The organism is Ascidiaceihabitans sp. (assembly GCF_039986515.1).
In the GTDB taxonomy this organism is placed as follows: Bacteria; Pseudomonadota; Alphaproteobacteria; order Rhodobacterales; family Rhodobacteraceae; genus Ascidiaceihabitans.
This window is the reverse complement of the sequence record NZ_JBDWQO010000024.1, coordinates 1-56253: the sequence shown is the minus strand read 5'-3', so window position 1 is coordinate 56253 and position 56253 is coordinate 1. Positions and strand designations below refer to the sequence as shown.

The window sequence follows — 56253 nt, the reverse complement described above, 5'->3', positions numbered from 1 at the left end:
GCGGAAAGCTATGGTGCCACGGGCCATCGCATCGAAGCGACGGATGATCTGGTGCCCACCATCAATGCAGCTTTCAAAGCCGGCGGTGTGCATCTGATCGACCTGCCTGTTGACTACTCCGATAACCAAAAGGTTCTGATCGACGAGTTGGCAGAGAAGGCGTGTTTGCTATGAGCGGGGGCACACTTGAGGTCGTTAATCCATTTGATCTTAAGGCAATCGGTTCGGTTGCCTTAACCGGTTGGGACGAGATTGACGGCTATCTCGCGACGGCCAAGCAATTGCATGAAAACCGCAAAGGCTGGCTGCCCGCGTATCAAAGGATCGAGATCCTGAAACGGGCAGGGGCGCTCATGCAGAGCCGCTTTGAGGAACTCGCCTATCTGATTGCCAACGAGGGCGGCAAACCCCTGATCGATGCGCGGGTCGAAGTTGCCCGCGCCATCGACGGGATGAACCTGTGTATCAAAGAAATTCCGAACCTTACAGGTAAACAAATTCCAATGGATTTGACAGCGGCGGGCGCGGGGCGCATCGCCTTTACCCAGCGCGAGCCAATTGGCCCTGTTGTTGCGGTGTCAGCGTTTAACCATCCTCTGAACCTGATCGTGCATCAGGTCGCGCCTGCGGTTGCAACGGGGTGTCCTGTCTTGGTCAAGCCTGCTGACGACACGCCACTGTCCTGTCAGGTCTTTGTCGATATCTTGATCGAGGCGGGGCTGCCCGAAGAATGGTGTCGCTTTGTGCCTTGCGATATCCCCACAGCAGAGCAATTGGTCACGGACCCGCGTGTTGCGTTCTTTACTTTTATCGGGTCCGGCAAGGTGGGCTGGATGCTGCGTTCCAAGCTGGCACCAGGCACGCGTTGCGCGCTTGAACATGGCGGATCTGCACCTGTCATTGTCGACCAAACCGCAGATATTGAAGCAATGATACCAAGCCTTGTGAAGGGCGCATTCTATCATTCCGGTCAGGTCTGTGTCTCGGTGCAGCGCGTCTTGGCCCCGAAAGGCATGGCGGACGATATCGCGCAGCTTTTGAGCGACGCGGCGGCAAAACTGGTTGTTGGCAATGCCGTGCATGAAGACACCGAAGCTGGCCCGCTGATCCGCCCCAGAGAGGTTGACCGTGTCGCGGAATGGGTCGAAGAGGCGAAGGTCACGGGTGCCAGCGTGCTGACTGGCGGAACAAAGCGGGGCGATACAACATATGAGCCAACAGTGTTATTGCGACCATCGCTCACTGCCAAAGTCTCATTACAAGAGATATTTGGCCCAGTCATGTGCGTCTATGAATACGAAAATTTCGATGCCGCTATTTTACAGGCAAACAGCCTGCCTTTCGCATTTCAAGCCTCGGTATATTCCAAAGATCTTGATGTCGCGATGCAGGCCATTCAGAACCTAGATGCGACAGCCGTCATGGTGAATGATCACACTGCGTTTCGGGTAGATTGGATGCCATTCGCAGGCCGCAAAAAATCTGGTTATGGAACCGGCGGGATTGGCTACACAATGCACGACATGACCCAAGATAAGATGGCGGTCATAAAACTATAAGGAAGGATGGCTTCTCAGATCAGATTCAAATGTACGGTATTAACATAATATAGATTACGCGTAATATCTTTGATGCGCGGGCACTGTCTGAACCCATGCGTTAAATTTGCCGTGGCTTGCTTTAGGGTCCTCACCCTTGATTCCCGTCACAACCGATATTTTTGGTCAAAGAACCGACCACCCTTTGGCGGTCGGTTCAAGGCTTGGGTTTATTCAGCGGCAACAGCGGGGGCCGCTTTTTCCTGAAACCCCTGCGGCACCGGCAAATCAGCCAACGTAGCTGCGCGCTTTTGCAAGGCGCGTCCGATGACAACACGGCTGATTTCTGTGGTGCCATCCACAATCCGCAACATCTGGGCCAAGCGGGACAGGCGGTCCAACCCGTAAGGTTGCAACAACCCCATACCCCCCAGAACTTGGGTGCAGGTGTTGGCCGCTTTCACGGCTGCGTCAGGCACAAACCGTTTTGCATGTGCAGCCATCAGCGGGCCTTCCGGCGTGCCAAGCGCTTCTGCTGCTTTGCGGTACAACAGTTTTGACGCTTCAAGGTCGGTTGCGACTTCACCCAACATCCACTGGATGCCGTCCAGATCAAGGTTTTTACCGCCAAACATCTTACGGTTTTTTGAATAGGCCAGCGCCGTATCAAGCGCAGCCTGCATCAATCCACAACAGCCAGACGCGATAGAAACACGCGCGATGTCGATGGCCATAAGGGATCCCTGAAAGCCCTGCCCAACCGGCAGAATGATATTGTCTGCGCTGACCACAACATTGTCCAAATACATCTCTGACATTGGCAGAAAATTGTAGGATGGCGTGTCGTATCGCGGCCCAAAGCTGACTCCCTTGGCATCTGCAGGGATCGCAATCATCGCCATATCTTTGTATCCGGCAGCGTCGCTTGTTTTAACCACGGTGAAGTAAAGATCTGCTTCGCCCGCAAGGCTTACCCATGCTTTCGATCCGCTGATCGTCCATGTGCCATCATCATTGATCTTGGCGCGGGTGTACATTTGCATTGGATCGGACCCTGACTGCGGTTCTGTCAGGGCAAAGTTTGCCAATTTGCGTCCCGATGTCAGATCCCGCGCCCATTTTTCCTTAAACGCGTCCGTGCCGTATCCGCAGCCTGCAAACGTGCAAATGTTGTGCATCGAAATGGCAAAAGCATACGCACCATCGCCAAGGCCAAGCTGTTCATAAACCTGAATGCCTTCTGACAGGGGCAAACCTTGTCCACCCCATTCCTCGGGGGCGTATAGCCCGGTCAGACCAGCCGCACCCGCAGCATCAGACGCATCGCGAGGCCATTGACCGGCTGTGTTCCAAGCGTCAACATTTGGGGCGATCAGATTTGTGGCGTGATCGTGGGCGGCGGATAGGATGGTTTGCAGGTCTTGCGGCATGGGGGCCTCCTGGTTGATGGCATGAACTGTCCGTTCCCGCCACAAAGGGCGAGAGGGCATTGACGGCTTCCGAAAATGGAAAGAAGTTTTCTGTTGTTTTTTAAGAATAGCCGCCTGGTCACCTGTGCCTCAATCTCATGAGGTGACATTGAATTGTCCGAAAGTGACAAATATGCGCGAATGCCGCCCTAGGTGCGCTCAGGTCGTTTTACGGCGGTATGAGCTTGGGGTGTTTCCCGTCCAGCGACGAAACGCACGATGGAAATTCGCGGAAGAAGAAAACCCGACATCAAGGGCAATGGCCTCAACGCTTTTGTCCCCCTTGCGCAGATCATCAATGGCAATGTCGCGGCGCAGGGCGTCCTTGATGCCTTGAAACGATGTGCCATCCGCATCCAGTTTGCGGATCAATGTGCGCGGGGTCATGTGCATCGCTTGCGCCGCATGTGTCAGGTTCGCATCCTGCCACCCGACACGGCCCAAATAGCTGCGCACCCTCAAAGATTGCGTGTGGCTGCGCGATTGTGTGAAAATCCAGTCGCGCGGCGCGTTTTCCAAGAAAATGTCCAGATCGGCAGTGCTGCGCACCTGCACATTCCCCAAAACGCCCGGATCAAACGAGATCGACGTTTGGGCGCGGTCGAACTGCACGGGCGCGGGGAAGATGATGGCATAATCCGGCGCAAAGTCGGGACGCTTGAAGGCGAAACCGACCTCTTTCACAGGAACTTCCTGACGTGCCAGCCACGACAACAACCCATGGGCCAGCTTCAGGATCAGCATATGCCCAAACCGCTGCGACGGTGCATCGTTTTGTCGGTGCAGCGCCAACGTCAAAACATCGTCCATTTCGCTCAGCTTGAACTGGTGATCATCCAACAGCAGGTTCCAAAAGGTCGAAAACCGGTACAATGCTGAGGCCAGTGTTGTCGCCTCGCGCACCGAAGTCAGCAGATGTTGCAAGGCGCGCGGCCGGATCGGGCGGCTCCACAGCCCCATCATTTCGTCGCCTGTCTCGACCGCGGCAAGGCGGTACAGTCCGACAATCTGATCCAGCGTCACACGTCCCTGTTCATCACCGGTGCCAGACGCCAGATCGGCACGGTCCAGTAAAGACACATATTGGGCGGTCGTGCACAGCATGCGCAGCGCTTGCAGCCAGTCCTCGATGAACGGCCGGGATACGGTAGAATATAGCGTGGGCTCAACCGTCATTTCCGCTCCGGGGCTTGCGGGTTGTAGTTCCATATAATATCTCGCGCATTGCTTTCACACCGATTGGCCATGCACTTTAGACTGTAGCGGGCCTTTAGACGCAATTGTCGTGGGGCGTTATTTACAAACCTGTGCCTTGGCTTGTCCACGTAAAGTCGAAACGACTCAGGTTACAAGAATCGACTAGACAAGCGGTGGCTGTGGAACGTAGCCCTGAGATTGCGTTGAATTTGGAAGACAATCATGCCCACCCACACCATCCGCGAACCCGCACGTCACACACCCGTGATCCATGAAACCGATGTGCTTGTGGTTGGCTCTGGCCCAGGCGGACTTGCTGCGGCATTGGCCGCTGCACGTGCCGGTGTCGATGTCACATTGCTGGAACGCTTCGGCTGCTTCGGGGGCAACATAACGGTCGTCGGTGTCGAAGGCTTTGCGTGGTACCGTCACGACAAAACCGTTGAGGCGGGGGGAATTGGCTGGGAATTCGAAGAGCGCGCCAAGGCCATGGGCGCGGCAGTACCGGAAAGCCAGTCCTTAAGCTATGAGTTGGACAGCGAAGGCTTCAAGCTGGTGGCGGATACGCTGGTGGAAGAGGCGGGCATTCACCCGATGCTGCACCGCCAGTTCGTAGCACCAATCATGGACGGGGACATGATCACAGGGGTCATTGTCGAATCCAAATCGGGCCGCGAGGCGATCTTGGCCAAACGCGTGATTGACGCCACAGGGGACGCGGACATCGCGCAGCGCGCAGGGGCTGCAACGGTCAAAACGCCCGTGGAAGACATGCAAGCCGCCAGCGTCATGTTCCACCTTGCTGGCGTGAACAAAGCCAAGTTCATGGCAGGCGTCAAAGCCGATCCACAAACCTACCGCGACTGGTCCACAGGCGAATGGCAGGTCGAGACCGACGGCAAGGAAGATACGATGTTCTCTCCGTTTCTGGGCAAGCCCTTTGAACAGGCCATTCGTGACGGCGTTATCCCTGCCCATCTGAACACGATTGGCGGCACATGGGGTGCGGTGCATGACAGCGGCGAAATGACGTATATGAACCTGATCCACCTTGCAGGTTGCGACGGCACAGATCCCGACAGCATGACCCGGTTTGAGATCGAAGGCCGCAAGCAAGCCATGCATGCGATCGAAGGCCTGCGTCACTATACGCCGGGCTGCCAAGACGTGCGTTTGCGCAACTTTGGCATGTCCATCGGCATCCGCGACACCCGAAAAATCGACGCCGTTTACAATATGACCGAAGCAGACGTGCGCGGCGAAGCCCGTTTCGACGACAGCATCGGAATTTACCCCGAATTTATCGACGGCTACGGCATCCTGATCCTACCCACCACAGGGCGTTATATGCACATCCCCTACCGTTCAATGCTGCCCAAGGGTGTGCAAAACCTGATCGTTGCGGGCCGCGCAACGGGGGGTGATCGGGTTGCACACGCCGCCACCCGCAACATGGCGTGTTGTGCCGTCGCAGGCCAAGGTGCAGGCGTGGCCGCCGCGTGGTCTGTGAAAACCGGTGTAGGCTTCCACAACATCGACGTCCCAACCGTTCAGAAAATGATTGTGGCACAGGGTGTGCGCATTCACTGACGTATTGTGCAAGGGTTTGCCCCTGCCCTTCGTCTGTGTATCAATCCGCGTGTTACAACCGGCATCCGAACAACAGGGATTTATCTATGGGGATTATACAGCAGATCTCGCTTGGGACGATCCTGCTGGCGCTTAGCGCATTGGTGCATACAGCAGCGATCGCCGCCAGTATTCCCTATTTTGGCCACCTGTCACAGCGCCTTTCAAAGGATCATTGGCCAAGGTTAAGACCCGCGATGTTTCTGACCTTTGGCATTTGCATCCTGGTGGCAGCCCACACCATCCAGATATGGACCTGGGCCCTTGTGTTTCTGATGATCGGTTCTTTGCCGGATTTTCCAACAAGCTTCTATTTTGCGACCGTCACCTACACCACCTTGGGATATGGCGACATTGTACTGGGCGCAGACGCGCGTATCGTTGCGACCTTTTGCGCGATCACGGGCCTTCTTACCTTCGGAATAAGCACTGCCTATCTTATCGGTATTCTGGGTAGGGTACTTCCAAAAAGCTTCGAGGATGCGCCATAGCGGCACCACCCCGAGGGATCGCCCCCCCCTGTAAAAGCTAGCGTTTTGTTTGGGGGAACGCAGCCTCTGGCGTGTAGGTTGTGAAGCTGGACAAGGTCTGGCTGTTGCATTCGGTTTGCCACCGCGAACCCTGCATCACAGCAGACACACACGGATAGGAGGCGCGATATCCATCGGTGCGCTCATTTTCTTCGATGGCAACAGCAACCATACCCGCTACAACGCCACCTTGACGTTCAACCAAGCGGATCGCACCATCCATTGTGCCGCCTGTCTCGACCCATTGATCGACCAACAACACACGGGTGCCGGGGCCATAGGCGGGCATGCGCATTTCCATATCTTGGGTGCGGCCCGAATAGTTGCCAAAGGACACTGTATCAGTGTCTACACATAGTTTTCCTGCCTTGCGGATCGGCAAAAACCCAACACCAAGGCGTGCCGCCAAAGCAGCGCCCAACACAAAACCCATCGCGTCCAAACCGGCCACAACATCACATTCAACGTCACCCGCCTTGAGGTCCGCCAAAAGATCATCCAGCAAGTCATTGAAAGCCTGCGCATTGATGTAGATCGACGTGGGATCAAGCCACGCAAATTTGTCGCCCTTGGTGTTGGGCGCCATGATATTGAGATACCAACGATCGTCGCGGGGGCCTTTGTCTTGCAGTGTCATTGTGCGGATCCTTTGGACAGAGTGCGTGTGATTGCCATCAATTCCGCCAATCGCCACGGATCAATGTCGTAAAAATTACCGGCCTCATTGATGCCTGTGGCGACCATAAAGCAGTCGACGTCGGCATAAGCCTGCGCGTTGTCAGGCGATATGCCGGACGCCAGGGCCATGGGGCGATTGCCTATCGCTGCACGAAAGGTTTCGATTTTGCCAAGCTCTGCTTCTTGGCCCGTGGCCACGCCGGACGTGGTGATGACATCCATAAAGGCGCAAGCTTCGCGGGCCGCATCGCCGTATCGGTCAGGGGCCACTTCGCGTTGCTTTTTGAAAGCAGTGCCTCCGAAATACAGCCCGTCCCAACCGCTGCTTGTGCGCGCCGCGTCAATGTCTTTGGCTTCGGTGTTGATGCCATCTTCATCGATACAAGCGTCATCTGCCCAATAGGCATCGACCTGACATCCTTCGGATTGCAACTGCCCCAAGACCGGGAAAGCATCCTTGCCCGTTACGCCCAGAAAATTCACAGCCATCCAAAGCGATGGAAAGGCTGCGCGGGTGTCGCGAATGATGGGCAAAAATGCCTCTGGCGCAAAGTCATGGTTGATCAGAAAGCACCCTTGGGCGCCTGCTTCCAACAAGGTTTCGACGTTTCGTTTGGTGCGGGCACTGTCGAGAACATGGATGACCGGCAACACAACGGGACCGGGCGTTTTGAACAGCTTATGGAATTGATTTCGGTTCATGCCACCAAATTAGAATAGATTTTGAGATAACAAAAATTTATACTCCTAATGAAAGAATATGTTTTCGAAATGGGTGTACCATGGGCCAAGTGAACCTTCCCACAGAGCTTTTGCGCACGTTTGTCACCGTGATCGAAGTCGAAAGCTACACCCACGCCGCGACGCTTTTGGGGCGCACGCAACCTGCCATCAGTTTGCAAATGAAACGTCTTGAAGACCTTGTTGGCCAACCTTTGGTCATGCGCAAAGGCCGCGGTGTGCGCCTGACGGAACGTGGCGACGCATTGATTGGCCATGCCCGTCAAATTCTGCGCCTCAATGATTTGGCCATCAGCCAGTTTGGTCATGATGCCGATACAAAACGGCTGCGCATCGGCCTGCCTGTCGATTTCGGTGTGCGCATGCTGCAATCTTGCATGACCCGCGTTGTGCGGCAGAACCCCGACATGACGATAGAAATCCGGTGTGACCTGTCACACAATTTGATTGAGGGGATACGAAAAGACGATTTGGATATCGCCGTGGGCCTGCACCCCGGCGGGGACCAGCAATTTTTGCATCGCAACTGGGTGGAACAACCGGTTTGGGTTGCGGCGAAGGGCGTGGAATTTACGGATCACGAAGAACTTCCTCTGGTCGCCCACCCCTTTGGATGCGTGTACCGCGACCGTATGACCGAAGCCCTGAAAGAGGCCAAACGACGATGGCGCATAGCCTTTGCCAGTCCGGGGATTGGCAGTCTGCAACAGGCTGTTGTTGACGGATTGGGTGTGTCTTGCCTGACTGGGCCGACAATGCTGGATGGTTTGCAAACGCTATCGCCCGACACCGGATTGCCCGACTTGGAGCCGCTGCATATCGGCGTATTTTACAGGCAGACACGGTTGGATCAAAGCGGTCATCTTGTCGTAAACGAGATCGAAATGACCTTAAAAGAGGCACTCGCATAAGAAATTCTTATAAATGCATAGGAACGATAAACTTCCAATAGAGCACCCCTTGCAATAGCATCTTAGTTAATCCGTACTGAAAGCACTGAATGTGCAAAACGAAAAGAAGCGTCTTCTGGATAAGGCGCCACACCAGGGAGACGACCATGACACTCGCAAAACCATCATCATTTCTAAGCGCCCCAACCCGCCGCCAACTGCTGAAAGCAGGCGGGGCTGCAGTACTGACAACTCCGTTTGTCAGCCGCGCTTGGGCCGCCACCACAGAAATCAACATGCTGGCATGGTACGGCCACGGCGAACCCGACATGGTCGCGGAATATGAGGCCGCCAACAACGTCAAGTTTGTCCCGAAATACTACGCGGGCGGCGACAACATGTTGGCCCTGATCGCGCAATCACCCCCGGGCACCTACGACCTGATCTTGTCAGACGGCGAATTCGTGCAGCAGCTGAACCTTGCCGGCTACATCGACGAAATGAACCCGGCGGACTACCCGCTGGACGATATGTTGCACGAGGATTTTGAACAGTTCCCCGGCCACTGGGCGGATGGAAAAATGTATTCCATGATGCTGCGCGGCGGCCATTTAGGGGTGTCCTACAACAAAAACTCTGTGACAGCAGAAGAGGCCACAAGCTACGAATGTTTCTGGAAACCAGAGCTGGAAGGCAAGGTCGGCCACTTTGACTGGCATCTGCCAACATTGGGCATGATGAGTCTGTACAACGGCAACGGCGCCAGCCTTTGGGATCTGGACGACGCCAAATGGGACGCCGTGCAAGAGACCACGATGGGCCTGCGCAAACAGGTTGGCGGGTTTTTTGATTACGGCGGCACGTTCAACGGGCTGAAGAACGGCGAAATGCAAGCCATGGTTGGCATCGGCGACTGGATCACAGGCGTTTTGGAAAAAGACGGCGCACCTGTTGCATCGGTTATCCCAAAAGAGGGCGGCATCCAGTTCACCGAAAGCTATTCCATCGGCAAAGGCAGCGAAAAAGCAGATCAGGTCAAAGACTTCATCCAATACATGATGTCACCTGCCGGTCAGGTCAAATCCGCCCAAATGGCGGCCTACCCCGGCTTCTGCGTGACCAAAGCGGGCCGCGCCGCCTTGATCGAAGCCGATTTGGCCGAAGCCACTCGGTCCCACCAGATTGACGGTGACCCGCAAGACCCCATCACGCTGATTAAGGAAGGGCGCATCCACTACCGCGACATCCCGCAACAGCAGGGTCTTGAGGATTGGAACGACTTCTGGTCCGAATATAAAAACGCCTGATCTGGGTTCCGAAAAAATTTGAAAGCAGGCAACCATAACGTTGCCTCTTTTTGACCCACAGACTGAGTGTCTTTTATGCCTGCCAAACCGCCCCGCCTTTTTAGCTTGTATGCCACAACGTGGCGTCTGCCGATCATCATCTGGCAGTTCATCTTCTTTGTGGGCCCCGTTCTGTTCATGGTGGCGATGTCGTTTTTCCTGGTGAGAAACTACCGCATGACGGAGGCATTCGAATTTGTGAACTGGTCAAAAATGCTGTCGCGCGGATACTTCTGGGACAGCTATTGGTACACCATTTTCATTGCCGCAGCAGCGACGGTTTGCGCGATGTGCATCGCTTTTCCTGCCGCGTTTGCATTGGCGTTTCGCGCCAGTGACGCCACACGGCGTTGGGCGATCTTTCTGCTGATTATTCCATTCTTCACAAGCTATCTGGTGCGCACTTTTTCATGGTTTGTGATTTTGTCAGAAAGCGGCGTGGTGAACGGGATGCTGGGGTATATCGGCCTTGGGCCGTACACGATGCTGAACACCAACTTTGGCACGCTTGTGGGGTATATGACGCTGACCTTGCCGCTGGTTGTGATCTTGCAAACTGTGACAATGGCAAACATCGACAAAAACCTGATCGAGGCGGCGCGCAATCTGGGCTGCAAACCCTTGGCGACGATCTGGCAAGTGATCCTTCCGCTGTCGAAAACGGGGCTGATCATTGCCGCGATCTTTTGCTTTATACTGTCGTTTGGGGATTTCGTGGCCCCATTCTATCTGGGCGGATCACAGGAACCGACATTGCCGATCCTGATCCTTGATACGACCAAATCAGGGCAGCAATGGCCGCGGGCTGCCGTGGTGGCCATCATGATGATGGGGACGCTGTTTGCCATCGCTTTCACTGGCATCGCGTTGGCCTATCGCAAGCGAAAGGGCGCGAAATGAACTCAAGCCGTCCTGTCAATGTGATGCTTGGCCTATACGTGGCATTGGTCTTTGCATTTGTGTTTGCGCCGATCATTTTCAGCATGATCTTTTCGTTCAACTCGCAACGCTTCCCAACGATCCCTTTGGGCGACTTTTCGACCGAATGGTACGAAAAGATCTTTGCAGACCCGGATGTGTGGGAAGCGGCTCTAAACAGCTTGATTGTGTCTACTTCTACGGCCTTGATTGCCACGTTTCTTGGATTTTGCACGGCCTATTCAGACTTTCGCTACAACTTTCGTTTCAAAGGCCCCTATCTTGCGTTGATCCTGTTGCCCCCCACCATTCCCCTAATCATCATGGCGTTGGCCATGCTGGCGTGGTTTTCCAAGATCGGCATGTCAGGACAGCTTTATTCCATCGTCATCGCACACAGCGTTCTGACGGCCCCATTTGCGATGGCTGTGATCCGGCTGCGGCTGAACCAGATGGACCCGGACCTGGAAGCCGCAGCTTGGAACCTTGGTGGATCTGAATGGCAGACCATGCGCCATGTCATCATCCCGTTTTGCAAACCCGCGATTGCATCCGCCTTGTTTCTGACAGCCGCCGTTTCATTTGATGAATTTGCGGTGTCGTGGTTTGTCTCGGGCCTGAACAAAACCCTGCCTGTGGTTGTTCTTGAGATCGTGCAAGGCAACATCGATCCACAGGTCAACGCCATCGGTACATTTGTGTTCCTTATTTCCATGACCCTCGTCGTGCTGGCACAAGTATTCTTTGCCGGCCGCCAACTGAAAAGCATCCGTCCATGACAGAACCTCTTGTCGTCTTTGATAAAGTCCAAAAAAGCTTTGACAGCTTTGTCGCCGTTAAAGAACTGGACTTTGAAATCCGCGAAGGCGAATTTTTGGCCATTATGGGGCCTTCGGGCTGTGGAAAAACCACAACGCTGCGCATGTTGGCGGGTTTGGACGCCCCCAGCAAAGGCGAAATCCGCCTGAACGGCCAGCTGATGAACGATGTGCCCCCGCATGAACGCGACACACCGCTGGTTTGGCAATCGCTGGCTTTGTTTCCCTTTCTCAGCGCACAGGAAAACGTGGAGTTTGGCCTGAAGATGCGCGGCGTTGGCAAAGAGGAACGCAAAACGCGCGCACTGAAATGGCTGGAAAAGATGGGCATTCTGGAATTTGCAGACCGCGACATTTCCACCCTGTCGGGCGGGCAAAAACAACGCGTGGCGCTTGCGCGGTCGCTGGTGATGGAACCGCAAATTCTGCTTCTGGACGAACCGCTGTCAGCGCTTGATGCGCATCTGGTCATCCGTATGCAAGCCGTCTTGACCGATCTGCAACGCGAACTTGGCATCACCTTTGTCTACGTCACCCATTCGCAGTCCGAGGCCTTCGCCATGGCCGATCGCGTCATCATCATGGGCAAAGGCGAAATTGCCCAAATTGGCACCCCAAAAGACATCTACCGCGCGCCTGCAAACCAGTTCGTGGCGGAGTTCGTGGGCCGCAATAACATCCTGACCGGCACCGTCGCATCAGTGAACAACAACACCGCCCGCATCGCCACCGCATCGGGTGACTTTACCGTGCCGACAAATGACGTGGCATTGGTTCAAGACCACCCTGCCAGCTTCGTGATTTCCGCCGACCTGGTCCACATCTCGATGGAAGAACCAGAAGGTGAGAACACGGCGTTCTGCAAACTGATCTCGGAAGAATTCGTAGGCTCCATGGTCACACTGTTCCTTGAAGACGCCGAAGGTCAGGAATTCAAAGTGCAGATGCAAGAACGCGAACTGTCCAAGTTCGACTTGCACAGCGGTGACGAAATTTGGCTGTCGTGGGACACCGTCAGCGCCCACGTCTTGAACGAAACATGATCCGCAATCCCATCCCTTGGCCAAACGGGGCCAAATGCGCCGTTGCAATCACGTTTGATATGGACGCCGACAGCCTGATCCACATCGCAAAACCCGAAGACAGCCACGACCGGCTCTATCCCATTTCCATGGGACGATACGGGCCAATGGTCGCCCTGCCCCGCATCCTTGAAACCTATCGCCGGTTTGAGCTGAAGCAGTCGTTTTTCATCCCCGGTTGGTGTCTCGAAACCTACCCCGATGTCGCCGAAGCCATCCTGAAAGACGGCCATGAAATCGGACACCACGGCTATCTGCACGAAGACCCCATCAAGACACGCGGGCAGCAGCGCACATGGTTTGAACGCACATTGGACGTGCATCAACGAATTTGCGGTCAACACCCCACCGGCTACCGTGCACCCGTCTACAACATCACCCAAGAGGTCGTCGATCTGATGATCGAACACGGGATGCGCTATGACAGTTCAATGATGGGCGATGACATTCCCTACCAGCTACAAACCAAACAGGGCGCGCTTTATGAGATGCCTGTCCATTGGGGCACCGATGATTGGCCGCCCTTCGCACATTACGACGAAATCGGGTATATGATGCCCGTGGCGGGGCCATCGCACGGCCTTGCAGGGTTTTGGGAAGAATTCGAGGCGCAGTACGATGCGGGCGGATTCTTTATGCTGATCATTCACCCGTTCCTCACGGGCCGTCTGGCGCGATGGAAACAGGTAGAAGCCTGGATCGCCAAAACGCGCGAGACGAAAAATGTTTGGTTTGCGACTTTGGACGAAATCGCAGATCATATGGAAAACTTGCAAAAACAGGGTCTGTGGCACCCGTCCGTGGACCGCTTGCCCTATTACGATGGCCCCATTCTGAAGGATATGCCCAAATGAACGCTGACGACACCCGCCTGCTGCGCATCGCTTATGAAGAAGCAAAAGCCGGTTTTGATGAAGGCGGCTGCCCCATCGGTTCGGTGCTGGCGCGCGGGGGCGAAGTTGTTTCACAAGGCCGCAACCAGCGTGTGCAAAAAGGCGACCCCATCGCACACGGCGAAATGGATGCGCTGCGCAAGGCGGGGCGGCAAAAGACCTACCGGGATACCACACTTTATACGTCGCTAAGCCCCTGCATGATGTGTTCAGGCACCATCATTCAATTTGGCATCCCGCGCGTGGTGATCGGGGAAAACAACACGTTTGGCGGCAACGAAGATTTCCTGCGCTCCAAAGGCGTTGAAGTCATCATCGCAGACGACCCGGACTGCACTGCTTTGATGCAGCGGTTCATTGAAGAAAAGCCCGAGCTGTGGGCCGAAGACATCGCCGAATAAACGCCTGCATCTGCCATCCGTCTAAGCTTTTGTCTTTGTTCAATGGTCCCACCCTGTCGACACCGCCCAACCGGACCGGTTGCCGTGATACGGAACAACAAGTCGACAAACAAATGGCCCAGTAGCGGTAAGCCGCGACCCGACTAACCGGATTTGTCACTTGACCAAGCCAGACACGCTTTGAATACTTTGGTATGAAAAGGTTTATTGTTGCTGTTATTTTCGCCTGCCACGCGATGTCTGCTTTTGCGCAAGACGGGGCAGATGCCTACGGACAAGCCGACAAAATGTTTCAGGTCGCACAGGCTGTACAAACCTCTCGGGGCGCAAGACCTTGCGATTGCCCGACGCGACCTGACCCAGGAACGCGAACACATTCGGGCTGATCCCGATCTGGACCCCACCGCGCGGCGCTTGCGTCTGAACGAACTGGACGTGGCCATTCGCGTCAATGGTCTTGATCTGGCAGAGGCCTTCCCCGGCTATAATGACATTATCGCCCCTGTGCCTTTGACCGTGGCACAGGTTCAAGCGCTCAAACTGGGGTCGCCGAAAAGCACCCAATCTATTTCAGCGGCTTCGCGTTGTTCTTCAGGGGTGAATTTCTTTTTGGGTTTGCTGTCTTGAGAGAACGCGGTCAGATCGAAGCTGAAATCTTCTTCTTTAGGCAGTGGTGCACCCACAAAGAGCGCTGCTGCCATCTTTTCGCGGTTTTCGCTTGCAGTGTTGCCTTTGCCGATCAGGGCAGAGTTAGGCTGGGCTTCGCCCGCATCCTCTTTGCTGTAGTCGTATTCACCGCCCATCACGGCATAGGCCAGATCGTAGAACCACCAATTGAACTTGTCGTGTAACAGTACAAAGAAGCCAACAACGTAAGGCGCGAACAGCGACGGAGTCCTTATCCAGTTGCTAGTTTCCCAACCACCGACGACACCGTGCCACGGCCAGAATGTGAAGTATAAAGTGGTAATCATGATCAGCGGAAGAGCCAGAAAGTGCAGCACATCTTGTATATTCATATGCAGCATCATGTGATCGCCAGAAGATAGGTTGTCGCGATTTTTGTAGTCACGAGCCATCTTCGCTAGCGGGCTATATTTCCAACGACTTGGCCTGAGATCATCAAAACCCCACGCCAGAAACCGTGCTGTTAGTCGCCAGAAGAAGGGTGAAACCAGCACAAACAAAACTACACAGAGTTTTGTGACAGCCCACAAGTTTGCAACATCATCCGCGCCCATTCTAAGGTTTGGAATATTCAGAACTTTGACGATGGCCAGTGGTAGGAAAAACATTATTCCGACACCGCCAATAAAGAGGCCGATCACTAACTTTTGCAGGGCATTAAGCCCACCATGCGTTAATTTTGGTGGCTTAGGTGTTCGCGCCATGCTGGCTCTCCCATTGTTCGATAGAGTCTGGAGCGTCAAACAACCCTGTCCCGTTTGAATTCATATAATCGACCCTAGAAACCATGAAGGGCTTCGTGCTGGCGGGGATGATGAATGCCCGCAGCGTTTCGCGTGACCCGTCTTCGTGAACCTCATTGGGGCGGCGCACTGGCCTTTCATGCAAGGCGGCGCTTTTATTCTTAGAGATCGACTCGACTTCAAACTGCATTGGCTTTCTTGACGTGCCGAGGCTTTCTGACACTTCCCATGTCAGCACGTTGCCCATGCGGTCAGAAATGTATTTCTCGCTTTCAAGATCATTCAGACCCCACGCTATGATGGCGCCCGCATTGCCGAGAAAGGTTTCCCAGTTTTTCTCATACAGCTTTTGCACCTGTCCGATGTTCTGGATCACAGGCACCAGTTTGATACCATAGCCTGCCATATAGGCGGCGGCATCTTCGATCAGTTGCATGTGGCCGAGGGAATAGAACTCATCAAGAATGAACAACGTCCGCTCGCCTTCAGGGGGCTTGAGCGTGTCCATCTTTGCATCAAGCGCAATGCGTACCATGGCGCGGAGCCACCGCTTCATGCGTTTGATCTGGGCAGGCGGTAGGCAGACATAGACAGACCAGTTTTCCCGCAGGGCTTTGACAAGGGAAAAGTCCCCAGCCTGCAAGTGGCGCTGCATTCGTGGATCAGACAGCCACCGCAATTGACGGTTCAAGGTTGTGGAAAAGGAACCGCCTTCATCGTCCCCCACGTCTTCCAAAATGGTGAGCCCATCGACGGCCAAGCCCGCAGGGGTATCAACGCCAGCTAGATATTCTTTGAGGGCTTCCATGCCGTTCTGATAACGCTCACGAACGGTTATCAGGTGCGCGTCTTTTGGCTTCTCGGTATGAATGACGGCTTCGATCAGACCCGCCAGTATTGTGCCTGCGCTTTAGGTGAAGTGGGAGCCAGTGCCTTTTTCATCTATGATGATGGATTCCGTCAGCGCGTAAATTTGCGCGGCTTCCTGATCTGTGACGCGTTCAATATCTGCCAGTGGATTATAGGTTACGCGATAACGTTTTGCCGCCCCTTGAACGGTTTCCATCGGATCGATGATTGCGACCTGTTGGCCGAGGAACTGGCGAACGGTTGTTCCCGTTCCTTTGGCACTATGAGCAGTGCCACGGCGCATAGCTGTGATTGAAGCGTTTTCACCTTTGGGATCGATGCAGAACACGCCGCCTTGCCAATGGAGCAGGTTAGGAACCAGCATCGAGGTTCCCTTGCCAGCACGAGAGCCAGCCATAACGAAGAGATGGCGATCATCAGAAATTCCAGCAGGTGCGTTTAACCCATGGTCTGGATGAATTTTTCCGAGCAGGAATGCACCATTTTGCCCCGTAAAACTGGCTGAGATTGTGGTTTTGTCGGCAAAGCCTTGTAGATCATCATCGGCCATGGCTTGGCCTTTACCCTCAGATTATCGTGATATCCGCATCCAGATTACAAATGTTGTTTTGTGCATTATGTTGTGCTACTATAGGAATATGCCCAGATTATCAATCGACATCACCCCCGAAGAGCATTCACGGCTCAAAGCTATTGCAGCCCTTAAAGGTCAGAGCATCAAGGATTTTGTTCTCAAACAAACCTTGGGCGAAGCCCCTGCTGTTGAGGATATGAGCGAGAACGACGCGTTAGCGGCGTTGTCGGATTTTTTGAAACCGCGTATCGCGCAAGCGCAGCGCGGTGAGTTTTCGACAAAATCCTTTGAGGATATCCGCAAGGACGCGCATCGCCGAGCGGGTCTATAACGCGCCCACATGAAGAATGTTGAACTTACCTTAGCGGCGGAAGAAGACCTAAGCGGAATCTGGCTTTACACCCATGACACATGGAGCTTCGATCAGGCTGAGAAATACTATGATCAGATCGTGTTGTGCTGCGAGGCTGTTGGCAGTGGCAGAGCGAGAGCCAAGCCCGTTGAGGGCTTAACCGATGACATTCATGCACATCGTTGCGAACAGCATTACATTTTCTTCATGCCGCGTGAACGCCCCATCATCTTGGCGATCCTGCATGGGCGCATGGATTTTGTGCGGCGATTGAGTGAGCGGTTTTGAATGTGAGAAATTCCCTACGAAAAATTTGAAGGCGCAACCCGCATGTAGCCCTCTTCGTTGCTTGTCCGTAACTCCAATTCTTAAACGGCAGACAGAAATCTCATGGTCGCAAAGGCAAGCTCTTAGCTGTTAGTGGTGCAGATACGGGGCATGTGAGAGCAATGGCACAAAGCCGGAGCGCAGGGTTGGGATGGAGATTAATTTGCTAAAGTTGGTCTATGTAGGGTATTATGTAAAGATAAGTAACAAGATGATTTAATGTATGACATTAAATCTTGCCTAGGGGTCTAACGCACCCCTTGGAACCAGCTTAAGAAAGGGCGATCATAGATCGGCATTGCGGCCATGACCCTAAAACGCACCAAACGCGGACGACCCGAAAAACCCGAAGGCGAGTTTCGTGACCGTCCTTTGGTTGTTCGACTAAATGCTGTCGAACGTGCTTTTTGTGGATGGTGAAGCGGCCAAGGCCAGCTTGCCCGTTTCCACATATGCCCGTGCCGTTCTCACACGCCGCAAGGTTGCCACCCGCCAAACGCCGCTTGAGGACAAAATGCTTTTTGAACTCAAGCGGTGCGGGGTCAATCTGCACCAAATCGTGCGGACTTTGAATTTTGGTAATTCCGTCCCGAACGACATTGCAGACGTGCTTGAGGAACTCAACGCGGCCATTGCCAAAGTCGGAGCCTCTTATGACGCCTAAAGCATCACAAGAAGGCCGTGCGACTGGCACCAGCTTCAAGGGAATGTTTGCCTATTTGCAGCACGACAAGCGCCTTGAAGGCCAAGACGTGAATTCCACGTCCGACCGTGTTGAGTGGCAGGAATTTCGAAATCTGGCGACCGAAAATCCCGATATGGCCTATCGGATTATGCGAGCCACTGCCAACCAGCAGGACGCGCTGAAGCGCGAGGCTGGTCAGAGCTTGGCTGGCAACAAATCCGATAAGGTGGTGTTTCATTATTCGCTTGCATGGCATCCCGACGAGAAGGACGACATGACCAAAACGGAAATGATGAAGGCGGCAGATGAGAGCATCAAAGCTCTAGGCGCTGACGGCCATCAAGCCGCTATCATCGCTCACAATGATACCAAGCACCCTCACCTGCATGTTGTTATCAACCGCGTGAATCCTGAACATGGGAAAATGCTCGATCTTTGGAAATACCAAGAGCGGCTTTCCAAATGGGCGCTAGGCTATGAGCAATCACGCGGCACGATTTATTGCGAACAGCGAGAGATGAACTGGAAGCGCCGCGATCTTGGTGAGACCTTTTCAGCAGACAAATGCGAGGTCTATCACAAGCATGACCAGGCGAAGGGGCTTGGTCATGCCAATGATAACGAAATTCGTAAGATCATGGCCGCGCAGAAAGCCAAGGACGCCGCCCTTGCCGAGAATGGCGCAGCCATGCACGAACGCCATTCGGAAGAGTGGAAAGACCTGTCCAAATGGTACGCAACGGGCAAGGCGAAGATCGCCGGCACAAGTGCGGGCGATACCCCTACCCCGTTTCAGAAAGCCCGTGCTCAGATCAAGGAGCAGTACCGCACGGCATGGCGTGAGCACTATGCCAAGCAGCGGACAGAAACGAAGTATTTTGAGAAGCGCGAACAGCGTCTTTTAGGCAAGCTGGAGAACGCCGTTTCTGCCGTCAAAATGAACAAGGAGTTGGCAGCGACCGACAAGGGCCACGCGCAATCATCCCTGTTTAATTTTCTGACCAGCTCGAAAGCTCGTGCTGATGCGCTTGAGCAGCTTCATGCAGCACAGACGCGCAAGCTAGGCGCTTCACAGAACGCCGATGTTGGTGCAGCAATAGCGAAGATAACGGAGTGGATTTTGACGGCTTTTGGCGCTCACTATGCACCCTTGTCGAAGCCAAAGATAACTACGCATTCTTTTTGAACGTGACCACATCAGATGGTTTGTTTTCCGCCCCATCTATTGACCGTGTAAGCTGGCGTTCTGGTATGGGGGATGCACAAAAAGCCCGCTTTCTTGCACAAGCAACAAGTCAAAAACGCGCGGCCACCCCAACACCGCCTGTCTTGCTGCAATGGCACTGTGCTCAAATCGCCCTGACGATTGCTCTGACACAAGAATTCCAAGGACTGGTTATTCCGGTGATTTACACCCCAAACCCAAGTCAAACGGACCCCCATAGTGGGTTCATAGGAGACTAGAATGTACGAAATCTCTGGCTTTACTAAAAGAACTACAACACCCGGATTCAACGAAGAAACGGCTCTTTTCGAGTTCGATAAGGTTCTTAAACTAATGACGGATTTGAACCGGTATCATAGCGGCTTCAATGACCTGTCGCATCTTTCAGACCAAGTCAAAGTGCGCGGGGAAGAGCTTGCAGAATATCTTCTTACAACTGATGAGCCTGATCCTGGTATTTTGGAAGAATGGGATCGCCTTGAGGCTGATACCAATAGGATTTCATTGCATGAAAACCCCAGGACGGTTTTCAATAGCATATGGAAGCAGAACAAAGACCTGAACGCCGAATTTGGGACGAAGCTTCTCAATATCACGGCAAAATCAAATGCTGAGCGAGGCGTCGAGTTAACACGAAGCATCGACTTCGACGGTAATAGCCCTCCATTGGTCAAATTATCCCTCCCGATGAGTGACTCAAGCGATTACTGGTACCAAAGCGCAAGCACCACACGCGAGCTGATGTTCGCAATGATGGAAATATGGGACTTCAAGTGGATTGTTGCCCGCCCCTCAATGTATCAGGGAATGAATAAACACCTCTTTTCTGATAGGGTCACGTTCGGATGGATGGGGTGGACATCAGATCAGTTCGGCTATTCTGGCGACGCCCTCTCCTTGGTTGAACCTACGCGTGACGGATCGTTTATGTTGTTGCAAGAACGTATGATGACTCTGAAGAAACCAGATGTTGAAGCATGTAATCGAGCTGAATCTGCGCTTTTGGACCAGGGTGTTTTAAGTCTAATTTCTGAAATTTAGACTACGGCGTATTTATGACCAAAGATGTCATCCGGTATATTTGTCTCTTATTCGCTTATCTTACGTAGGTGCTTTGATCCCTTATGTATCGATACGGTACATAAGGGCTCGAACAGATGCCTCAGAAAACCCTGATGTGATGATCAAAGTCAGGTATATAAGGGTGTATGCCATCGCATCTGAAATTCTTGTCACTTTTGATCAGGCCGGACATTTCCATCTTGCCAATATTGTGGGCGTCGCTTTGCATGATTGGGTGCAAGCACTGAGCAGACGCGCCGATCAATCGGGCGAAGCCATCAGCGTTCAGGCACAATATTGGCGCAACGCGGGGTCTTTGACAGTGCAGACCGGATTTGACGTGATGCTTTCGCCATTGGACGGATCAGAGGGCCCACCCGGTTTGTGCCAGGATATCATCGGAATTGAAGTCTGCACCGCAGTTTTGCAGCTGCCGCAGTAAATTTTGCCACTCTAAGACGCAAAGTAGAGCCTATATCGGATTGGCTTCAGCGAATTTCCTGAAAAATGCCAGAAAAGCGCGATCCGGGTCTTGTGGCGCATCTTTGCCTGTAGACCATGCCCGCCACTCGCCTTCCACATGATAAATATCATAACCTGCATACCGCAGTCTCGCGGTTTCATACGTCTCGGATCGCAGGCTTGGCCCCTTCTTGTCCAACCACGCCGGACGCGGCTTTATGTCTTCAACTTTACCTTTGGTGCGGGCTTTGCGCCCTACTTTGGAAAAGCTTAATTCGCGTTCGGCTTCTGCTGTGCTTTTGGCGTCTTTGGTCCACCACCGCAATTCCACATGGGTGACACGCCGTCCCGTTTTAACCGGTTCAACAGCAACAACATAATCGCTGAGCGCGTTCACTTCTTCCAAGGCAGGATCAATCGCACGCAATTTAAGGTTGGACCAGCTGGCCAGTTTACCTTTCGGAACACCCAGAACGCCGCGCAAATCCTCAAGGCTGAACTTTTCAGACGACCGCCAGCGCAATTTGCCACGCTTCTGGATCATCTCGTACAAGGTCAGGGCGTATTTCGAACTCAGCGCAAACATCACCTCGCGCTGAAGCCGCGCAAAAACGGTGCTGTCTTTGATGATATTGCGCAGCCGCGATGGAATTTCATATTCAAACAACCCGTCGCGCCGTGTTGTTTCGATGTTGCCGCCCAACAGCTGCACGCGTTCAATCGCGGGTTCCCCGTCGCGCACAACCCGCACCTTTACGATGGAGGCCATCAACCGTTCGATGGATTCACCAACCCGGTCGTTTGAATTGTGAGAGCCACGCAAGTCACTTTTGGAAATCATATGGGTCACCGGGCGATCAATCGCGTCCCACGCGTTTTCCAGCAGCTGGTTATAAATACGGCGGTCTGCCAAAGTCAGAGGCGTGACCTCAACAAGATCAACCAACTCGCCGGGTTTTACCAGCGTCTCTGCGTTTGGTCTGGCATCGACCGTGCGTATGGGGCGATCTTTGGGCGCCATCTCTTACCTGTGTTCGCTTACTTTTGTATGCTGTTAAGTGTAAGGTATCAGAAAGAGAGGTTTTGGTAAATCACCCAAAACGTAAGATTTAAAGGACGCCTGATTCGGAAGCCGAATCGCAATGCTTTGATAAGAATACACTTTTTTCGCTGTAAAATCCCCTGTACCGAACCACCCAATAGGTAAGAGTTAAAGTGCATCCCAAACGTAAGAACAGCGATCCCATTGCGTAAGGTCAAACATCCCCTTACGTATGCCAAGACAGCCCAATATGTAAGAGCTAATAGGTTTTTAGGTTTAATAACATATGCTTACACTGAATGAACTAGAACTATATGAATTAGAAAAGACTGGTTTTTTAGATTTGGTTTTAAAAAGCTTTTGCATTGACCCGTTCGTATTACAAACTTCGTTCCGACCAGCCAAAACTTACAAATTGGGCAACAAGCTTCCTATCGGGCAATAATGCTTCATTTTTTACGGCAGTACCTTGCGAATTTCCCACACTATGGTGCCACAGCCGCAAGGTGCGGTTTTTGGACGAACATGGCTAAGAATTCGCACTTTACCCAAGAACCATTTATCACCATGATTCGAAGGACACTTCCAAGATGGTAACATAGATGCAAAACCCTGCCCTGCCCCCTGTCACTTTAGATGATCTGGAAACCCTCGCGACACGCGCATCAACCGTCATCGGACGGTTGCGGGAACGCGTGTATGCCCCAGGGGCTGACAAGACATTGGACTTGCGGTTCAACATGCGCAAAGCCGCGGAAATGGTGGGCCGCAGTGAAAAAGCAATTCGTGATGCTGAAGATGACGGGCGCTTGCCTGAACCTGATAAAGACCCAACCACCAACCGCCGCACCGGATATGCATTAACCGATATCAACCGTATGCGTGCTTTGTTTGGAACATTGCCACATCGGGCCGAAACCGATGAGGCCCTTGTTTTGGCGATCCAAAACTTCAAAGGCGGCGTGGGCAAATCAACGGTAGTTTGTCATCTTGCACAGTACCTTGCGCTTAAAGGATATCGGGTGTGTGTGATTGATTGTGACAGTCAAGCCAGCACAACAAGCGTGTTCGGGCTGAACCCTGACGTGGATGTCGACGAAGACGAAGATACCCTGTACCCGTTTTTTCGTCACGGTGGCCCATCGTCTTTACACTATGCTTTACGTGCGACCTACTGGCCGAATGTGGCGCTTATTCCTGCCAACTTGGGCCTCTATGACGCCGAATACGAATTCGCTGCCCGCATGGTGCGCGAACAAAGTTTTGTTCTGGACCGTTTGCGTTCCGGCATAGATACCATCAAGGATCAGTTTGACGTCATTCTTCTGGATCCGCCCCCTGCCCTTGGCATGTTGTCTTTGTCTGTGTTGCGTGCGGCCAATGCCTTGGTGATCCCTGCACCTCCGAACAATATCGATTTTGGATCAACAGCGCATTTCCTTAAGATGATGGGTGCGACGATGCATGAACTGGCACAGGCTGGTGGCGCCCGCGAATATGCGTTTTTGCGCATTTTAGGAACTAAAATGAACGACAATAAGTCGGCGCATGTCGCGATCAAACGGATGATGGACGCTGTGTTCCCGATGGACATCATGCAAGCCGTGTTGAAGGACAGCGCGGAAATCGACAACGCCTCTGCCAACCTATCGACGGTCTATGAAACCACCGGGCCTGCGACCCGTACAGAAACGCACAAACGATGCCGGGCTTATCTGGATGCGGTGAACCGCGAGATCGAAGTTCTGATCCGCAAAACATGGCCAAGTCACTATCCCGCTTTGCGAAAGGAAGGACTGTTATGAACAAAAAGCATGACGCACTTTACGACGATGTGTTGGGTGGGCTGGACGACATGGCCCCTTCAAAATCTGCCGCGCGATCCAGTCGTTTCTTGAAAAGATCCACGACGATTGCAGATCAGGTTGCAGGCGATATAGAAGAAAAAACATTGCGATGGGTGGACCCCGCAGAGTGCCGGATGTGGGACCGTCACAACCGCGACTACGCCCTTTTGACCGAAGAAAACTGCCGCGATTTAATTGATGGCATCCGGTCTCAAGGCCGGCAGGAATTCGCGGCCATTGTGCGCCCCCTGCCCGATGGACCGCAGCGCTACGAAGTGATTTGCGGGGCCCGTCGTCATTTTGCGGTAAGTTGGTTGCGGGCGCATAACTATCTGCAATTCAAGTATCTGGTCGATGTCCGCGACATGACCGACGAAGAAGCGTTTCGTCTGGCAGACATTGAAAACCGTGACCGCGAAGACATCTCTGATTACGAACGCGCCATTGATTATGCGGATGCGATCGCCCGTTATTATGGCGGTAAACAAAAGGCGATGGCAGAACGGCTAGAGGTCAGCCCCCCCTGGTTAAGCCGCTATTTATCACTGGCAAATTTGCCGTCCCAAATCGTTGCAGCCTTCGCATCTATTCGTGATATCAAAGAACGCCATGCGCGTGATCTAAAGCCGCTGATTGCTGAAAAAAAGTCTCTAAATGCTTTGATAGAGACGTCAAATTCAATCGCTCAAGCGCAAGAAGGCGCGCGCAAGGGGTTGGGACGCCCTTTGGATGGTGTCGAAGTCATGAGGCGTCTTAAGGCGGCCTGTAAGCCTGCCGCTGTGTCAAAGCCGACCCATGAAAAAACCTATCGGCGTACGGCGGGTGATGTTCCGATCACCGTCCGGAACAAAGGCCGTCGCACTGTGGTGGAATTTGATAGCTCAATAGGAAGTGCTGCTTTGCGGGCCGCTTTGGAAAGTTTCTTGGATGACCGGAAATAGAAAATTGCCCATGGGCAATTTTCATTCCTAATGGGTGAAGATAAGGAAGTTGCCCATGGGCAACTTTTATTTTTTGGCATCCGGCACAGTATCGATATCGAACTGCAAAATCACAGGTTCCGGTCCGCTGTCTTCATCAAGTGAAACTGCGCCTCGGGTCGTTTGGCCAAATCCTGCCGTGCGCAGGGCATTGGCAAAATCGGAACCTTGTTCCTCTGTTCCGCGCAAGACTTCTATGGCGCTTTGGCCAAGGAGCCTAAGATCCTCGATCTCTGATTGAGTATCTGCCCGGGACAAAATCACCACAACACGGTCACGACCAAATGTGTCGTTCGTGACGCGAAACAGCCCCTTTTTTAGGGTGTCACCCGGTTGCAACCGGCCGCGGAAAAACGGAACGTCTGTGGCATGGTGATTTTACGCAGGCTTTGACGGGGCTCATGCGCGAAGTGCCTGATCTGAGCTATCCGCAACTGATTCAGGCCGCCGCACAACGCATGCAAAGCAAAGCGGGCCAAGCGGTGTAAACGCCGGATGCGGAAGGACCCATGGCAGATACTCCCGTTTTTGGCGGCGATGCGCCCGGCGTGTCGCGGATTGCGGTGGCGGGTCAGACGTTGATGGCGGGGCTTTTGGATGATGTGACGGCCAACAACACACTTGATGTGTCCAGCGCTGATCCGACACACCGCGTCGTGTGGACGGGCGACGGTTTGGCGCTGGTGGGCCGCGATGGGGTGCTGGACGGGCAGGGGGCTGGTGCCTCGCCGCGTTTGGGGGCAGGGGACGCGGATGTTCTTGCCACACGCTTGACCCAGGTGGCCGGTCTTATTCGGTTGGAACGGGCTTTGGCGCAGCTGGGGCAAGGCAGCCGCATTGGCGGGTTTTCCCTGCCTTCGTCAAAACCGGGCGCTGCTTTCAAGTTGCAAACTGGCGAAACAGGTCCGCAACAGCGTTGCGCCAAGCCAAGCGGCCCAAGGGTTGATGCCAAGGGCAAAGCCACAGCCAGTCACTGCGACATGTTGCAAGTCACGCTGAAAAACCCCACCGCGGGAATTGTGGATATGACGGTGCTCTATATCGATGCTGACAGTGCTATTTCGATGCTATGGCCGTCACAAAACCTGTCGAACCGATTGGAAAGCGGCGCCAAGGCGACACGCGCCGCAGAGGCGGAACAGGCCGACAGTGCAGGGCGCGTCATCGGTGGAGAAATCGAGGATTCCGGTGCATGGCCATCGCAGGTTGCTTTGCTGATTGCAGGTCAGCCAGTGACGCCAGATGCGCAGTTTTGTGGTGGATCAATGATCTTGGACACTTGGGTTTTGACGGCGGCGCACTGCATCCACATGGCGGATGCGAACGGGGTCTACCGTGATTTGAACCCGCAAGCGATTTCTGTGCTGATCGGCACCAATCTGCTGGCTGAGGGGCAGGGCGATGCTATTTCTGTTGAAAAGATAATCCGCCACCCCGCATACGTGGGTGAAGACTTTGACAATGACATTGCATTGATCAAACTGTCCCGTGCGCCAACCGTGCCTTTCAAAACCATTCAAGTGCCAGATGCGGAATTTGGCGACCAGTTGGACACGCCCGGTGTTCGCACTGTCGTGACGGGCTGGGGTCTAATCGAAGGCGCACAACGCACCGCGGAAATGCGATAGGCTGAAATCCAAATGTTAAGCCGTGAAAACTGTAACGAAGTCATGCTGGATTCGCGTGCCAAAGTAGCGTCCGAAGGGATCGCGTATGCCGCGTCAGCCTTTGGGCTAAAGCAGCCAGAGACCGAAGCGGTCTGGCAGGAACTCATCAGCCATGTGCGCGCGCCGTTGATTTTCGAACGGCCGTGCATGTATCGATGGAAACCGTGCCTTCAGATCGCTTCCTAACAGGATTTGTCATAAAAAAGGTATGGAATTCAAGACTTTGGCTGGCGATGTTGGCTGCGGCCAAAGAGTTTGCCGGTGGTGATCCTTCAGTTGTGGGATTGATTGAAGACGCAGAGGCCGAAGGTTCGCGTGGCCGCATCGGCGGCGCGTCACGTACTTTGTCGCGTTTGCCGGGTGGCAAAGTCGATATTTTCAAAGTTCCGTTTTATGGTGGCCGCCATGCTGAAATTGGCATCGCAGGTGACGGAGACAGCGATCTGGATTTGCTGGTAACAGACGAAAACGGCAACACCGTTTGTCTTGATCGCAGCTATTCTGACGTGATTTACTGTGAACACGGCTCGAACCCGTTGGCGGTCGGGCAGCAATGACACGTGGCTGATGCGCCCCACGTGCCAAAGTTGGCAAAAGATGCGCCACCCGCCTGCGTGCACCGCATCGGTGATCTTCTTCCAGCCCTCAACATGTGCGTCCGTGTAGATGCTGGGCATATCAAGATACCCCTTGCCCAAGTCGGACATTTGCGTTGACAAATTCCATCATGCCAAAGCCGCCGTCTTCACGACCGAAGCCCGAATTTTTGACGCCTCCAAAGGGCATGTTCGGGTCAATGATCACCACCTCGAACAGACCGTCTGGCAGGGTGTCGGGCGCTGTCGGGGATACAACGTGATGCGCACAAGATGGTTCCATAACGCTTTGTGCGGATGTCGCCTGCGCGGCTGTCAGCGCTGTTCACCATCAAAGCAGGACGTCACGTAAATCATCGCGAACCTTGCATGGATTCCGCAAATCGCGTCGTCTTCAAAGACCTTGACCCAAAGTACAGGATACGCGCCATGCAGCGACATTACCGGACGTGCAATATCTGTGAAGCGATGTGTGGCCTTGTGATCGAACACGAAGGCGATCAGGTTCTGAGCATCAAACCGCACAAGGAAGATCCGTTGTCGCGGGGCCATATTTGCCCGAAAGCTGTCGCGTTGCAGGATTTTCGCACCGACCCTGACCGGGTCACAACACCTTTACGCAAGCGGGGGCAGGAATGGGAGCCTGTCGATTGGGATGAGGCGATTGACTACGCGGCCCATGGCATACGTGCGGTGCAGGATGTGCATGGCAAAGACGGGTTCGGGGCATATCTTGGCAATCCCAACGCCCATAAGTTTGCGAACCTGATGACGTTGCCACGGCTGATCAAAGCCATCGGCACAACGCAACGCTATTCATCTGCGACCTCTGATCAAATTCCGCATCATGTTGCCTCTATTCATATGCTTGGCCATCCGATGCTGATGCCGATCCCCGATCTGGATCGCACGGATTATTTGCTGGTGATTGGCGGGAACCCGATGGTGTCCAACGGGTCCATGATGACGGCACCGGACTTTCCCGGGCGTATCGATGATCTGTACGCGCGCGGCGGGCGCATGGTCGTGATTGACCCGCGCCGCACAGAAACAGCGCGCCACGGCGCGGAACATCACTTTATCCGGCCTGAAACAGATGCGTTTTTGATCCTTGCTTTGATCCACGAGGTCTTTGCACAAAATGCAGTGGATCTTGGGGCACTGCGGGATGTGATCGACGGGGTCGAGGCGCTGCGAGATGCCGTGCAGCCCTTCACGCCTGATCTGGCGGCCCGCCACACAGGCATTGACGCCGCCACAATTCGCAACCTTGCAGCCGATTTCACAGGTGCAGAACGTGCTGTGTGTTATGCGCGTATGGGCGCGTCGACGCAGTCTTACGGCGGTCTGTGCCAATGGGCGACAAACGCCTTGAACATCATCACCGGCAATTTTGACGCGGTGGGCGGTGCTATGTTTACGACCCCGGCCTTTGACAACGTGGGATTGACGCGGCGCAAAGGTGCCCCACGCACCTACCCCGAAAAACGCAGCCGTGTCTCTGGTTTGCCGCTTTATAACGGGGAATTCCCAAGTGCCGTGTTGGCAGAGGAAATGGAAACCTCCGGTGCAGGTCAAATCAAGGGAATGATCACTGTTGCGGGAAATCCTGTGCTGACGGCCCCGAACGGGCGGCGCATCGAAAGCGCCCTGAAGGCGTTGGACTTTATGGTGTCCGTGGACATCCATATCAACGATACAACGCAACACGCCGACCTGATTTTGCCGGGCACTGTTGCCCTTGAAGAACCGGTTTACGATACGGTGTTCCATTCATTTGCGGTGCGCAACACAGCAAATTACGCAGACGCGTTGTTTGATCGCCCAAAAGGAATGATTCCGGAATGGGAAATCTTTGCACGCCTTGGAAATGCTTTGATGGGTGGCCGCGACCTTGGCCCGTCACCGTCCGAGCAATTGGATTATGCGTTATCGCGTGGGTTTCACGCACAGGCCGTGTCTGTGGATGTGTTGAAGGATCACGAAGGGTCCCTTGATCTTGGCCCGCTTGTGCCATGTTTGGCGCCGCGTTTGCAGACCCCTGATGGGCGATTGAACCTGTGCCCGGATGTATTTGTCGCTGATCTGCCGCGCCTTTTGGCGCACGAGACGCCAACGGATCGCCCCTATGTTATGATTGGACGCCGGCAAGTGCGCAGTCACAATTCATGGACGCAGAACGCGCCGCGATTGGTGAAGGGGCGCAATCGGTGTACCGTGCAAATCAATCCGCAAGATGCAGGCGAATTGGGTATTGCCGACGGCGCACAGGTGCGCGTGGCGTCGCGCGTCGGGCATATTGTGGCGCCAGCAGAAGTGACAGACGACATGGCCCCCGGTGTTGTTTCGATCCCGCAAGGATGGGGGCAGGGCGGGGGGCAATTGTCAGCGGCCACACAAACCCTCACAGTCTCGATTAACGACCTGACCGATGACAAACGTGTCGATGTTTTGACAGGAAATGCGGCGTTCAACGGATTGCCCGTTAGCCTGACACCTGTCGAAATGCCATCTGCACAGACGGCTGCCGAATAAGACGGATCGCAATAAAAAAGCGGGCCGATGATACGACCCGCTTTTCAATTTTATACTGAAATCAGGCGCCTTATTTGCGCGCGATTTCCATCCAGTTGCCGTCTTTGATGACAGAAATCACAACTTCGTCCGCGCCTTGGTGGTCTGTCGCGGAATATGTTACTTTGTTGCCGGATACGACATCTTCGTAGTTCAGGCTTTCGATGCCGGCCTGAAAGGATTTGGCGTTCAGGTCAGGGCCTGCCGCTTCCAAAGCACGGATCATTGTTTCTGCCGCAGAGTGGCCCAGCAATGCGCCGGAACCCGGCAATGCTTCGCCTGTCGCGTCTGTGAAACGCTTGAAGAACTTCTGCACTTCAGGCTTGTCCATACGTGACAGCAGATCAGCCCAACCAGAGGCCGCATACATGCCTTCGGTCACGCCGCCCGGCACTTTGGCCATAACTGTGTGGAAGCCCGCCGAGGAGTTCAGAAAGGACATGTTGGTCAGCCCCAGCTTTTTCGCTGTGCCGGACACTGTGATGGCCTGACGCACGCCCAAGGCCAATGCCACGATTTCGCATCCATCGGCGTTCAGTTTTTGCAACGCGCCCACGAAATCTGCATCGTCTGGCTTGTGCGTTGTCTCGGAGACAAAGTTCAGCCCGTCTGTTTCCGCTGAAATAGATTCTGCACCCTCTTTGATGTCTTTCCCAAAGTCGGTTGGCAGGTACATCGCACAAACGTTGCTGACGCTTTTTTGTTCGGCCAGATACGTCACGCCAACGCGGATTTGTTCGTAATACGTCGCGGTGCCCGCATAGTGCAGTGGTGAAAACGGTTCTGCCATTTGGCGGGCCGCAGACAGAGGCGACACGTTCGGCACGTTCTTGGCGTCTTGCAGTTTGAAGGCTGCGATGTTCATCGGCGTGCCCAAAGACAACAGCATCGCAAAGACTTTGTCGCCGTTGATTAGCTTGTTCATGCCTTGGATGGCTTTGGGCATTTGATAGGCGTGATCTTCCACGACAAAGCGGATTTTGCGTCCGTGAACGCCGCCAGCTTCGTTGACTTCGTCAAAGACCAGCTGTGCCGCTTTGACGGCGGGGGCGCCGAAGGCTGCAAACGGGCCGGACAGGTCCTGGTTGGACCCGATCAGGACTTCGGTGTCGGTGATGCCTTGTTCTGCCATCGCTGGACCGGCAGCGATTGTGGCTGCAACGGCTGCGGCCACCAGTTTTGTTGTATGCTTCATGTGTCTTCTCCCTTTTTATAGTTTCGATGTGAAAAGCCCCGGGCCCCGATGTCAATACATCTGGCCGATAAGCCCCGCATGTTTCGTTTCCACAAAGCTGCGTTTCAGCTTCATCGTGGGTGTCAGTTCGTCGTCGTCGGCGGTCAAAAGCACGTCGATCAGGCGGAAATCCTTGATCTGTTCGACCCGCGCGAAATCCTTGTTCACTTCAGTGATGGTGTCGCGGATCAGGTCCTGCACTTCGCTGGCCGCACACAAGGATGCGTAGTTGGAAAACGGCACCCGACGGTCTTGCGCGAATTTCTCGACGTTTTCCTGGTCGATCATCACAAGGCAGGTCAGGAATTTGCGTTTGTCGCCGATCACCACCACGTCCGACACATAGGGCGAGAACTTCATCTTGTTTTCGATCTCGGCTGGCGTGATGTTCTTGCCGCCTGCGGTGATGATGATGTCTTTCATCCGGCCGGTGATTTTCAGGAACCCTTCGTTGTCCAGAAAACCCACGTCGCCTGTGCGCAACCAGCCGTCTTCGGTGAAGGTTTCCGCCGTTTTTTCCGGGTTCTTCCAATAGCCTTGGAACACGTTGCCCGCGCTGTATTGCACTTCGCCCTCCGCTGATATGCGGATGTTTGCGCCGGGCAGGGCTGCGCCCACGGTGCCGACCTTGTTAGAGGTCAGGTTGTTGATTGAAATCACGCCAGAGCTTTCTGTCATCCCGTAGCCTTCCAGCACAGGCACGCCAATGGACTGATACCACCGCAGCAAGTCCGGGGAAATCGGCGCCGCACCCGATCCACCCCGCCGCAAACGGTCCATGCCGATCATGCGGCGCAGGTTTTGCAGCACTGCAAAATTCCAGAACTGATAGGACAGCTTGGTGCCAAAAGACGGTGTTTTGCCCTCTGCGATGCTGTCGGCATGGGCATTACCCGCCGCCAGGGCCTTGGCATAGGCCCATTTTTGCAGACCTGTGGCGTCCCCGATGCGGATCGACACCTGGCTGTAAATCTTTTCCCAAAGGCGCGGCACAGCCACGAAAGTTTGCGGGCTGACCTCTTGCAGGTTGTCAAAGATCGTCTCGGGGCTTTCGGCAAAGTTAATGGTCGAGGCGGCCGCAATCGGCCCGTTGACCGAAAACACCCGTTCTAGAATGTGACACAGGGGCAAAAAGCAAAGCTGATCGTCGGTGTCAAAGACGGGGCCGTCCCGCAGGCCAGCGGACACCGAAAAGATCAGGTTGCCGTGGCTGATCATTGCGCCTTTGGGCTTGCCTGTGGTGCCCGATGTGTAGACCAAAATTGCCGTATCATCGGGTTTTGTGGCCTCGATCGAGGTATCAAAGGCCGTCGGGTTGGCGGCGTCGTAGGTTTTGCCGATCTCGTATAGCTCATCCAGAAAGATGATCTGCGGGTCTTCAAAGCCGTGCAGCCCGTCGCGTTCGATCACAATGACTTTCAACAGCCCCGGCATCGCGTCGCGCACTTGCAGGAATTTGTCCAGCTGTTCGTCGTTTTCTACAATCAGAAAGCGGCTGTCAGAGTTGTTGACCAGATATTCCAGCTGTGATGCGGAATCGGTGGTGTAGATGCCCGAACAAATGCCGCCCACAGATTGCACACCCATGTCGGTATACATCCATTCCTTGTTGTCCTCGGACAGGATCGACACGACTTCGCCGCGCTTCAATCCAAGCGACACCAGACCAAGGCCAAGGTGTTTGGCCCGTTCAAAATAGTCTGTCCACGAATGGGATCGCCATACGCCAAATGTCTTTTCGCGGTGCGCGGTGCGTGTGCCGTGTTCCTTGCAGCGGGCGCGAAACAGCTTGGGTGTAGTGTCTTGCCCGTCGATATAGAACGGACCCTGCGACAGATCCGCGTTGATCGTCAGCCCATGCAGGGTTTGCTGTGGGGGAAGCGTGTTGGTCATTGGGCTATCTCCACGTTTTGCGTTGTTTCCAGCGGCGTTGCCCGCGCTGGTTTTCATCCTGACTGACACCAAGATAGAATTCCTGAATGTCCTTGGACGCGGCGAGAACCTCGGCTTTGTCGTCCATCACAATGCGCCCAAGCTCCATCACGTAGCCATAGTCAGCTGCATCCAGCGCCACTTTGGCGTTTTGTTCCACCAGCATCATCGTGACTTTTTGTTCGCGGTTCAGGCGCACGATGATCTCGAAAATTTCCTGCGTCAGAAGGGGGGACAGGCCCAGCGACGGTTCGTCCAGAAGCATCAATTTGGGCTGCGACATCAATCCGCGTCCGATGGCCAACATCTGCTGTTGCCCGCCAGACAGGGTGCCTGCGCGTTGGGCGCGGCGGTCTTTAAGGACGGGGAAATAGGAATATACCATTTCTTCGTCCCGCGCGATGTTGCCGCGATCTTTTCGCGTGTAGGCGCCCATGGCGATGTTCTCGGCTACAGTCATCAGCGGAAAGATCTCGCGGCCTTCGGGGACGTGCACGATGCCTCGGCGCACGATGTCGTCGGGTTCCATCGCGTGGATGGGCGTGCCCTGCATCTGGACGCTGCCTTTTTCGGGATCCATGACGCCCGAGATGGTTTTCAACAGGGTCGTTTTGCCCGCGCCATTGGCGCCCAGAACGGTGACGATCTGGCCTTCGTGAACCTTCAGGCTGACGCCGCGAATGGCCATGATGGGGCCATAATAGCTTTCAAGGTTGTCGATTTGCAAAACGACGTTTGAGGATGTGCTGTCATTGGTCATGCGCGTGACGTCCCTGTCTTGGAGATTTCGCCAGTGCCCAAATAGGCCTCGATCACAGCGGGGTGCGATTGCACTTCCGCGGCGGTGCCGGTTGCCAGTTCCTTGCCATCCGACAGGGCCATGACGCGGTTCGACACCGCAGACACCAACCCCATGTCGTGTTCGACCATCATCACGGAAATACCCATTTGCGTCTGGATGTCTTCGATCCAAAAGGCCATGTCCTGGGTTTCCTCGACGGACAGGCCCGACGCGGGTTCGTCCAGCAACAAAAGCTTGGGCTCTGACGCCAAGGCACGGCCCAGTTCGACCACTTTACGCACGCCGTAGGGCAGGCCGCCAATCATCTTGTCGCGGTAGGCTTGCAGGTTCAAAAAGTCGATGACTTCTTCCACGGCTGCACGGTGACGCAGCTCTTCGCGGTGCGCTTTGGGGGAAAAGACGATGTTGGACAGCATGCCGGTTTGCCGGTGCCGGTGACGGCCCACCAACAGGTTTTGCAACACGCTGGCCTGTTCAAACAGTTCGATGTTCTGGAACGTGCGGGCGATGCCAAAGCTGGGCACTTGATCCGATGTGCGGGTCAGCAGGTCATTCCCATCAAAGGTGATGCGCCCCTCGGCCGGGTCGTAGAACCGCGAAATCAGGTTAAAGATCGTCGATTTGCCTGCCCCGTTGGGACCGACAAGGGCAAAGACTTCGCCTTCTTCCACCTTCAACGATACGTTGTCGACAGCCACCAGTCCGCCAAAGCGCAGGGTGACGTTTTCAATCTCAAGCAAGCTCATTGTACACGGTCCGTCTTGAGGTAGGATTTTTGACGTTTGAACATGTCTTTGCGGTAGAAGGGGAACAGTTCAAAATAGGTTCGGATTTTTAACCATCGCCCGTAAAGCCCCATGGGTTCAAACAGGATGAAACAGATCAGGATAAAGGCGAACAACGCGCTTTCCAGACCCGGAATGTTGATGTTCACATCGAAGGTCGTCGCCAAAAAGGACCGCCCGTTGGCGATGGCCACAGGGATGATCCCCACAACGATCGCCCCGAAGAACGCGCCATGGATAAAGCCCAACCCCCCGATGACGATCATCAGCAGTAGCGTGATAGACATGACCAGATCAAAGGTTTCGTTGGTGACGTAGCCCGCGGAATGTCCAAACAAGGCCCCCGCCAACCCCGCAGCCGTTGCGGACAGAAAGAACGATGTGGCCTTGGTGCGCGTCAGATTGATGCCCATGGCCCGTGCCGAGATTTCGCTGTCGCGCACCGCCGTGAAACTGCGCCCTGTCGGCGTGCGCAAAAGGTTGCGGTAGAACCAAACGATCAAGATGGCCACGAACAACACCAGATAGTAGAATTTGTAAGGCGTTGAATAACGGTTCACTTCCATGCCGAAGATATTGATGTCTGGCACGGCTGCACCCGCGATACCGCCGGTCCATGGTTCCAGAATTACAACAAAATCGCTGGTCAGGATGGAAACAGCCAAAGTGGCCAGCGCCAGATACACACCGTGTAAGCGCAAAACAGGCAGGGCGATCATTGTGCCCAAGAGGCCCGCAATCAAACCGGACACGGGGAAGGCGATAATCCAAGGCACCCCTGCGCCGAGAAGGTTGATGTTTGCGTAGCAGCCGATGGCCATGAAGGTGGCGTGGCCAAGGCTTGGCAATCCTGTGTGGCCGGTCAGCAGCATCAGCCCCATGCCTGCGATGGCCAAAATCAGGACGCCGGTGATTTCACCCAGAAGATAGGCGTCGCCGATGGCCACAAAATACAGCGGCGTGGCCAAAACAAGCAGCAAAAGCAAAGCATACCAGATGGCTTGTGCGCGGTGTTTGAACAGGCGGATGTCCGCATCATAAGACGTTTTGAAGACAAAGCGCATCTTACACCTTCTTTCTTTGCGTCTGGGAAAAGATGCCGCCGGGGCGGAAGATCAGGATCAAAAGCAAGATCGCATATGGCGCGATCTGACTGACGCCGGGGGGGCCAAAGCGCGAGGCCAAGGGTTCAACCAGCCCGATGATCAGACCGCCCAGCAAAGCGCCGGGCAGGGACCCGAACCCGCCGATGGCAGCCGCCGCAAAGGCCTTGATGCCCAAAAGACCGGTGGATGGGTCAATCGCGCCCTTGGATGCAAACAAGATGCCCGCGACAGCGGCGACCATACCCGACAAGCCCCAGACAAGGCTGTGAATGCGTTTCACAGGAATGCCCATGTAATAGGCGGCCAACTGGTTTTGGGACGCGGCCTGCATGGCAAGACCAATGCGACTGCGTGAGAAGAATAGATAGAACAGAACCGTCAAGATGCCCGTGACAACAACGATCAAAACCTCGTCGATGCCCAAAACGACCCCACCGCTGCGGATGTCCTGACCCGCGTAGGGGGTTTCAAGGGATGTGGGTTCATGGCTCCAGATGGAGCCGGCGAAGAAGCGGATGATGAACCCCATGGCGATGGTCAGGATCACAATCGACGTTTGCGATTGACCAAACATGTGGCGCAGGATGCCCCAGTTGAACAGGTACCCGAAAACGCCCATCACAAGGATCGATAGGGGCACGGCCAGCCAAAAATTCAGCCCCATATATTCGTGGTTGGTAAAGCCGATGCACACAAATGCACCCAGCATCATGAAATCACCTTGCGCGAAATTCACGGCCTCTGTGGCCTTGTAAATCAGCACAAATCCCAAGGCGATCAGCCCATAGACACAGCCATTGGCCAGGCCGCTGATAATCAGCTGCAAAAAATCCATGGTGCTCCTCCCAAAGTCCAATTGGCCGAAGCTAACCAGCGAACCCATCGGATCACAATGCGATTTCCCGAAGGATACGTTACGTAAATAAGTCAAAAGCTATGGAAATTACATAATACAGACTACAGGTAAGAAGCGTGTAGCCGCAAAGTTAAAATGTCCCACATCTGCAAAGTAGAAGTGTCACACTTCCCTGTTGATCAAGCAGGAATGGAGTGTGGCCGTGGGATTGGTGACGATGAGCGAACATGAACTGAACCGCATCGAGGTGCTGAGTGAAGTCACACAAGGCCGGATGACGGTTGTGATGGCAGCGCATGTTTTGGGATTGAGCCGCAGACAGGTCCAAAGATTGATCAAAACCTTTCGATCTGACGGCGCTGCTGCCATCCGGCACAAAGCGCGTGGTCGCAGGTCGAACAATCAAATAAATCCAGCGATCCGTGACTACGCCGTCGCCTTGGTCAAAGAACGATATGTCGACTTTGGACCGACATTCGCGGCTGAGAAGCTGGCAGAAGAACACGATCTTAAAGTCTCGCGCGAGACGCTGCGCAAGTGGATGCAGGACGCCGGGATCTGGCTGAGCCGCAAGCAACGGCGGACGTTTCATCAACCACGCATGCGCCGCGAATGTCTGGGCGAGCTAGTCCAGATCGACGGGTCTGATCACCATTGGTTTGAGGATCGTGGGCCCCGATGCACCCTGCTCGTGTTCATCGATGATGCGACCAGTACGCTGATGCAGCTGAGGTTTGTTCAGTCAGAAAGCACATTCAGCTATTTCGAAGCGCTCGATCTGTACCTGTCAGCACATGGGCGGCCAGTCGCGTTCTATTCTGACAAGCATTCTGTATTCCGTGTGGCCAACCAGTCGGCCAAATCTGGGCATGGCACGACGCAATTTGGCCGCGCATTGAATGCGTTAAACATCGAGATTCTATGTGCAAACAATTCTCAAGCCAAAGGTCGTGTTGAGCGCGCCAACCGTACATTGCAGGACCGTTTGGTCAAAGAACTCAGGCTCGCTGACATCTCTGACATGGACGCGGCCAATGCGTTCCTGCCCGACTTTACTGAACGCTATAACGCCAAGTTTGCAAAAGCCCCGCGTCGTGTTGATAACCTGCATAGGCCAATGAACATCGAGCCGAATTGCCTGCGGGATGTGTTTTGTTTCCGTGACGAACGGCTGGCCGGTAAGCAGCTCGCGTTTTCCTATGAACGGCAACGGATCATCCTGGCTGAGAATGATATCACCTGCGATCTACCCGGCAAATATGTTGATACGTTTGCCTTTCCAGATGGCCGCTTTGAAGTCCGCTGGAAGGGTGTCTCACTCCTCTACTCCATCTTCGACAAAGATCAGCGTGTCACACACGCAGCAATCACCGAGAACAAGCGATTGGGCGCAGTTCTGGAACAAATCAAAGCCGAGCAAGATAAATCAGCGCCCAAGCCGCGACGCGCTGGAAAGCAGCGGTCCCGCTATGAACCAACCGGACACCGCAACGATGGGTGGAACTCAAAACTCGCCAGAAGAGCTAAGAAAAAAGCCGAAGCGCAAGAACCGTGAATGGCGACTGTGCGGACCTTGTTACCAGTGGTTGGATTTAGCCAAGCACTTTAACTGCTACGACAAAGTAGAGGCAGACTCCCGCAAACATTACGGCATCGCACCACAACGGCTCGCGCAGCCCTGCGTCAATTCTTTGACCTACTCCGTAGGCCGTAACGATGCGGCTTCCCACCCCAAAAAACCTATAAAGTAAACGTATTATCAAAGGGCTATCCTTCATACGTCCACAGAATAGTTCAACAGACTTAGGATAAAAGACATGGGCGCGTACTGACATGTAAACTGAAAGGCCAAGCAGCACGGCAAGTAAGAGTATCAATTTCAAGGCGTCTCCTGAGGGTCAAAAATCTGTATGCTAGTTGCAAAGGAGAGTCGACTTTGGGCGGCGATCAGTTGAAACCTCAGCTCGACGCGGACATCTGACGATTTTGCTTGCGACCGTCACGCGCTACCCACCCGCAAGGCTTTTCAGCCCTTCGATGTGTGGGGTCTTCGGGCTGCTAAGCCTTGTTACCGCGGGTCCTTGGGGTGACATTTCTACTTTGCGCAACCCGCGACATTTTAACTTGGTTGCAACAAAGCGCTGACTCAATAATTGGCCCGTCTGTCAGAGCACTTTTCCTGCGCTGCCAAACACTGCTTGTCCTGATTCCCTCGGCATTGCAGTCGTTCGCTGCACCTTCCAGGAACTCACACAGGGCGGACAAAGCCGACTTTTGCAGGCGCGGCTACTACTGGCGCAGCATTCTCTTGCAGTTGCAGCGTTGCTCTTTTGGCAGTCCAGTAAATTTTGCCGAACCGGGCGTTCAAAAAAACAGTTTCTGGATGAATGCTGGCCGACCTTTCGCTGCAGTCCGCCCCAATGATAATGAAGAAAAATGCGCCGATTCACCTTCAAACTTCCAGAAGCAACACACCGGCCAAGACCAACCCTGCAATGAACAAGGTTTCTGCGACTATTAGGGCAATTGCTTGGCCGCCAACTTCAAGAATACACTTAAGCGATGTCTTCATCCCAACAGCGGCTATCGACACGAGGAGCGCCCAAGGGGACAGACTCGACATGCCCTCGGATGCAAAACTTGGAACAAGCCCCAAAGAGTTCAGTGTGGCAAAGGCCAGAAATCCCAGAACAAAGAGAGGTAGCATGGGCGGGCGCTTTCCATTTGCTTGTGATCCCTCATCAAAGCGACGCATGATTATGGCGATCATCAAAACCACCGGAGCAAGCAACGCAACACGCATAAGTTTGACCAGTGTGGCGCCCTCTCCTGTAAGGTCGGACATGGAAAACCCGGCACCGACAACCTGCGCCACATCATGAATAGTCGCGCCAAGGAAAACCCCTGCAACCGGATCGCTTAGGGACAAGCTCTTTGCGATGATCGGATAGAGGATCATGGCCAAGGTAGACAGAACAGTGACCGAAAGCACCGTGAAAATCAGGTTGCGTGCTGTATGTTCGTTGCGCGGTAAGACAGCGGAGATAGCCAGAGCAGCGGAGGCACCACAGATTGCCACCGATCCGCCGGTCAACAGACCAAAGCGCCAACCCCGACCGAGTAGGCGCGCGCCTACGAGGCCAAAACCGATGGTCAACGCGACACCCGCGAGCACCACCCCAATCAGCCCCACCCCGAGCCCCAGCATCAGTTCAACGCTGATCCTCACTCCCAAAAGTGCCAGGCCAATACGTAGCACGCTGCGCGCTGCAATTTGATACCAAGTTTACAGGGGCCGTCCTCAGACAAGAAATTCAGAGCAATGCCCAAGAGAAGCGGCATGAGCTTAGTGGGGGCACCGTAGTGCTCAGACAGAAATCGCGCAGCAACTGCGACAATGACTGCAACAAGAATGCCCTTGGTGTTTGTACGAATTGTTTCGTGCATGGCAAATGCAGCCGCGGAGACGGACATGGGCATAAGATATTGCTTTCTTGGAGGGAGGATGGCTTGATTGCCAAGATCAAGCCATCTCTATCAGTCGTGCCTTAGCCTGTAGTTTTGAGTTTTTCCACTTCTTCCAACAGGATCGGAACGCCCATGGTCATGGAATGGATCCCCATGATCGAAGTGAGTTGGATGACTTCTAGAATTTCCTCCTTTGTGGCCCCGGCCTCCAACGCGTTGGCCATGTGCCGTCGCGCACCGGACGGCCAAAGGTGGGTGGTGGCGACGTTTATGGCAATGAAGATCAGCTCTTTGGTCTTCTGATCCAGCGGTCCGTTTTGCGGTACAGATCGGAATTGCAAGAACGCCTCTAGGTAGTCGGGGTCCAACTCTTCCAGCGAAGTCCAGAACGGATTCCAGTCGCCTGTGGCACGCTGTGCTTCGGTTGCGGGATAGGTTTTGTCGACCATCTTAGCCTCCTCTGTGTTTGAAGCTGTCACGGCGGAAAGAGTAGAGCGCCGCCGGGTCGACCATCACGTCGATCACAGCGGGTTTACCACACACCAGCGCCGCCTCTATGGCCTCTGCCGTTTGGGTCAACGTGTCTGCGCGGTAGCCCTTGGCGCCATAAAGCTCGGCCAACTTGTCGAACGGCGGGCTGGAAATATCTGCGCCAATGTAGCGGCCATTGAAGAAATCACGCTGATAAGCCTTTTCCGCGCCCCAGCAGCCGTTGTTCATCACCACGGTTACGGTGTTGATGCCATAGTCAACCGCTGTGGAAAGTTCGGAGGTTGTCATGCCAAAGCCGCCATCGCCCATAAGGCTGACCACCGGACGATCGGGCATCGCCAACTTAACCCCGAGACCTGCCGCAAAGGAAAAGCCAACCAACCCGAAATCAAGCGGTGTGAACAAGCTCTTGGGTTGCCAGTAGTTCAGTTTGTCTGTCGCTTGAAGGCAAAGCGTGCCTGCATCCATCGTATAGGCCGCGTTTTGCGGAACCACATCGCGCAGCGTTTTGAACAGGCCCGATGGCTGGATGATGGAATTGTCCACATCCGCCTCGGCGTCGCGGCGGGTTAGAAATGCCTGCCGCTCTGCCTTGAAACTTTCGGTCCAGGCCTCGGCTTCGGCGCGATTGTTCAACTTTTCTGCCTCGGTCCGAAGTTGATCGGCCACTGTGGGCGCATCGCCCCAGATGCCGATCTCGACCGGGAAGTAACGGCCGATGGCAGTAGGCTCTTGTTCCACATGAATGATCGCCGCATCGCAGTTGATGTTGTCGTAGCTGTAGAACGTCGCGTTAAAACCGATCCTTGTGCCAAGCGCGAGGATCACATCGGCTTCTTTCATCAGGCGCGAGGCAACTTCGTTGCCCCGCGGCCCCGTTTGACCAGCATTCAGCGGGTGGCCAAACGGGATTGCATCACCATGTCCGGGAGAGGAGACGAGCGGTGCGTTAAAAGCTTCTGCAAGTGCAATAGCGCGATCTGCGGTGCCTGTGTTCTTGATGCCTGCACCGACCATGATCACTGGGCGCGCGGCGTCGGCCAGCATCTTGGCGGCGCGGGTTATAGCATCTGCTGGCCCAGCCGTCGCCCCAACAGGGCGATAGCTCTTGGGGGGCAGCATGGGGCCGTATTCGGCCTGAGTGGACAGCACGTCGCGTGGCAAGTTCAGATGGACTGGCCCTTTGCGCGGTGCGTTGGCGACGCGGAAGGCCTCTTGCACAAGTTCCGGCACTCGGTCTGCCGATGGTGCGGTCCAGGTTTTTTTGGTGATCGGTGTGAACAGCGCCTGTTGATCCACCTCCTGAAAGGCATCTCGATAGACGTGGCCCGTGGCCAGCGCGCCACCAATCGAAACGATTGGCGTATAGGCGGCTTTGGCTTGCGCCAGGCCGGTCACAAGGTTCGTGGTGCCTGGCCCGTTTTGCCCAGCCAGAATTACACCGGTATTGCCAGATGCCCGTGCATAGCCATCGGCCATATGGGTGCCGGTGCGTTCGTCATGCACGCCGATAAAGTTAATGTCCTTGGCATCATAAAGTGCGTCGAACATTTCCATCGTGGCCGATCCGATCAGGCCAAAGACATATTCGGTTTTCTCGGCTTTGAGCGCCTCTACGGCGGCCTGTCCTCCAGAAATTTGGGTCATGTGGTGTTCCTTTTAACTAAGTTAGAACGCGATCAAGGAATGCCCGAACCGCTTCGCAGAAAAGATCGGGCTGCTCGATGAGCCCAAGATGTTGAAGATGTGGCACGATGCAGGTTTCCGCGCAGAGTGTTTCCGAGGCGATGGCATGGCTCATCGCAGGGGTAGAGCCACTGTCGTGTTCACAGGTCATGACCAGCATAGGCGAGGCGAGGCGGGGCATGGGCGCAATCAGCTCCGTCACGCCCTCCGCCAGCACTTGTCGATGGGCAGCGTAGTTTGCTGGATCATTGGTTAGAACGACTTCGCGCACTGCCGCCACCCGACCCGCGTGATCACGACGGAAACCTTCGGTGAACCAGCGCGCCAATGTCACGTCGATGCCCGTTTCTGGCCCTCCTTTGGCTGTGCTGCGCGCACGTTCCTCAACAATTTGTTGCTGTTCCACACCTCGATCATGAGGTGAATTGAGGATCGCAAGCGCACTCACCCGATCTGGATAATCCATTGCGCAGCGGCGGTTGATCATACCTCCCAGCGAAAACCCCACCAACGCCGCACGATCGATGGCCAATTCATCAAGCAAGGCGATCAATTGTGCGCTAAGCGCGGTTAGGTCGACCGGCCCACCCGGCAATTTCGTCTCCCCATGGCCAAGCAGATCATAACTCAGCACCCGGTAACCTAGCGCCAGCACCGGTGCGATTTGCCCCCATGTGCTGTCGCGGGTCAGGCCAAGCCCGTGGATGAGCACCACAGCTGGCGCATCCTCGGGGCCCGTCAGATTATAGGCTGTGCCATCGCCAGACAACGCCATCAGATGCCCGCCGGATTTTCGGGATTGCGGCCCATCTCTGCCAGATCCTGATAGCGATCACCGATCCGGTGGTTGGGGTGCCCGCCAACAGAAGCCCCAAGGGCCACGACAATTTCATCTGCGGCTGGTGCATCACTGATGCTGGTCTGGATGGTCTGGTAATGCGAGCGGCGCCCGCCATCATCCTTGTCCATCAGCGGAATCGTGATCGCGCAATCGGCTGCTCCACGCGTGTTCGAAAAGACAAGATAGGATTTGGCGTCCACCGCTTCACGCAACTGATTGCCGAAATGTACCGTATGGGTCATGGCCTGAGCATGCTCGATCTCACCGCCCATGCCGACCACGCTGGCCTTGCCGCAGCCTTCCAGCCGATCGCCAGTTACGTCCAAGAGCATCTCCGTCAGAAGTTTGCCAATCAGCGGGCCGTGCTCCATGATCTCTGGCCGCATGTTTTCCACATGACCACGACCGAACCAGGGGTTCTTGATGATTGCCATGGCCGCGACCAGCAACGTCGGTTCATCAACCTTCTTCCAGCCCTCGAGAAACGTGGTCTGTTGCCATAGCAACGTGCGTCGAATTTCAATTGGCATTGGCGATTTCCTTCTGAGCAAATGCAGGCATCACTTCGTCAATGAACAGGCGCAGCGATTGCTTTTGGCGCTCCATGTCCAGACCCATACTGGCGTAATAGATGAATGCATCGACGCCGAGCCCTTCATATTTTCGCAGCTTTTCAATAACCTGGTCGGGGCTTCCCAAGATGAGGTTCTCTTCCAGCATCTGTGGGTCAACCCGATAATTTCCTTCCAGCGTTTCCAGCGGCACCGGGTCAGGATAGCCGTCAACGACATCTCCAGATTTCATCATCAAGTTGCCGAAGCGTGCCAGGATTTGGCGCACAGCTGCCAAAGTGGCGTGGCGGTCATCGTCATTGTCATAAACGACCGTGTGACGCATCATGGCAAATGCACCGTCGTATCCAGGGTTCAGGCGCGCCTTGCTGTCATCGAGCATGTCGCGATATTTCTTGGCCTCCGAAAACGGCAGCGTCAGCGGCCAGCTCATGATGTTGCAGTTGTTTTCGACAGCGTAGTCAAAAGTGATGGGTGAGCGCGCGGCGACCCAGATCGGCACGTCTTTTTGCATCGGTTTAGGACAAGACGTCGCCTTGGGGAATTTCCAGAATTGGCCATCATGCTCGACATCGCCTTTCCAGAGCTTCTGCACCAGTGGCAACATCTCCTGCATATATTGCCAACTGTCTTTCTGTTCGAGGCCAGGGAACATCCGGTCAAATTCGCGCTGATAGGCACCGGACCCCACACCAAAATCCATGCGCCCACCCGACAGTAGATCAACCAAAGCGGCCTCTCCGGCAAGCTTGATTGGATGCCAATAAGCCGCATTGGCGACGCCAGCGCCAACACGGATATTTTTCGTGTGATCGGCCCACCAAGTCATAAGGCTGAAGGGGTTCGGCGCGATGGTCATTTCCAGCGCGTGGTGTTCGGCCGCCCAAGCGACCTCAAAGCCCGCCTTATCCGCCATTTGCACCATCTCGATTGTATGGTCACGGACATCAACCATGTTGATGGCGGGGTCGAGTCGCTCAAGATTGATTGCGATGTGAAATTTCATGTCTGTTCTCCCTTTCTTCAACGAGCCACGAATTGGCTTCCCAGCGGCTCAGAGGACGTGTTCATCCACACGGTTTTTGGGCGCGTGTAGTCGTAGACCGCCTGAAATCCACTTTCGCGGCCGTAGCCTGAGGTTTTCATGCCTCCGAACTCGGCAATCGGAGAAACGGCCCGATAGGTGTTGATCCAAACGATCCCAGCGCGCACGTCGCGTGACATACGCAGGGCACGCGCGCTGTCACGGGTGAAGATGCCTGCCGCCAATCCGTGCACAGTGTCATTGGCCAGCGCCAATGCCTCTTCTTCGGTCTTGAACCGCAGTACCGACAGCACAGGGCCGAAAAGCTCGGTGTCGACAATATGGAGATCAGAGCGGGGGCAGTCGATGATTGTGGGCTGGAAGTATAAGTCCGACCCCGCGTCTACGCGCTTGCCGCCACAAACAATGCGCCCGCCCTCCTCGACAGCGCGGGCCACTTCACGTTCTATGTTTTCAAGCTGACCGTAGGTGCACAATGGCCCCATTTCGGTCTCTTCTTTCATTGGGTCGCCGATCTTCGCGGCATTGGCGATCGCAGCTAAACGATCCAGAAAATCGTCAGCGATATCCTCGTGCACGATCAGGCGCGAACCCGCGACACAGCTTTGGCCGGAAGCCGCAAAAATCCCCGAAACCGAACCGTTGACAGCACTTTCGATGTCGGCGTCGTCAAATACGATGAAAGGGGATTTTCCACCCAATTCCAAGCTGATTTCGGCAAAGTTTTCACGCGTGTTACCAATGACATGACGCGCAGAAATCGGCCCACCGGTGAACGACACCCGTGCCACAAGAGGATGCGACGTTAGCACTTTTCCACAAGGATCGCCGTGGCCAGTAACGATATTGACCACGCCATCGGGGATTCCCGCCTCAGCAATAAGCGTGCCAAATTCCAACATCGCTGCGGAAGCATGTTCGGATGCTTTCAAAACAACCGTATTACCTGCTGCAAGGGCGGGGCCGATCTTGACCGCCGACAGGAACAACTGGCTGTTCCACGGAACCACAGCGGCGATCACCCCAAGCGGTTCGCGATTTGTGAAAACAAACATATCGGGTTTGTCGATGGGCAAGGTCTCGCCGTTGATTTTATCGGCGGCCCCAGCAAAGAAGTGATAAAATTCGCTGATATATTTTGCCTGCCAGCGAGTTTCCTTAAGCATCTTTCCAGTGTCGCGGGTTTCAACCTCGCCAAGCGCTTCAGAGCGGTCCGCCAGCAGATCGCCCAATCGGCGCAGGCAATGGCCGCGGTTCGTGGCCGACATGCGTGCCCATGGCCCCTCGTAACAGGCTCGATGTGCGGCGCGTACCGCGCGGTCTACGTCCGCGGCACTGGCCTCTGGAATTTCGGCCCAGTTCTTGCCAGTGGCAGGGTTAAGACTGGGGAACGTGCCACCGCCCGAAGACAGAACCCATTCGCCGTCAATCAGCATCTTATAGGTCTTCATAATTGCTCTTGCTTTCAAGTTGCGGCCGCAAGGGCCAGTTTGGGTTGCGGCATCACCTGATGATAACAACCGTTGCGATATGTCAGGGGACTGGCACTGCTGGTCAGAACGTCGCGGACATGCCCCAGCACGATCAGGTGGCTGCCTGACCGTATCGTTTGTTGCGAAACACAATGGAAGGATGTGGAACCGTCGATTTGTGGGGCCACTCCGGCCCCGCCATAGTAGTTGATTCCAGAAAAGCGATCAGCAACCAGATCATCGTGCCGCCCAGCAAACCGGTCCGCTATTTCGGCGTCATCTTCCGACAAAACGTTAACGCAGAAAGTGCCATTCGCACTTACGGCCCGAGCTATACGGCTCTCTGCGAATAGGCAGACAAGCACGGTGGGCGGATCCGCCGAGACCGATGAAAAGGCGCTGACAGTTGCACCATGAAGGCCACCCACACCGTCGGTTGTAACAACTGTCACAGATGAGGCGACCTGACGCATCGCAGCGATGAAATGGTCCCGAGGCACGAGTGCGGTATTATCTCGAAACATTTATTGCGCTCCTTCGTTCGGGAAAGTCGTTCGGTTTCCCAAAAGTTGTCACAAAAACTCAATGCTTGATAATGAATAGTTTTGCGCTATATGTGCAAAAAAATTGAATTGAGAATTTCTCATGAACATCGTCTCGCTCCAGACGTTTATCGCCATCATCGAAACCGGTAGCCTTGTGCGTGCCTCACAAAAGATGAACGTGACCCAGTCAACAGTCACCGCGCGCCTCAAGACACTTGAAGTCGAGATTGGGCAAACCCTTCTCAATAGACAAAAGTCCAGCACAACGCTGACGCCGGCAGGAACCAAGCTCTTGGGCTACGCGCGCATCATGACCGGCCTTTGGCGACAGGCCAAATTTGAGACGGCATTGCCGGAAGGGCTCGACGGTGTCTGCACATTTGGATGCGATCGTGATTTATGGCACGGCCCCGGGCGGCAGTTCTTTTATGATATCCTGTCGGAACATCCCGAGATTGCAATCTCAGTAAAACAAGGCAGCCCCCAAGACCTTGAGCACTGGCTGACTGAAGGATCTGTGGATGTTGTCCTAACGTATGAGGCCGTCGCGCGCGGCAGTCAGACAATTTATGATTTGCCAGTTGAACGGCTCGAACTCTACTCCAGTCGGCCAGATGCCCCCGTTGTGAATGATCCGGACTACATTTTCGTGGACCACGGTGCCGAATATCGACAGATGCACGCTGAAACATACCATGATGCCGGTATTGCACGGATCAATTTCGACAGCTCATGGTGGGCGCTGCAATTCATGCTGGACAATCAGGGCTCGGCCTATCTGCCCCGAGCGCTTGCCGACCGGTTTTTGCGCAACGGCCAGATATTTCCTGTTGTCGACGCGCCGGTTTACACGCGCAAGAAATGTCTCGTCGCTAATGATCATGTCGCGCAAAACTGGAGCTGGTTTCAAAGCCTCGTCAAGCGGCAGCAAATGGAAGATGTTCTATCTGAAGGCCAGTAGTATCGAAGTGCAAAAACCAAGAAAGCTGGGCACAAACTGTTCCAGCGCACCCGAAAGGGAGGACACCCCAACGAAAATGATCAAGACCCTGTTGGTAGGGGGTGCAATTCTTGTATCCACACCAGCTCTCGCCGAAGATATCGTGATTGGCGTGCCAAACTGGCCGTCGGTTAATGCGGCTGCAAATATTCTAAAAGTGGCTATCGAACAGAACCTCGGGCTCCAGGTCGAGTTGCAGAACGGAACAAACCCGATCGTCTTCGAAGCGATGGATTCTGGTGCGATGCATATTCATCCAGAAGTCTGGTTGCCGAACCAACAGAACCTTGCCGATAAATTCTCAAAGGAAAATGGCACAGTTGTCATCAACAAAAACGGTCTTTCCGCCTTTCAAGGCATGTGTGCCGATCACGTTACTGCTGAAGCCCATGGTATCACTTCAATCGATGATCTCACCAAACCCGATGTTGCGGCCTTGATCGATCGTGATGGTGACGGACAAGGCGAACTCTGGATAGGAGCGCCCGGCTGGGCCTCAACCAATGTCGAGCAGATCCGCGCAAAGTCCTATGGCTATGATCAGACTATGGAGTTAAACCAGACCGACGAAACTATCGCCTATGCAGAGCTGGATACCGCCATCAAAGCCGGTGAACCTTGGATCGGTTTCTGCTACGGTCCGCATTATATTTTCGCGCTGATAAGGCGATGGCAGCCGTCAAAAAAGAAGGTATCGGAAAGCCTGAAGTGCTGGAACGCTTTGGTTGCGTCGTTGGCGTACAATCCGCCAGTTTCGAAGTCGCCCGCGGCAAGATTTTTTGTATCATGGGATTGTCAGGGTCGGGAAAGTCGACGCTGGTACGCCACATCAATCGGCTGATCGAACCTACATCTGGCAAGATCGAGATTTTGGGACAAGACGTTTCATCCATGTCCAAGGCGGAACTGTGCCGCATCAGATCTGAAAAGATCGGCATGGTGTTCCAACATATGGCGCTGATGCCGCACCGCTCCGTGCGCGACAACGTTGGCTAGCCGCTCGAAATTCGAAAAACCCCGAAATCAAAACGTTGGGCTGTCTCTGAACACGCGCTAAAGTTGGTCGCCTTGATAGGTTTCAAAGATCGCCTGCCACACGAATTATCGGGTGGGATGCAACAGCGCGTCGGTATCGCAAGGGCATTGGCCTCGGATCCCGAAATCCTGCTGATGGATGAACCGTTCTCGGCGCTCGACCCTCTTATCCGCTTGCAGTTTCAGGATCAGTTCAAGGCGCTGGTGGCGCAGTTAAAAAACCACTCTGTTTATTCCCCATGATTTGGACGAGGCGATCTGAATCGGCCACCGAATAGCGATTATGAAGGACGGCGTAATCGTGCAGATCGGAACACCCGAAGACATTGTGATGAACCCAGCCGATGACTACGTGCGCGATTTTGTACAAGGAATTTCAAAGCTGAAACTGGTCAAAGCGCATTCGATCATGGAACCGATCGAAAAGTTCCGCGCAAACGATGAGCGTTCGCTCGATGGGTCGCCGCGCACGGATGAGAACGCCGATCTTGACCAGTTGATCGATCTGTCGGTGGACACATTTTCGCCTGTGATCATTACAGAAAAGGGGCTCGATGTAGGCGTTGTAGACAAAGCGCGCCTGCTGCGCGGTATCCAAGGAGGCAAATATGACTAATACATCCGCTGAGTTTAAGGTCACTTCTGCATCCGATATTGAAGTGGACCGCGCCACTCTAGATGCGTCAATAAGCAAGTTCGCGGGCTGCTCAGGCGATTACTATACGAGGACCTTCCACAAGATTCATAACACCACGGGTTGGATACCCAACACCTTTAACCTTTGGGCTGCCGTGCTTGGGCCATTTTGGTCTGCGTCACGCGCCATCTGGGGGCTGTGTTAACTGCGCTTATCGGGCCACTGGTGGTCTATCAGTTCACCGTCAGCAAATCCCTGAACGTACTTGATGAGTTTCCTGAAGACTACAGTTCCGGTCTGCTCCTCGGTGAGGGTAACGGAACTCTTTATTCGGCACCGGCAACCCGCCCGGCATTCTGGCCACAATCATTTTTGGTATGCCGCCAGTAATCCGCTTGATCGCTTTGGACATGCGCGGCGTGCCCGAAAGCATCAAGGAAGCGGCTGATGCCTTTGGCGCGAGCCGCTGGCAAAAGTTGCGGGATGTGGAGATTCCGCTGGCACTTCCGTCGATCATGGCAGGCGTTAACCAAACTATCCTGATGTGCTTGGCCATGGTCATGGACCGCATCGTACAGGGTGCATTGCGACGTGATGGTCGGTAAGGGAAATGCCTCCGTGTCCCCACGTCGATTTTTGAACCTGAACGTAATGAAGGGGCGGGTTGGCTCGGGAACCGCCGAATATCCGATGCAGCATGTGCAGCATGAATGGCGGCTATTCCTTCTGCGGACCGTATACGCAGAGAAGCATTAGGGCTCTGTACGCACTGATGGCTCTCAAAAGAAGCCGAAATGTAGGTTTACGGTGGCTAAGTTGAATGCGGATAAGGACGACACCAAAGCACTGCAACTGGAGCAGACGGAGCTTTCGAACCAACTTGATGACCCGCGTGATCATGTCGATGAATTGGCCAGAAAAGTAGATGTTGGCGTCTTGGACGATGACCCACTGGACGGTGAGCCGGAAATCTGTCTTGGCTTGGTGCTGAGTGGCAAGTTCCAAACCGCGCTCGATCTGTTGAAAGAACGTTTTGATGACCCAAAAAGATCAAATCAGATTTCGCCAAAGCTAATGGCACGTGTTCGATCGCTGCAAGGCATGTACCTAAAGAACTTGAGCACTCTCGACAGAAACTTGCGGACCAATCCAAATAGCACATCAAAAGGGCACTGTTAGCGCTGCCTTGGATGCGCCGTCCGGTACAAGAGTTACAACGAAGCTGTTTTATCTATCTTCAGAAATACGCGCGGCCAGAACTGCAGCGATCAAATCTTCGGGGACGTTCTCTAGCGTTGCCTGGTCCTCGTCGGCTCGCGCTTTGGTGGCGGCCAGCGTCTTGCGGTAGTCCGACAGATATCGCCTGCACGACCTGCATACTTTCAGGTGCATCTCAAAAACGCGCCGTTGAGGGGCAGGTAACTCATCCTCAAGATAAGCGAGAATGAAATCTTCGAAAACTTCGCAGGTGATCATGCCAGGGAGTTTGAACATCACCCCTTGAACACGCCGCACAGTACGGTGGATCAATGCGTTCATAAGACACCTCTTGAAATCAACGGCTCAAGCCGTTTTTTAAGCGCGGCTCGCGCACGGTGTAGCCGAACGCGCACGTTTGCTTCGCTCACACCCACTAATTCGGCCACTTCTACCGTTGGTATCCCTTCTATGTCCCGCAAGATCAAAACAAGGCCGTAGGGTTCAGGTAGCAAGCTAATTTCGTTACGTACAATAGCAAGTGTCTGCTGTGTCGTTAACTCTGTTTCTGGGGTTTCGGACGTGACGGCTTCTGCGACGATGCGACATCCATTCACGTCGAATTTTGGCAAGAGACCGTCAAGTGATTGTTCGTTCAAACGCTTGGATTTGCGCAGCACCATCAGCGCTTCGTTGACGACAATCCGGTGCATCCAGGTCTTGATGTCAGCGCGGTTTTCAAAGCTATCGAGGCCTTTGTGAATGTTGGCAAAGGCGTTTTGAACAGCGTCTTCAGCCTTGGCCTTATCGTTCAGTATTCTGTTGGCAAGTGCCAGCATCCAACCGGTGTGCTGCCGCACCAATTTTTCAAAAGCCGCCAGACTTTTGTCATTTTGGGCGCCATTTTCGCTGAGCACGTTTTTACTTGGCTGTTCTTCCAATGGAACCTTCTTCCGGCGTATCTTCCGATCCCGTTACGATAACAACTGCACCATTAAAGATGCGTGACGCACCTTAATTGGAACTTCTATCCAAAATAGCCTGATGAGGGAAATTATTCTTTGTGGTCAAGCCACTCAGCGGTGTCCGGATGTGACATCGCTGAGTGCGCAAATTATTGTCGTCGCTGATAGATGAAACCCAATACCGCGCCGTAAGCCAGATGTGCCACCAAAGAAGCCATCATCGTTTTGCCAAAGCCAAAGAACAAAGGTCCGCCGGACAGCGGCACAAAAACAACTGCGGCGATGACCCACAAAAGCGCGCCCCAAACCAATCCGGTGCCAACGGCAGGCCGCACTTTAAACAAAGTGCAGATCAAGATGAACCCGACTGGGAATGCGATAAGCCCCGTCGCATAATGCACAATCTCTCCGAGCCATAGGAATGAGGGATCCAAACCCAGAATAGCACAAATCATCGCAGCAGGCTTCATCGGCCCGCCAAGAACCAACCGCGCGATGCCTTCCATGAAGATGGTCAGAACAATCGTTGCAGCAATCCCGGCAATGAGCCAATTGATCCTTTCCTGCCAGACAGTTTTGATTGCGTTTAACATGCTTTTTTCCTTCGTGCTTTTAAGTTTTTCCATGATGTTTTGAACCTGCTCAACATCTCACGATAGTTTGATGTCCGCAGCCACCCAAAGGTTACAGATCATCGGCAAGATATTGCCCTTCCAGTCGCAGAAAAGTGAAGCCACAGACGGCCCCCAAATATTGCGGCGAAGCCAAACTTTATTCATTGTCAAGTAACATGTAACGTTTTTGGCTTTGGGTCATCTAACCAAGTACTGAACTGAATATCAGGGATACTTCTGGATGCCGAACTCTTCGATCAACGACGCAAAATCATCAGCCTTGTCGGCCGTATTGGGGTGTCTTCACACGGGTAGCGAACCAAGTGCGACCAAGGCTCAATTGTGAAGGGTCTCATGTCTAAACCTTTGATTGATCTTCGACTTCCCATCGTCTTTGCGATTTTGTTCGGGCTTTGCGCATGTAGTTCGGCGCGCGTTCTGGCCCCTACGCCAAACATTTTTACAAATGGGGCCTATCCGCAAATCACTATTCCCCAAGCCTACCAAACCGCGAGGCCCTCAATATTCTATATCACTGACCGCTATGCCACGCGGGCCAAGGGCGTCCTTTCATATGGTGCTGAGCGTTCAAGTTCGATGGCATTTGGCGCGTCTACCATTTCGTTTGGTGACGGTCAGGATTGGCAATCCCTGAGCGCTGCTAGCGGCCAAGTAAAGCGAGCTGAGAAGATTAAACTAAGCCTTGTTGAAAACCGCGAAATTCTCAGGTTTGATAAAACGCCTACCCCGTTTGAGGTTGTGAATGGCAAGCCGGTCCGCATTCCTGAAGCGGTGGCTTCTTACAACGCCAAGCGTGCAGAGTTCCAGGCGCAGATCCGCGAACAAATGCGCCTCGCGGGCAAGAACGAAGTCGTCATCTTTGTTCCGGGGTTTAACAACTCCTTTGAAGATGGGCTCTATTCTCTTGCTGATATCTGGCATTTCAGTGGGCGGCACGGGGTGCCGATTGTCTATTCTTGGCCTTCTGGGGCAGGGGGGCTTTTCGGATACTTCACGGACCGCGAGTCCGGCGAATTTACGATTTTTCACTTCAAAGAGTTCTTGTTGCAGTTGTCCCAAATACCGGAGCTGCGCAAAATCCACATTGTGGCGCACAGCCGTGGCACCGATGTGACCACAACGGCGTTGCGTGAAATGATCATCGCTGTGCGAAACCAAGGTAAGAACCCCAAGACCGAGCTGAAGATCGCCAACCTGATCATGGCGGCCCCCGATCTGGATTTTGCGGTTGTACGCCAACGTCTGATTGCCGAAGGGTTTGGCGCTGCGATGGGCCAAGTCACTGTCTACATGAACCGTGGGGACACCGCCCTTGGGATAGCCCAACGTCTGATGGCCGGGCAGCGGTTCGGTAGATTGTCACAAGAACGTCTTAAGGAAAATGACAAGGATATCTTTTCAGAGGTTAAGACGGTGAGTTTCGTCAATGTAGAGGGTGTGAAAGGGCTGACCGGACATGCGTATTATCGAACCAATCGCAATGTCCTGTCTGATATCGCCACGATAATCCGGCAAAGTGCTGTGCCCGGTTCGCCTGCGCGCCCGCTGAGGCGGCTTGAGGGGAATTTCTGGGATATGCCCGCCAGTTACCCACATTAGGCGCCCAGTTGAACAACGCGAAACACATGAACAAGCAGGAATTCCATGACAGATAAGCAGCGCATCATGATCACTGGCCAAATCGGTCTGTTGGCGGCAGTGCTGGTCGGGGTGGGTGAATTTTTGCTGCACTACGACAGCCTGGCCCGCTACACAGATACCTTTGCGTTCTTCAACGGCGTGACTCGGGAACGTGCGACGATTGGCCATTTCTTTGGTGTCCTAGGCGCACCTTTGTATGTCGTCGGGGCCGTTCATATCTACTTGATGTTGCGGCCTGCAAACGAGACAGCGGCGCGCATTGCCGGTTTGGTAATGGCTTATGGTTGTATCGTTGGGGCCGTCTGGATCGGGTCACGCGCCAGCGCGGTTGAACTGGTTGCGGCGGGTGGTATCGAAGAACAATTGGCGCTGTATGAACTGCGCTATGAAAGCCTGCTGCAAGTGGTGCGCGGTGCGGTGCTGGCGCTGTCAGTGATCTTTATCTGGCTCTGTGTCACAGGCAATTCGCACTACCCACGCAAGATGGCTGTGCTGAACCCGATCTTTCTGATCATCGTCTCTTTCATCATCTTTTTCACCGTACCGGCGGTGGGCAAATTCATGATGCCGATTGCTTTGAACGTGGCTTACTTCGTCATGTTTTCCGTCTCTCTTATTGTTGCATCTAATCTTAAAAGTGAGGGCTGAAATATGCTTAGAAAATTGAAATTCATCCCCATTGTTATGGCGTCACTGGTGGCCATGATGATGATCGCCATGGCGGCCTACACAATGAACGACCGCCGTATCGATTATGACGTTGAACTGGGCGACACCATTGTGCCGCAGTTCACTCAAGTCGAAGTGCCCTTTGATCAAGCGCATTCTGATGCCACATCTTTACCGATCACCGGCAGTGCCGCGATTGATATTGATGGGGACGGCACCGAGGAATTGTTCATTGGCGGTGGTTTCCAACAAGAAAACGGTCTGTTCAAATTCGAGAACGGCGGCTTTGTTCCAATCGAGGGTCAGGCTGGATTGACCAAGCAGGCGGACGGCACAGCCTTAGGCCCGCTGGTTCTGGATCACAACAAAGACGGGCTGGCCGACATGCTGGTGACCCATCCCGAAGGCATCTGGCTTTATACCAACGACGGTGGCAAGTTTACGGCTGAAAAGCTCGACACACAGATGAATGACAACACAACTGGCATGTCGATTGCTGTGGCCGACGTAAATAGCGACGGCCACTTTGACATGTATGTCGCGGGCTATATTCAGAACGAAAAAATCGAAGGCCTGAACATATTTAACAAAGACGGTTACGGTGGCACGTCTGAGTTGTTCATCAACAATGGCGACAACACCTTTTCCAATGAAACTGACGCTCGGGGGCTTAGTTTTCTGCATAACACGTTTCAGGTCGCGTTTGGCGACTTCGAAGGGGACGGCGACCTGGATGTGATTGCCGCGCATGACACAGGTAACATTCGCACCTATCTCAATGACGGCACGGGCAACTTTACCAACACAGTCAATCCAAATTCGGAATTGCCGTCGTATCCGATGGGTATCGGCATGGCGGACATCAACAACGATGGCCTCACCGATTATAGCTTTTCGAACATCGGTTCGACCCCGCCAACCTTCATGGTGCGCGGCGATTTGGGAGATGACGAGCCGCTTAACCGCAAGTGGATGGCCTTTATAGCGGATGGTAATGGTGGTTTCACCGAAGAAGGTGAAGCGATCCGTATCGCCGATTATGAATTTGGATGGGGTCCAAGCCACGAAGACCTCAACCTTGATGGCCGCGAAGATCTGATTGTATCGCAGAACTTTGTCACGGCTCCGTTCCACAAGATCGGAATGCTACGGTTGCCTGGACGGTTGTTGGTGCAAACAGCGTCTGGTGAAATGGCCGAGGTTGGCGCAAAAGCTGGCGTTGTGAACCGTCAATATTCTATTGCGCCGCTGACAGCCGACTTCAACGGTGACGGACGCCCCGATATTGTGCACATCAACATTGCAGGCAAATCCCAAGCTTTCCTGAGCACGGGTGAGACTCCAAATGGATATCTCAAAATCCAACTGCCTGCGGATCTTGGCAGCATTGGCGCGATGGTTGAAGTGACGCTGGAAGACGGCGCGGTCCTGCATAAGCCCTACATCACAGGCGAAGGTCTTGCGTCGGACAGCAGCCACGTGATCATTGCTGGATTGGGCACGCAAAAGGCAACTGCAGTCAACGTGCGTTTCATCGACGGCACAGAGGCGACCCAAGAGGGTAGCTTTCGCGATGAAACGGTGACCTTTGCTGGCGCCGGCCAGTGATCTGGATCAGCCGCCTTTTGCGCGTTGGTGTCCTGCTTGCGTGTTTGGCGGTTTTGAGCGGGATCGTTCCGATCTCGCTCAGCCATTTTCGTACAGGTAATGCTTGTCCGAAACTTGGGCCAGTCCCAGCCTGTTACGTCGTCTCGCTGGCCTATCTGGCGATGGCGATTGCTGTTTCAATTGGCTGGCACCGCTTTAAGTGGTTGT

General features: G+C 54.2%; 59 protein-coding genes and 4 pseudogenes (1 of these 63 only partly in view). 35 read left to right on the top strand and 28 right to left on the bottom strand.

All coding sequences use genetic code 11. The features are described 5' to 3' along the window. Both ABJL60_RS21430 and ABJL60_RS21425 read left to right on the top strand, forming a co-directional pair. Positions 1-174, top strand: partial view of an acetolactate synthase large subunit gene (locus tag ABJL60_RS21430; protein WP_348376388.1) — the 3' end only. It extends 1491 nt beyond the left edge of the window; the window shows 174 of its 1665 coding nt (coding positions 1492-1665); the start codon falls outside the window, past its left edge; it ends in the stop codon at positions 172-174. Then, a complete protein-coding gene (locus ABJL60_RS21425; RefSeq protein ID WP_348376387.1) occupies positions 171-1559 on the top strand; it encodes an aldehyde dehydrogenase family protein in 1389 nt (462 codons plus the stop codon). Before ABJL60_RS21430 ends, ABJL60_RS21425 begins: the two co-directional genes overlap by 4 nt. A gap of 209 nt (positions 1560-1768) precedes the next feature. Here ABJL60_RS21425 and ABJL60_RS21420 read toward each other — a convergent pair whose 3' ends face one another. Both ABJL60_RS21420 and ABJL60_RS21415 read right to left on the bottom strand, forming a co-directional pair. Then, complete coding sequence (locus tag ABJL60_RS21420; RefSeq protein ID WP_348376386.1) at positions 1769-2968, bottom strand: acyl-CoA dehydrogenase family protein; 1200 nt, start codon at positions 2966-2968, stop codon at positions 1769-1771. Between the two features lie 198 nt (positions 2969-3166). After that, positions 3167-4183 (bottom strand): AraC family transcriptional regulator ligand-binding domain-containing protein, encoded by a 1017-nt coding sequence (locus ABJL60_RS21415; protein WP_348376398.1) that lies wholly within the window; start codon positions 4181-4183, stop codon positions 3167-3169. Between the two features lie 243 nt (positions 4184-4426). Here ABJL60_RS21415 and ABJL60_RS21410 point away from each other — a divergent pair, with 243 nt between their 5' ends. Together ABJL60_RS21410 and ABJL60_RS21405 are read left to right on the top strand one after the other, a co-directional pair. Continuing rightward, a complete protein-coding gene (locus ABJL60_RS21410) occupies positions 4427-5794 on the top strand; it encodes an FAD-dependent oxidoreductase (RefSeq protein WP_348376385.1) in 1368 nt (455 codons plus the stop codon). A gap of 86 nt (positions 5795-5880) precedes the next feature. Then, positions 5881-6324 carry a potassium channel family protein gene (locus tag ABJL60_RS21405; protein WP_108830504.1) on the top strand — a complete coding sequence of 148 codons (444 nt, stop codon included), beginning with the start codon at positions 5881-5883 and terminating at the stop codon, positions 6322-6324. Positions 6325-6361: 37 nt separating this feature from the next. Here the strand turns inward: ABJL60_RS21405 and ABJL60_RS21400 are convergent, their stop codons facing one another. Then, positions 6362-7000, bottom strand: a complete 639-nt coding sequence (locus tag ABJL60_RS21400; RefSeq protein ID WP_348376384.1) for a phosphoribosyltransferase family protein — start codon at positions 6998-7000, stop codon at positions 6362-6364. Then, positions 6997-7743, bottom strand: a complete 747-nt coding sequence (locus ABJL60_RS21395) for an adenine phosphoribosyltransferase (protein WP_348376383.1) — start codon at positions 7741-7743, stop codon at positions 6997-6999. Before ABJL60_RS21395 ends, ABJL60_RS21400 begins: the two co-directional genes overlap by 4 nt. A gap of 80 nt (positions 7744-7823) precedes the next feature. Between ABJL60_RS21395 and ABJL60_RS21390 the strand changes: the two genes are divergently transcribed. The 8 genes from ABJL60_RS21390 to ABJL60_RS21355 all read left to right on the top strand — a co-directional run bounded on the left by ABJL60_RS21390 (position 7824) and on the right by ABJL60_RS21355 (position 14757). Then, positions 7824-8693: a LysR substrate-binding domain-containing protein gene (locus ABJL60_RS21390; RefSeq protein ID WP_348376382.1), complete on the top strand. Its 870-nt coding sequence runs from the start codon at positions 7824-7826 to the stop codon at positions 8691-8693. A gap of 146 nt (positions 8694-8839) precedes the next feature. Then, on the top strand, positions 8840-9979 hold the full coding sequence (locus ABJL60_RS21385) for an extracellular solute-binding protein (protein ID WP_348289868.1): 1140 nt from the start codon (positions 8840-8842) through the stop codon (positions 9977-9979). A gap of 75 nt (positions 9980-10054) precedes the next feature. After that, complete coding sequence (locus ABJL60_RS21380; RefSeq protein WP_348289865.1) at positions 10055-10918, top strand: ABC transporter permease; 864 nt, start codon at positions 10055-10057, stop codon at positions 10916-10918. Then, positions 10915-11715: an ABC transporter permease gene (locus ABJL60_RS21375; protein ID WP_348289862.1), complete on the top strand. Its 801-nt coding sequence runs from the start codon at positions 10915-10917 to the stop codon at positions 11713-11715. The genes ABJL60_RS21380 and ABJL60_RS21375 overlap by 4 nt, the downstream gene beginning before the upstream one ends. After that, a complete protein-coding gene (locus ABJL60_RS21370) occupies positions 11712-12797 on the top strand; it encodes an ABC transporter ATP-binding protein (protein WP_348376381.1) in 1086 nt (361 codons plus the stop codon). The genes ABJL60_RS21375 and ABJL60_RS21370 overlap by 4 nt, the downstream gene beginning before the upstream one ends. Beyond that, on the top strand, positions 12794-13690 hold the full coding sequence (locus ABJL60_RS21365) for a polysaccharide deacetylase (RefSeq protein WP_348376380.1): 897 nt from the start codon (positions 12794-12796) through the stop codon (positions 13688-13690). The genes ABJL60_RS21370 and ABJL60_RS21365 overlap by 4 nt, the downstream gene beginning before the upstream one ends. After that, complete coding sequence (locus ABJL60_RS21360; RefSeq protein ID WP_108830530.1) at positions 13687-14130, top strand: nucleoside deaminase; 444 nt, start codon at positions 13687-13689, stop codon at positions 14128-14130. Before ABJL60_RS21365 ends, ABJL60_RS21360 begins: the two co-directional genes overlap by 4 nt. 264 nt (positions 14131-14394) lie before the next feature. Continuing rightward, positions 14395-14757: a hypothetical protein gene (locus ABJL60_RS21355; RefSeq protein ID WP_348376379.1), complete on the top strand. Its 363-nt coding sequence runs from the start codon at positions 14395-14397 to the stop codon at positions 14755-14757. Here ABJL60_RS21355 and ABJL60_RS21350 read toward each other — a convergent pair. From ABJL60_RS21350 to ABJL60_RS21340, 3 genes are all read right to left on the bottom strand, one after another. Further along, complete coding sequence (locus ABJL60_RS21350; protein WP_348376378.1) at positions 14658-15521, bottom strand: hypothetical protein; 864 nt, start codon at positions 15519-15521, stop codon at positions 14658-14660. The genes ABJL60_RS21355 and ABJL60_RS21350 overlap by 100 nt on opposite strands. Continuing rightward, the gene (locus ABJL60_RS21345; RefSeq protein ID WP_348376377.1) at positions 15505-16368 is read right to left on the bottom strand and encodes a type IV secretory system conjugative DNA transfer family protein; all 864 of its coding nucleotides are present in this window, start codon (positions 16366-16368) and stop codon (positions 15505-15507) included. The genes ABJL60_RS21350 and ABJL60_RS21345 overlap by 17 nt, the downstream gene beginning before the upstream one ends. 102 nt (positions 16369-16470) lie before the next feature. Beyond that, the gene (locus ABJL60_RS21340; protein WP_348376376.1) at positions 16471-16980 is read right to left on the bottom strand and encodes a type IV secretory system conjugative DNA transfer family protein; all 510 of its coding nucleotides are present in this window, start codon (positions 16978-16980) and stop codon (positions 16471-16473) included. 88 nt (positions 16981-17068) lie between these two features. On the opposite strand from ABJL60_RS21340, the gene ABJL60_RS21335 reads away from it, so the two are divergent. From ABJL60_RS21335 to ABJL60_RS21310, 6 genes are all read left to right on the top strand, one after another. After that, positions 17069-17335: a hypothetical protein gene (locus tag ABJL60_RS21335; RefSeq protein WP_348289847.1), complete on the top strand. Its 267-nt coding sequence runs from the start codon at positions 17069-17071 to the stop codon at positions 17333-17335. A gap of 9 nt (positions 17336-17344) precedes the next feature. Then, positions 17345-17644 (top strand): type II toxin-antitoxin system RelE/ParE family toxin, encoded by a 300-nt coding sequence (locus ABJL60_RS21330; protein WP_348289844.1) that lies wholly within the window; start codon positions 17345-17347, stop codon positions 17642-17644. Between the two features lie 427 nt (positions 17645-18071). Next, complete coding sequence (locus tag ABJL60_RS21325; RefSeq protein WP_348376375.1) at positions 18072-18347, top strand: hypothetical protein; 276 nt, start codon at positions 18072-18074, stop codon at positions 18345-18347. Beyond that, positions 18337-19554 (top strand): relaxase/mobilization nuclease domain-containing protein, encoded by a 1218-nt coding sequence (locus ABJL60_RS21320; RefSeq protein WP_348376374.1) that lies wholly within the window; start codon positions 18337-18339, stop codon positions 19552-19554. Before ABJL60_RS21325 ends, ABJL60_RS21320 begins: the two co-directional genes overlap by 11 nt. A 279-nt stretch (positions 19555-19833) precedes the next feature. Beyond that, a complete protein-coding gene (locus ABJL60_RS21315; RefSeq protein WP_348376373.1) occupies positions 19834-20634 on the top strand; it encodes a hypothetical protein in 801 nt (266 codons plus the stop codon). A 163-nt stretch (positions 20635-20797) separates the two neighbouring features. Continuing rightward, positions 20798-21097: a hypothetical protein gene (locus tag ABJL60_RS21310; RefSeq protein ID WP_348376372.1), complete on the top strand. Its 300-nt coding sequence runs from the start codon at positions 20798-20800 to the stop codon at positions 21095-21097. A 30-nt stretch (positions 21098-21127) separates the two neighbouring features. On the opposite strand, the gene ABJL60_RS21305 is transcribed toward ABJL60_RS21310, so the two are convergent. Then, positions 21128-22138: a replication initiation protein gene (locus tag ABJL60_RS21305; protein ID WP_348289830.1), complete on the bottom strand. Its 1011-nt coding sequence runs from the start codon at positions 22136-22138 to the stop codon at positions 21128-21130. A 623-nt stretch (positions 22139-22761) separates the two neighbouring features. Between ABJL60_RS21305 and ABJL60_RS21300 the strand changes: the two genes are divergently transcribed. After that, complete coding sequence (locus ABJL60_RS21300) at positions 22762-23964, top strand: AAA family ATPase (protein WP_348289827.1); 1203 nt, start codon at positions 22762-22764, stop codon at positions 23962-23964. Beyond that, positions 23961-24947, top strand: a complete 987-nt coding sequence (locus ABJL60_RS21295) for a ParB/RepB/Spo0J family partition protein (RefSeq protein ID WP_348376371.1) — start codon at positions 23961-23963, stop codon at positions 24945-24947. Before ABJL60_RS21300 ends, ABJL60_RS21295 begins: the two co-directional genes overlap by 4 nt. Positions 24948-25013: 66 nt before the next feature. Here the strand turns inward: ABJL60_RS21295 and ABJL60_RS21290 are convergent, their stop codons facing one another. After that, positions 25014-25325, bottom strand: a complete 312-nt coding sequence (locus ABJL60_RS21290; protein ID WP_348376370.1) for a hypothetical protein — start codon at positions 25323-25325, stop codon at positions 25014-25016. Between the two features lie 170 nt (positions 25326-25495). Between ABJL60_RS21290 and ABJL60_RS21285 the strand changes: the two genes are divergently transcribed. Together ABJL60_RS21285 and ABJL60_RS21280 are read left to right on the top strand one after the other, a co-directional pair. Next, positions 25496-26614, top strand: a complete 1119-nt coding sequence (locus tag ABJL60_RS21285; RefSeq protein WP_348376369.1) for a serine protease — start codon at positions 25496-25498, stop codon at positions 26612-26614. 194 nt (positions 26615-26808) lie between these two features. Continuing rightward, positions 26809-27210, top strand: coding sequence for a hypothetical protein (locus ABJL60_RS21280; protein WP_348376399.1), 402 nt, complete (start codon positions 26809-26811; stop codon positions 27208-27210). Between the two features lie 39 nt (positions 27211-27249). On the opposite strand, the pseudogene ABJL60_RS21275 reads toward ABJL60_RS21280, so the two are convergent. Both ABJL60_RS21275 and ABJL60_RS21270 read right to left on the bottom strand, forming a co-directional pair. Next, positions 27250-27330: pseudogene (locus tag ABJL60_RS21275) on the bottom strand (hypothetical protein); the annotation flags it as partial. Between the two features lies 1 nt (position 27331). Continuing rightward, positions 27332-27448: pseudogene (locus ABJL60_RS21270) on the bottom strand (aldehyde dehydrogenase family protein); the annotation flags it as partial. A 230-nt stretch (positions 27449-27678) separates the two neighbouring features. Between ABJL60_RS21270 and ABJL60_RS21265 the strand changes: the two are divergent. Then, complete coding sequence (locus tag ABJL60_RS21265) at positions 27679-29784, top strand: molybdopterin-dependent oxidoreductase (protein WP_348376368.1); 2106 nt, start codon at positions 27679-27681, stop codon at positions 29782-29784. 70 nt (positions 29785-29854) lie between these two features. Here the strand turns inward: ABJL60_RS21265 and ABJL60_RS21260 are convergent, their stop codons facing one another. From ABJL60_RS21260 to ABJL60_RS21235, 6 genes are read right to left on the bottom strand one after another with little or no spacing between them, the layout of a single operon-like run. After that, entirely contained in the window at positions 29855-31018 is a 1164-nt protein-coding gene (locus tag ABJL60_RS21260) for an ABC transporter substrate-binding protein (RefSeq protein ID WP_348376367.1), read from the bottom strand. A gap of 51 nt (positions 31019-31069) precedes the next feature. Further along, on the bottom strand, positions 31070-32950 hold the full coding sequence (locus ABJL60_RS21255) for an AMP-binding protein (RefSeq protein ID WP_348376366.1): 1881 nt from the start codon (positions 32948-32950) through the stop codon (positions 31070-31072). 4 nt (positions 32951-32954) lie between these two features. Further along, positions 32955-33749 carry an ABC transporter ATP-binding protein gene (locus ABJL60_RS21250; protein ID WP_348376365.1) on the bottom strand — a complete coding sequence of 265 codons (795 nt, stop codon included), beginning with the start codon at positions 33747-33749 and terminating at the stop codon, positions 32955-32957. Then, the gene (locus ABJL60_RS21245; RefSeq protein WP_348289803.1) at positions 33746-34537 is read right to left on the bottom strand and encodes an ABC transporter ATP-binding protein; all 792 of its coding nucleotides are present in this window, start codon (positions 34535-34537) and stop codon (positions 33746-33748) included. Before ABJL60_RS21245 ends, ABJL60_RS21250 begins: the two co-directional genes overlap by 4 nt. After that, positions 34534-35640, bottom strand: a complete 1107-nt coding sequence (locus ABJL60_RS21240; protein ID WP_348289800.1) for a branched-chain amino acid ABC transporter permease — start codon at positions 35638-35640, stop codon at positions 34534-34536. Before ABJL60_RS21240 ends, ABJL60_RS21245 begins: the two co-directional genes overlap by 4 nt. A gap of 1 nt (position 35641) precedes the next feature. Next, the gene (locus ABJL60_RS21235) at positions 35642-36517 is read right to left on the bottom strand and encodes a branched-chain amino acid ABC transporter permease (protein ID WP_108830508.1); all 876 of its coding nucleotides are present in this window, start codon (positions 36515-36517) and stop codon (positions 35642-35644) included. Positions 36518-36740: 223 nt separating this feature from the next. Between ABJL60_RS21235 and ABJL60_RS21230 the strand changes: the two genes are divergently transcribed. Then, a complete protein-coding gene (locus tag ABJL60_RS21230) occupies positions 36741-38093 on the top strand; it encodes an ISNCY family transposase (RefSeq protein ID WP_348376397.1) in 1353 nt (450 codons plus the stop codon). Between the two features lie 897 nt (positions 38094-38990). On the opposite strand, the pseudogene ABJL60_RS21225 reads toward ABJL60_RS21230, so the two are convergent. The 8 genes and pseudogenes from ABJL60_RS21225 to ABJL60_RS21190 form a co-directional block, all read right to left on the bottom strand. Beyond that, a pseudogene (locus tag ABJL60_RS21225) lies at positions 38991-39985 on the bottom strand (putative sulfate exporter family transporter). Between the two features lie 101 nt (positions 39986-40086). Next, a complete protein-coding gene (locus ABJL60_RS21220) occupies positions 40087-40455 on the bottom strand; it encodes a carboxymuconolactone decarboxylase family protein (RefSeq protein WP_348289794.1) in 369 nt (122 codons plus the stop codon). A gap of 1 nt (position 40456) precedes the next feature. Continuing rightward, positions 40457-42145: a thiamine pyrophosphate-binding protein gene (locus tag ABJL60_RS21215; RefSeq protein WP_348376364.1), complete on the bottom strand. Its 1689-nt coding sequence runs from the start codon at positions 42143-42145 to the stop codon at positions 40457-40459. Positions 42146-42161: 16 nt separating this feature from the next. Then, positions 42162-42959 carry an alpha/beta hydrolase gene (locus ABJL60_RS21210; RefSeq protein ID WP_348376363.1) on the bottom strand — a complete coding sequence of 266 codons (798 nt, stop codon included), beginning with the start codon at positions 42957-42959 and terminating at the stop codon, positions 42162-42164. After that, positions 42959-43555 carry an amino acid synthesis family protein gene (locus ABJL60_RS21205; RefSeq protein WP_348289944.1) on the bottom strand — a complete coding sequence of 199 codons (597 nt, stop codon included), beginning with the start codon at positions 43553-43555 and terminating at the stop codon, positions 42959-42961. Before ABJL60_RS21205 ends, ABJL60_RS21210 begins: the two co-directional genes overlap by 1 nt. After that, complete coding sequence (locus ABJL60_RS21200; protein ID WP_348502195.1) at positions 43545-44552, bottom strand: LLM class flavin-dependent oxidoreductase; 1008 nt, start codon at positions 44550-44552, stop codon at positions 43545-43547. The genes ABJL60_RS21205 and ABJL60_RS21200 overlap by 11 nt, the downstream gene beginning before the upstream one ends. A gap of 68 nt (positions 44553-44620) precedes the next feature. Beyond that, positions 44621-46093, bottom strand: a complete 1473-nt coding sequence (locus tag ABJL60_RS21195; RefSeq protein ID WP_348376360.1) for an aldehyde dehydrogenase — start codon at positions 46091-46093, stop codon at positions 44621-44623. A 14-nt stretch (positions 46094-46107) separates the two neighbouring features. Beyond that, positions 46108-46638 (bottom strand): flavin reductase family protein, encoded by a 531-nt coding sequence (locus ABJL60_RS21190; RefSeq protein ID WP_348376359.1) that lies wholly within the window; start codon positions 46636-46638, stop codon positions 46108-46110. Positions 46639-46759: 121 nt separating this feature from the next. Between ABJL60_RS21190 and ABJL60_RS21185 the strand changes: the two genes are divergently transcribed. The 7 genes and pseudogenes from ABJL60_RS21185 to ABJL60_RS21155 all read left to right on the top strand — a co-directional run bounded on the left by ABJL60_RS21185 (position 46760) and on the right by ABJL60_RS21155 (position 50510). Then, positions 46760-47620 carry a LysR family transcriptional regulator gene (locus ABJL60_RS21185; protein ID WP_348376358.1) on the top strand — a complete coding sequence of 287 codons (861 nt, stop codon included), beginning with the start codon at positions 46760-46762 and terminating at the stop codon, positions 47618-47620. Next, entirely contained in the window at positions 47598-48500 is a 903-nt protein-coding gene (locus ABJL60_RS21180) for a glycine betaine ABC transporter substrate-binding protein (protein ID WP_348431286.1), read from the top strand. The genes ABJL60_RS21185 and ABJL60_RS21180 overlap by 23 nt, the downstream gene beginning before the upstream one ends. Next, a pseudogene (locus tag ABJL60_RS21175) lies at positions 48446-48937 on the top strand (ATP-binding cassette domain-containing protein). The gene ABJL60_RS21180 and the pseudogene ABJL60_RS21175 overlap by 55 nt, the downstream one beginning before the upstream one ends. 40 nt (positions 48938-48977) lie before the next feature. Continuing rightward, the gene (locus tag ABJL60_RS21170; RefSeq protein ID WP_348431284.1) at positions 48978-49310 is read left to right on the top strand and encodes a hypothetical protein; all 333 of its coding nucleotides are present in this window, start codon (positions 48978-48980) and stop codon (positions 49308-49310) included. Then, the gene (locus ABJL60_RS21165) at positions 49303-49536 is read left to right on the top strand and encodes a hypothetical protein (protein WP_348502193.1); all 234 of its coding nucleotides are present in this window, start codon (positions 49303-49305) and stop codon (positions 49534-49536) included. The genes ABJL60_RS21170 and ABJL60_RS21165 overlap by 8 nt, the downstream gene beginning before the upstream one ends. A gap of 172 nt (positions 49537-49708) precedes the next feature. Further along, positions 49709-49936 (top strand): ABC transporter permease subunit, encoded by a 228-nt coding sequence (locus ABJL60_RS21160; RefSeq protein WP_348376396.1) that lies wholly within the window; start codon positions 49709-49711, stop codon positions 49934-49936. Between the two features lie 202 nt (positions 49937-50138). Next, a complete protein-coding gene (locus ABJL60_RS21155) occupies positions 50139-50510 on the top strand; it encodes a hypothetical protein (protein WP_348376395.1) in 372 nt (123 codons plus the stop codon). Positions 50511-50558: 48 nt separating this feature from the next. Here the strand turns inward: ABJL60_RS21155 and ABJL60_RS21150 are convergent, their stop codons facing one another. From ABJL60_RS21150 to ABJL60_RS21140, 3 genes are all read right to left on the bottom strand, one after another. After that, on the bottom strand, positions 50559-50870 hold the full coding sequence (locus ABJL60_RS21150) for a zf-HC2 domain-containing protein (protein ID WP_348289915.1): 312 nt from the start codon (positions 50868-50870) through the stop codon (positions 50559-50561). Beyond that, positions 50867-51469: a sigma-70 family RNA polymerase sigma factor gene (locus tag ABJL60_RS21145; protein ID WP_348289912.1), complete on the bottom strand. Its 603-nt coding sequence runs from the start codon at positions 51467-51469 to the stop codon at positions 50867-50869. Before ABJL60_RS21145 ends, ABJL60_RS21150 begins: the two co-directional genes overlap by 4 nt. A gap of 173 nt (positions 51470-51642) precedes the next feature. Further along, positions 51643-52086 carry a DUF6789 family protein gene (locus ABJL60_RS21140; RefSeq protein ID WP_348376394.1) on the bottom strand — a complete coding sequence of 148 codons (444 nt, stop codon included), beginning with the start codon at positions 52084-52086 and terminating at the stop codon, positions 51643-51645. A 375-nt stretch (positions 52087-52461) separates the two neighbouring features. Between ABJL60_RS21140 and ABJL60_RS21135 the strand changes: the two genes are divergently transcribed. From ABJL60_RS21135 to ABJL60_RS21120, 4 genes are all read left to right on the top strand, one after another. Beyond that, complete coding sequence (locus ABJL60_RS21135; protein ID WP_348376393.1) at positions 52462-53727, top strand: alpha/beta hydrolase; 1266 nt, start codon at positions 52462-52464, stop codon at positions 53725-53727. Positions 53728-53772: 45 nt separating this feature from the next. Beyond that, positions 53773-54417 (top strand): DUF6796 family protein, encoded by a 645-nt coding sequence (locus ABJL60_RS21130; protein ID WP_348376392.1) that lies wholly within the window; start codon positions 53773-53775, stop codon positions 54415-54417. A gap of 3 nt (positions 54418-54420) precedes the next feature. Next, positions 54421-56046, top strand: a complete 1626-nt coding sequence (locus ABJL60_RS21125; RefSeq protein WP_348376391.1) for a VCBS repeat-containing protein — start codon at positions 54421-54423, stop codon at positions 56044-56046. After that, positions 56043-56253: hypothetical protein (locus ABJL60_RS21120; RefSeq protein ID WP_348502192.1), on the top strand; the 211-nt coding region annotated here is incomplete at its 3' end. The genes ABJL60_RS21125 and ABJL60_RS21120, both read left to right, overlap by 4 nt.

Bases quoted from the DNA above. Each gene is read 5' to 3' on its own strand.
- ABJL60_RS21425 (WP_348376387.1), top strand. From the start codon at position 171: ATGAGCGGGGGCACACTTGAGGTCGTTAATCCATTTGATCTTAAGGCA.
- ABJL60_RS21420 (WP_348376386.1), bottom strand. From the start codon at position 2,968: ATGCCGCAAGACCTGCAAACCATCCTATCCGCCGCCCACGATCACGCC.
- ABJL60_RS21415 (WP_348376398.1), bottom strand. From the start codon at position 4,183: ATGACGGTTGAGCCCACGCTATATTCTACCGTATCCCGGCCGTTCATC.
- ABJL60_RS21410 (WP_348376385.1), top strand. From the start codon at position 4,427: ATGCCCACCCACACCATCCGCGAACCCGCACGTCACACACCCGTGATC.
- ABJL60_RS21405 (WP_108830504.1), top strand. From the start codon at position 5,881: ATGGGGATTATACAGCAGATCTCGCTTGGGACGATCCTGCTGGCGCTT.
- ABJL60_RS21400 (WP_348376384.1), bottom strand. From the start codon at position 7,000: ATGACACTGCAAGACAAAGGCCCCCGCGACGATCGTTGGTATCTCAAT.
- ABJL60_RS21395 (WP_348376383.1), bottom strand. From the start codon at position 7,743: ATGAACCGAAATCAATTCCATAAGCTGTTCAAAACGCCCGGTCCCGTT.
- ABJL60_RS21390 (WP_348376382.1), top strand. From the start codon at position 7,824: ATGGGCCAAGTGAACCTTCCCACAGAGCTTTTGCGCACGTTTGTCACC.
- ABJL60_RS21385 (WP_348289868.1), top strand. From the start codon at position 8,840: ATGACACTCGCAAAACCATCATCATTTCTAAGCGCCCCAACCCGCCGC.
- ABJL60_RS21380 (WP_348289865.1), top strand. From the start codon at position 10,055: ATGCCTGCCAAACCGCCCCGCCTTTTTAGCTTGTATGCCACAACGTGG.
- ABJL60_RS21375 (WP_348289862.1), top strand. From the start codon at position 10,915: ATGAACTCAAGCCGTCCTGTCAATGTGATGCTTGGCCTATACGTGGCA.
- ABJL60_RS21370 (WP_348376381.1), top strand. From the start codon at position 11,712: ATGACAGAACCTCTTGTCGTCTTTGATAAAGTCCAAAAAAGCTTTGAC.
- ABJL60_RS21365 (WP_348376380.1), top strand. From the start codon at position 12,794: ATGATCCGCAATCCCATCCCTTGGCCAAACGGGGCCAAATGCGCCGTT.
- ABJL60_RS21360 (WP_108830530.1), top strand. From the start codon at position 13,687: ATGAACGCTGACGACACCCGCCTGCTGCGCATCGCTTATGAAGAAGCA.
- ABJL60_RS21355 (WP_348376379.1), top strand. From the start codon at position 14,395: ATGCCTACGGACAAGCCGACAAAATGTTTCAGGTCGCACAGGCTGTAC.
- ABJL60_RS21350 (WP_348376378.1), bottom strand. From the start codon at position 15,521: ATGGCGCGAACACCTAAGCCACCAAAATTAACGCATGGTGGGCTTAAT.
- ABJL60_RS21345 (WP_348376377.1), bottom strand. From the start codon at position 16,368: ATGGAAGCCCTCAAAGAATATCTAGCTGGCGTTGATACCCCTGCGGGC.
- ABJL60_RS21340 (WP_348376376.1), bottom strand. From the start codon at position 16,980: ATGGCCGATGATGATCTACAAGGCTTTGCCGACAAAACCACAATCTCA.
- ABJL60_RS21335 (WP_348289847.1), top strand. From the start codon at position 17,069: ATGCCCAGATTATCAATCGACATCACCCCCGAAGAGCATTCACGGCTC.
- ABJL60_RS21330 (WP_348289844.1), top strand. From the start codon at position 17,345: ATGAAGAATGTTGAACTTACCTTAGCGGCGGAAGAAGACCTAAGCGGA.
- ABJL60_RS21325 (WP_348376375.1), top strand. From the start codon at position 18,072: ATGCTGTCGAACGTGCTTTTTGTGGATGGTGAAGCGGCCAAGGCCAGC.
- ABJL60_RS21320 (WP_348376374.1), top strand. From the start codon at position 18,337: ATGACGCCTAAAGCATCACAAGAAGGCCGTGCGACTGGCACCAGCTTC.
- ABJL60_RS21315 (WP_348376373.1), top strand. From the start codon at position 19,834: ATGTACGAAATCTCTGGCTTTACTAAAAGAACTACAACACCCGGATTC.
- ABJL60_RS21305 (WP_348289830.1), bottom strand. From the start codon at position 22,138: ATGGCGCCCAAAGATCGCCCCATACGCACGGTCGATGCCAGACCAAAC.
- ABJL60_RS21300 (WP_348289827.1), top strand. From the start codon at position 22,762: ATGCAAAACCCTGCCCTGCCCCCTGTCACTTTAGATGATCTGGAAACC.
- ABJL60_RS21295 (WP_348376371.1), top strand. From the start codon at position 23,961: ATGAACAAAAAGCATGACGCACTTTACGACGATGTGTTGGGTGGGCTG.
- ABJL60_RS21285 (WP_348376369.1), top strand. From the start codon at position 25,496: ATGGCAGATACTCCCGTTTTTGGCGGCGATGCGCCCGGCGTGTCGCGG.
- ABJL60_RS21280 (WP_348376399.1), top strand. From the start codon at position 26,809: ATGGAAACCGTGCCTTCAGATCGCTTCCTAACAGGATTTGTCATAAAA.
- ABJL60_RS21265 (WP_348376368.1), top strand. From the start codon at position 27,679: ATGCAGCGACATTACCGGACGTGCAATATCTGTGAAGCGATGTGTGGC.
- ABJL60_RS21260 (WP_348376367.1), bottom strand. From the start codon at position 31,018: ATGAAGCATACAACAAAACTGGTGGCCGCAGCCGTTGCAGCCACAATC.
- ABJL60_RS21255 (WP_348376366.1), bottom strand. From the start codon at position 32,950: ATGACCAACACGCTTCCCCCACAGCAAACCCTGCATGGGCTGACGATC.
- ABJL60_RS21250 (WP_348376365.1), bottom strand. From the start codon at position 33,749: ATGACCAATGACAGCACATCCTCAAACGTCGTTTTGCAAATCGACAAC.
- ABJL60_RS21245 (WP_348289803.1), bottom strand. From the start codon at position 34,537: ATGAGCTTGCTTGAGATTGAAAACGTCACCCTGCGCTTTGGCGGACTG.
- ABJL60_RS21240 (WP_348289800.1), bottom strand. From the start codon at position 35,640: ATGCGCTTTGTCTTCAAAACGTCTTATGATGCGGACATCCGCCTGTTC.
- ABJL60_RS21235 (WP_108830508.1), bottom strand. From the start codon at position 36,517: ATGGATTTTTTGCAGCTGATTATCAGCGGCCTGGCCAATGGCTGTGTC.
- ABJL60_RS21220 (WP_348289794.1), bottom strand. From the start codon at position 40,455: ATGGTCGACAAAACCTATCCCGCAACCGAAGCACAGCGTGCCACAGGC.
- ABJL60_RS21215 (WP_348376364.1), bottom strand. From the start codon at position 42,145: ATGACCCAAATTTCTGGAGGACAGGCCGCCGTAGAGGCGCTCAAAGCC.
- ABJL60_RS21210 (WP_348376363.1), bottom strand. From the start codon at position 42,959: ATGGCGTTGTCTGGCGATGGCACAGCCTATAATCTGACGGGCCCCGAG.
- ABJL60_RS21205 (WP_348289944.1), bottom strand. From the start codon at position 43,555: ATGCCAATTGAAATTCGACGCACGTTGCTATGGCAACAGACCACGTTT.
- ABJL60_RS21200 (WP_348502195.1), bottom strand. From the start codon at position 44,552: ATGGTTGATGTCCGTGACCATACAATCGAGATGGTGCAAATGGCGGAT.
- ABJL60_RS21195 (WP_348376360.1), bottom strand. From the start codon at position 46,093: ATGAAGACCTATAAGATGCTGATTGACGGCGAATGGGTTCTGTCTTCG.
- ABJL60_RS21190 (WP_348376359.1), bottom strand. From the start codon at position 46,638: ATGTTTCGAGATAATACCGCACTCGTGCCTCGGGACCATTTCATCGCT.
- ABJL60_RS21185 (WP_348376358.1), top strand. From the start codon at position 46,760: ATGAACATCGTCTCGCTCCAGACGTTTATCGCCATCATCGAAACCGGT.
- ABJL60_RS21180 (WP_348431286.1), top strand. From the start codon at position 47,598: ATGTTCTATCTGAAGGCCAGTAGTATCGAAGTGCAAAAACCAAGAAAG.
- ABJL60_RS21170 (WP_348431284.1), top strand. From the start codon at position 48,978: ATGAAGGACGGCGTAATCGTGCAGATCGGAACACCCGAAGACATTGTG.
- ABJL60_RS21165 (WP_348502193.1), top strand. From the start codon at position 49,303: ATGACTAATACATCCGCTGAGTTTAAGGTCACTTCTGCATCCGATATT.
- ABJL60_RS21160 (WP_348376396.1), top strand. From the start codon at position 49,709: ATGCCGCCAGTAATCCGCTTGATCGCTTTGGACATGCGCGGCGTGCCC.
- ABJL60_RS21150 (WP_348289915.1), bottom strand. From the start codon at position 50,870: ATGAACGCATTGATCCACCGTACTGTGCGGCGTGTTCAAGGGGTGATG.
- ABJL60_RS21140 (WP_348376394.1), bottom strand. From the start codon at position 52,086: ATGTTAAACGCAATCAAAACTGTCTGGCAGGAAAGGATCAATTGGCTC.
- ABJL60_RS21135 (WP_348376393.1), top strand. From the start codon at position 52,462: ATGTCTAAACCTTTGATTGATCTTCGACTTCCCATCGTCTTTGCGATT.
- ABJL60_RS21130 (WP_348376392.1), top strand. From the start codon at position 53,773: ATGACAGATAAGCAGCGCATCATGATCACTGGCCAAATCGGTCTGTTG.
- ABJL60_RS21125 (WP_348376391.1), top strand. From the start codon at position 54,421: ATGCTTAGAAAATTGAAATTCATCCCCATTGTTATGGCGTCACTGGTG.